General features: G+C 72.2%; 49 protein-coding genes, 1 tRNA gene, 1 pseudogene and 1 riboswitch (1 of these 52 cut by a window edge). Of the genes and pseudogenes, 28 read left to right on the forward strand and 23 right to left on the reverse strand.

The features are described 5' to 3' along the window. Positions 1-117 precede the first annotated feature (117 nt). Entirely contained in the window at positions 118-1,473 is a 1,356-nt protein-coding gene (locus tag ACZ6AA_RS20880; RefSeq protein ID WP_468459877.1) for an SGNH/GDSL hydrolase family protein, read from the reverse strand. Between the two features lie 106 nt (positions 1,474-1,579). After that, positions 1,580-2,023: a nuclear transport factor 2 family protein gene (locus tag ACZ6AA_RS20885; RefSeq protein ID WP_468459875.1), complete on the reverse strand. Its 444-nt coding sequence runs from the start codon at positions 2,021-2,023 to the stop codon at positions 1,580-1,582. A 248-nt stretch (positions 2,024-2,271) separates the two neighbouring features. Here ACZ6AA_RS20885 and ACZ6AA_RS20890 point away from each other — a divergent pair. The 4 genes and pseudogenes from ACZ6AA_RS20890 (at position 2,272) to ACZ6AA_RS20905 (ending at position 6,068) form a co-directional block, all read left to right on the forward strand. Next, a pseudogene (locus tag ACZ6AA_RS20890) lies at positions 2,272-3,486 on the forward strand (helix-turn-helix domain-containing protein). 123 nt (positions 3,487-3,609) lie between these two features. Then, positions 3,610-4,014, forward strand: coding sequence for a hypothetical protein (locus ACZ6AA_RS20895; RefSeq protein ID WP_471459368.1), 405 nt, complete (start codon positions 3,610-3,612; stop codon positions 4,012-4,014). A 442-nt stretch (positions 4,015-4,456) separates the two neighbouring features. Next, on the forward strand, positions 4,457-5,161 hold the full coding sequence (locus ACZ6AA_RS20900; RefSeq protein ID WP_471459458.1) for an HNH endonuclease family protein: 705 nt from the start codon (positions 4,457-4,459) through the stop codon (positions 5,159-5,161). Between the two features lie 163 nt (positions 5,162-5,324). Then, the gene (locus ACZ6AA_RS20905; RefSeq protein WP_468459870.1) at positions 5,325-6,068 is read left to right on the forward strand and encodes an N-acetyltransferase; all 744 of its coding nucleotides are present in this window, start codon (positions 5,325-5,327) and stop codon (positions 6,066-6,068) included. A gap of 56 nt (positions 6,069-6,124) precedes the next feature. Here the strand turns inward: ACZ6AA_RS20905 and ACZ6AA_RS20910 are convergent, their stop codons facing one another. Then, positions 6,125-6,961: a hypothetical protein gene (locus ACZ6AA_RS20910; RefSeq protein ID WP_468459868.1), complete on the reverse strand. Its 837-nt coding sequence runs from the start codon at positions 6,959-6,961 to the stop codon at positions 6,125-6,127. Positions 6,962-7,355: 394 nt separating this feature from the next. Between ACZ6AA_RS20910 and ACZ6AA_RS20915 the strand changes: the two genes are divergently transcribed. From ACZ6AA_RS20915 to ACZ6AA_RS20980, 14 genes are all read left to right on the forward strand, one after another. Continuing rightward, positions 7,356-9,467 carry an N-6 DNA methylase gene (locus tag ACZ6AA_RS20915; RefSeq protein ID WP_471459460.1) on the forward strand — a complete coding sequence of 704 codons (2,112 nt, stop codon included), beginning with the start codon at positions 7,356-7,358 and terminating at the stop codon, positions 9,465-9,467. A 210-nt stretch (positions 9,468-9,677) separates the two neighbouring features. After that, complete coding sequence (locus ACZ6AA_RS20920) at positions 9,678-10,271, forward strand: hypothetical protein (RefSeq protein ID WP_471459370.1); 594 nt, start codon at positions 9,678-9,680, stop codon at positions 10,269-10,271. Continuing rightward, the gene (locus tag ACZ6AA_RS20925) at positions 10,268-11,806 is read left to right on the forward strand and encodes a serine/threonine-protein kinase (RefSeq protein WP_468460000.1); all 1,539 of its coding nucleotides are present in this window, start codon (positions 10,268-10,270) and stop codon (positions 11,804-11,806) included. Before ACZ6AA_RS20920 ends, ACZ6AA_RS20925 begins: the two co-directional genes overlap by 4 nt. A 201-nt stretch (positions 11,807-12,007) precedes the next feature. Beyond that, on the forward strand, positions 12,008-12,670 hold the full coding sequence (locus ACZ6AA_RS20930) for a SurA N-terminal domain-containing protein (protein WP_471459372.1): 663 nt from the start codon (positions 12,008-12,010) through the stop codon (positions 12,668-12,670). Between the two features lie 39 nt (positions 12,671-12,709). Continuing rightward, positions 12,710-13,705 (forward strand): nucleoside triphosphate pyrophosphohydrolase, encoded by a 996-nt coding sequence (locus ACZ6AA_RS20935; RefSeq protein ID WP_468459862.1) that lies wholly within the window; start codon positions 12,710-12,712, stop codon positions 13,703-13,705. A gap of 112 nt (positions 13,706-13,817) precedes the next feature. After that, positions 13,818-15,074: a cytochrome P450 family protein gene (locus tag ACZ6AA_RS20940; RefSeq protein WP_468482517.1), complete on the forward strand. Its 1,257-nt coding sequence runs from the start codon at positions 13,818-13,820 to the stop codon at positions 15,072-15,074. Positions 15,075-15,241: 167 nt separating this feature from the next. Beyond that, on the forward strand, positions 15,242-16,339 hold the full coding sequence (locus ACZ6AA_RS20945; RefSeq protein WP_468482516.1) for a LysM peptidoglycan-binding domain-containing protein: 1,098 nt from the start codon (positions 15,242-15,244) through the stop codon (positions 16,337-16,339). Positions 16,340-16,542: 203 nt separating this feature from the next. Beyond that, positions 16,543-16,726, forward strand: a riboswitch (cyclic di-AMP (ydaO/yuaA leader). Between the two features lie 4 nt (positions 16,727-16,730). Next, entirely contained in the window at positions 16,731-17,456 is a 726-nt protein-coding gene (locus ACZ6AA_RS20950; RefSeq protein WP_471459374.1) for a transglycosylase family protein, read from the forward strand. Positions 17,457-17,854: 398 nt separating this feature from the next. Then, positions 17,855-19,141: a phosphopyruvate hydratase gene (gene eno / locus ACZ6AA_RS20955; protein WP_030360668.1), complete on the forward strand. Its 1,287-nt coding sequence runs from the start codon at positions 17,855-17,857 to the stop codon at positions 19,139-19,141. 101 nt (positions 19,142-19,242) lie between these two features. Beyond that, entirely contained in the window at positions 19,243-19,737 is a 495-nt protein-coding gene (locus ACZ6AA_RS20960) for an FtsB family cell division protein (protein WP_471459376.1), read from the forward strand. Positions 19,738-19,822: 85 nt separating this feature from the next. Further along, on the forward strand, positions 19,823-20,347 hold the full coding sequence (locus ACZ6AA_RS20965; RefSeq protein ID WP_468482514.1) for a DUF501 domain-containing protein: 525 nt from the start codon (positions 19,823-19,825) through the stop codon (positions 20,345-20,347). Positions 20,348-20,627: 280 nt separating this feature from the next. After that, complete coding sequence (locus ACZ6AA_RS20970; RefSeq protein WP_471459378.1) at positions 20,628-21,572, forward strand: Ppx/GppA phosphatase family protein; 945 nt, start codon at positions 20,628-20,630, stop codon at positions 21,570-21,572. 423 nt (positions 21,573-21,995) lie between these two features. Then, entirely contained in the window at positions 21,996-23,393 is a 1,398-nt protein-coding gene (locus ACZ6AA_RS20975; protein WP_471459380.1) for an NAD(P)/FAD-dependent oxidoreductase, read from the forward strand. Between the two features lie 223 nt (positions 23,394-23,616). Next, positions 23,617-24,978, forward strand: coding sequence for a class I SAM-dependent methyltransferase (locus ACZ6AA_RS20980; protein WP_468459846.1), 1,362 nt, complete (start codon positions 23,617-23,619; stop codon positions 24,976-24,978). A 112-nt stretch (positions 24,979-25,090) separates the two neighbouring features. On the opposite strand, the gene ACZ6AA_RS20985 is transcribed toward ACZ6AA_RS20980, so the two are convergent. After that, positions 25,091-27,607 carry an ABC transporter permease gene (locus tag ACZ6AA_RS20985; protein ID WP_468459845.1) on the reverse strand — a complete coding sequence of 839 codons (2,517 nt, stop codon included), beginning with the start codon at positions 27,605-27,607 and terminating at the stop codon, positions 25,091-25,093. A gap of 167 nt (positions 27,608-27,774) precedes the next feature. After that, positions 27,775-28,548: an ABC transporter ATP-binding protein gene (locus ACZ6AA_RS20990; RefSeq protein WP_289949919.1), complete on the reverse strand. Its 774-nt coding sequence runs from the start codon at positions 28,546-28,548 to the stop codon at positions 27,775-27,777. A 473-nt stretch (positions 28,549-29,021) separates the two neighbouring features. Between ACZ6AA_RS20990 and ACZ6AA_RS20995 the strand changes: the two genes are divergently transcribed. Next, positions 29,022-29,105 (forward strand) — tRNA-Leu (locus ACZ6AA_RS20995). Between the two features lie 91 nt (positions 29,106-29,196). Here ACZ6AA_RS20995 and ACZ6AA_RS21000 read toward each other — a convergent pair. Continuing rightward, positions 29,197-29,994 carry a VOC family protein gene (locus ACZ6AA_RS21000; protein WP_468459843.1) on the reverse strand — a complete coding sequence of 266 codons (798 nt, stop codon included), beginning with the start codon at positions 29,992-29,994 and terminating at the stop codon, positions 29,197-29,199. 243 nt (positions 29,995-30,237) lie between these two features. On the opposite strand from ACZ6AA_RS21000, the gene ACZ6AA_RS21005 reads away from it, so the two are divergent. Then, a complete protein-coding gene (locus ACZ6AA_RS21005) occupies positions 30,238-31,413 on the forward strand; it encodes a 4-hydroxybenzoate 3-monooxygenase (protein ID WP_468459841.1) in 1,176 nt (391 codons plus the stop codon). 150 nt (positions 31,414-31,563) lie between these two features. Then, a complete protein-coding gene (locus ACZ6AA_RS21010; RefSeq protein WP_468459839.1) occupies positions 31,564-32,487 on the forward strand; it encodes a Bax inhibitor-1/YccA family protein in 924 nt (307 codons plus the stop codon). 154 nt (positions 32,488-32,641) lie between these two features. On the opposite strand, the gene ACZ6AA_RS21015 is transcribed toward ACZ6AA_RS21010, so the two are convergent. Continuing rightward, on the reverse strand, positions 32,642-32,872 hold the full coding sequence (locus tag ACZ6AA_RS21015) for a DUF4287 domain-containing protein (protein ID WP_030360679.1): 231 nt from the start codon (positions 32,870-32,872) through the stop codon (positions 32,642-32,644). Between the two features lie 101 nt (positions 32,873-32,973). On the opposite strand from ACZ6AA_RS21015, the gene ACZ6AA_RS21020 reads away from it, so the two are divergent. Then, complete coding sequence (locus tag ACZ6AA_RS21020; RefSeq protein ID WP_468459837.1) at positions 32,974-33,285, forward strand: hypothetical protein; 312 nt, start codon at positions 32,974-32,976, stop codon at positions 33,283-33,285. 41 nt (positions 33,286-33,326) lie between these two features. Here the strand turns inward: ACZ6AA_RS21020 and ACZ6AA_RS21025 are convergent, their stop codons facing one another. From ACZ6AA_RS21025 to ACZ6AA_RS21035, 3 genes are all read right to left on the reverse strand, one after another. Next, positions 33,327-34,142, reverse strand: a complete 816-nt coding sequence (locus ACZ6AA_RS21025) for a hypothetical protein (protein ID WP_468459835.1) — start codon at positions 34,140-34,142, stop codon at positions 33,327-33,329. A 311-nt stretch (positions 34,143-34,453) separates the two neighbouring features. After that, the gene (locus ACZ6AA_RS21030) at positions 34,454-35,674 is read right to left on the reverse strand and encodes an acetyl-CoA C-acetyltransferase (protein WP_468482510.1); all 1,221 of its coding nucleotides are present in this window, start codon (positions 35,672-35,674) and stop codon (positions 34,454-34,456) included. A gap of 326 nt (positions 35,675-36,000) precedes the next feature. After that, positions 36,001-37,014: an SGNH/GDSL hydrolase family protein gene (locus tag ACZ6AA_RS21035; RefSeq protein WP_468459831.1), complete on the reverse strand. Its 1,014-nt coding sequence runs from the start codon at positions 37,012-37,014 to the stop codon at positions 36,001-36,003. Positions 37,015-37,278: 264 nt separating this feature from the next. On the opposite strand from ACZ6AA_RS21035, the gene ACZ6AA_RS21040 reads away from it, so the two are divergent. Next, positions 37,279-38,670, forward strand: coding sequence for a cystathionine beta-synthase (locus tag ACZ6AA_RS21040; RefSeq protein ID WP_030360684.1), 1,392 nt, complete (start codon positions 37,279-37,281; stop codon positions 38,668-38,670). Positions 38,671-38,986: 316 nt separating this feature from the next. Here the strand turns inward: ACZ6AA_RS21040 and ACZ6AA_RS21045 are convergent, their stop codons facing one another. The 3 genes from ACZ6AA_RS21045 to ACZ6AA_RS21055 all read right to left on the reverse strand — a co-directional run bounded on the left by ACZ6AA_RS21045 (position 38,987) and on the right by ACZ6AA_RS21055 (position 41,780). Then, complete coding sequence (locus ACZ6AA_RS21045; protein ID WP_468459829.1) at positions 38,987-39,418, reverse strand: hypothetical protein; 432 nt, start codon at positions 39,416-39,418, stop codon at positions 38,987-38,989. An 85-nt stretch (positions 39,419-39,503) separates the two neighbouring features. After that, positions 39,504-40,235 (reverse strand): carbonic anhydrase, encoded by a 732-nt coding sequence (locus tag ACZ6AA_RS21050; RefSeq protein ID WP_468459827.1) that lies wholly within the window; start codon positions 40,233-40,235, stop codon positions 39,504-39,506. Between the two features lie 120 nt (positions 40,236-40,355). Continuing rightward, positions 40,356-41,780, reverse strand: a complete 1,425-nt coding sequence (locus tag ACZ6AA_RS21055) for a purine-cytosine permease family protein (protein WP_468459825.1) — start codon at positions 41,778-41,780, stop codon at positions 40,356-40,358. Positions 41,781-41,995: 215 nt separating this feature from the next. Between ACZ6AA_RS21055 and ACZ6AA_RS21060 the strand changes: the two genes are divergently transcribed. Beyond that, positions 41,996-43,558 carry an aromatic amino acid ammonia-lyase gene (locus ACZ6AA_RS21060; protein ID WP_471459381.1) on the forward strand — a complete coding sequence of 521 codons (1,563 nt, stop codon included), beginning with the start codon at positions 41,996-41,998 and terminating at the stop codon, positions 43,556-43,558. After that, positions 43,555-44,388: a MurR/RpiR family transcriptional regulator gene (locus ACZ6AA_RS21065; RefSeq protein WP_468459822.1), complete on the forward strand. Its 834-nt coding sequence runs from the start codon at positions 43,555-43,557 to the stop codon at positions 44,386-44,388. Before ACZ6AA_RS21060 ends, ACZ6AA_RS21065 begins: the two co-directional genes overlap by 4 nt. A gap of 47 nt (positions 44,389-44,435) precedes the next feature. Here ACZ6AA_RS21065 and ACZ6AA_RS21070 read toward each other — a convergent pair whose 3' ends face one another. The 9 genes from ACZ6AA_RS21070 to ACZ6AA_RS21110 form a co-directional block, all read right to left on the reverse strand. Beyond that, positions 44,436-44,810: a hypothetical protein gene (locus ACZ6AA_RS21070; protein ID WP_468459820.1), complete on the reverse strand. Its 375-nt coding sequence runs from the start codon at positions 44,808-44,810 to the stop codon at positions 44,436-44,438. A 65-nt stretch (positions 44,811-44,875) separates the two neighbouring features. Beyond that, on the reverse strand, positions 44,876-45,292 hold the full coding sequence (locus ACZ6AA_RS21075) for a roadblock/LC7 domain-containing protein (protein WP_468459818.1): 417 nt from the start codon (positions 45,290-45,292) through the stop codon (positions 44,876-44,878). Positions 45,293-45,374: 82 nt separating this feature from the next. Further along, positions 45,375-46,178, reverse strand: coding sequence for a transcriptional regulator (locus ACZ6AA_RS21080; protein WP_468459816.1), 804 nt, complete (start codon positions 46,176-46,178; stop codon positions 45,375-45,377). Continuing rightward, positions 46,175-46,585: a hypothetical protein gene (locus ACZ6AA_RS21085; protein ID WP_468459814.1), complete on the reverse strand. Its 411-nt coding sequence runs from the start codon at positions 46,583-46,585 to the stop codon at positions 46,175-46,177. Before ACZ6AA_RS21085 ends, ACZ6AA_RS21080 begins: the two co-directional genes overlap by 4 nt. 235 nt (positions 46,586-46,820) lie before the next feature. Continuing rightward, the gene (locus tag ACZ6AA_RS21090) at positions 46,821-48,188 is read right to left on the reverse strand and encodes an APC family permease (RefSeq protein ID WP_468459812.1); all 1,368 of its coding nucleotides are present in this window, start codon (positions 48,186-48,188) and stop codon (positions 46,821-46,823) included. Positions 48,189-48,369: 181 nt separating this feature from the next. Beyond that, a complete protein-coding gene (locus ACZ6AA_RS21095) occupies positions 48,370-49,572 on the reverse strand; it encodes a glycosyltransferase (protein ID WP_468459810.1) in 1,203 nt (400 codons plus the stop codon). 8 nt (positions 49,573-49,580) lie between these two features. Continuing rightward, on the reverse strand, positions 49,581-50,006 hold the full coding sequence (locus ACZ6AA_RS21100; protein WP_471459384.1) for a VOC family protein: 426 nt from the start codon (positions 50,004-50,006) through the stop codon (positions 49,581-49,583). Between the two features lie 94 nt (positions 50,007-50,100). Further along, positions 50,101-51,102, reverse strand: coding sequence for a GNAT family N-acetyltransferase (locus tag ACZ6AA_RS21105; protein ID WP_471459386.1), 1,002 nt, complete (start codon positions 51,100-51,102; stop codon positions 50,101-50,103). A gap of 107 nt (positions 51,103-51,209) precedes the next feature. Next, positions 51,210-51,851 carry a hemerythrin domain-containing protein gene (locus ACZ6AA_RS21110; protein ID WP_471459388.1) on the reverse strand — a complete coding sequence of 214 codons (642 nt, stop codon included), beginning with the start codon at positions 51,849-51,851 and terminating at the stop codon, positions 51,210-51,212. 128 nt (positions 51,852-51,979) lie between these two features. Between ACZ6AA_RS21110 and ACZ6AA_RS21115 the strand changes: the two genes are divergently transcribed. Then, positions 51,980-52,867 (forward strand): LysR family transcriptional regulator, encoded by an 888-nt coding sequence (locus ACZ6AA_RS21115; protein WP_468482501.1) that lies wholly within the window; start codon positions 51,980-51,982, stop codon positions 52,865-52,867. Positions 52,868-52,918: 51 nt separating this feature from the next. On the opposite strand, the gene ACZ6AA_RS21120 is transcribed toward ACZ6AA_RS21115, so the two are convergent. Continuing rightward, positions 52,919-54,346, reverse strand: coding sequence for a type III PLP-dependent enzyme domain-containing protein (locus tag ACZ6AA_RS21120; protein WP_471459390.1), 1,428 nt, complete (start codon positions 54,344-54,346; stop codon positions 52,919-52,921). Positions 54,347-54,477: 131 nt separating this feature from the next. Here ACZ6AA_RS21120 and hutU point away from each other — a divergent pair, with 131 nt between their 5' ends. Together hutU and ACZ6AA_RS21130 are read left to right on the forward strand one after the other, a co-directional pair. Continuing rightward, positions 54,478-56,142 (forward strand): urocanate hydratase, encoded by a 1,665-nt coding sequence (hutU, locus tag ACZ6AA_RS21125; RefSeq protein WP_468459798.1) that lies wholly within the window; start codon positions 54,478-54,480, stop codon positions 56,140-56,142. 242 nt (positions 56,143-56,384) lie between these two features. Then, a protein-coding gene (locus ACZ6AA_RS21130) for an allantoate amidohydrolase (protein WP_468459796.1) crosses the window boundary here: on the forward strand, positions 56,385-56,414 show its beginning. Its footprint extends 1,173 nt past the window's final position; the window shows 30 of its 1,203 coding nt (coding positions 1-30); the start codon lies at positions 56,385-56,387; the stop codon falls past the right edge of the window.

Below are 56,414 nucleotides of genomic sequence, written 5' to 3' on the forward strand. Positions count from 1 at the left end.
CGTGATGCGTCCTTCGTACCGTCGACAGCGGTGGCCGGTCACCGCCCGTCACCCCCCCCCTCTCCCCCCCTCCCCCCCCCCCCCCCCCCCCCCCCCCCCCCCCCGGGCCCGGCGGGATCAGAGGGTGCGCAGGTCCACGGCGGCGGCCATCGCCCGATAGCCGGCGTCGTTCGGGTGCAGGGCGTCGCCGGAGTCGTAGGCGGGCGCCATGCGGTCCGGGTCGGCGGGGTCGGCGAGGGTGCGGTCGAGGTCGACCACCTCGTCGTACGCGCCGGAGGTGCGGATCCAGTCGTTGACCGCGTCGCGCTTGGCCTCGTTGGCCGGGGTGTCGTAGAACGAGCCCTTGACGGGTGTCAGCGTGGCGCCGACCACCTTGATGCCGCGGGCGTGGGCCTGGCGGATCAGGGAGCGGTGCCCGTCGATGAGCTTGCGGACCGACACCTCGGGGGTGGGGCCGCCGGGGTAGGTGGGCCCGCTGCCGCCGATGTCGTTGATGCCTTCGAGGACGATGACGGTGCCGACGTTCGGCTCGCTCAGGACGTCCTTCTTGAAGCGGACGAGCCCCTTCTCACCGGCCCAGGAGGTGTCGTTGGTGACCTGGTTGCCGGAGATGCCGTGGTTGAGGACGCTGCGCGGCTTGCCCGCGGCGGCGAAGCGCTCGGCCAACTCGTCGGGGTAGCGGTTGTCGGTGTTCACGGTGGAGCCGACGCCGTCGGTGATGGAGTCCCCGAAGGCCACCACGGAGTCGCGGCGCGCGGTCCCCTTGCCGCTGACCTCGACGCCGGACAGGTAGTACCAGGAGTCGCTGGTCTCCGTGAACGCGGCGCCGCCCTGGTCGGCGGTGTGGTCGCCCTGGGCGCGGTAGCTGGTGGCGGAGGACTGCATGTGGAAGGTGGTGGGCCCGGTCGGCTCCGCCAGGTACAGCGTGACGGTCAGGGACTCCAGCGCCTTGACGGGGAACGGGACGCCGTCGCTGTAGACCTTGCCGCCCGCCGGGATCGTCACCGACCCGTCCTTGCCGAAGGTCAGCTTCCGAACCGAACCGCCCTCGACCGCGGCGCCCTCGGCCGTGCGGGCGATGGTCGCGCCGGTGATGCGCAGCGGCGACTTGCCGTACCGGTTCGACAGCTCGATGCGGGCCTTCGTACCGCCCTTGCTGACGCGGACGACCTGCCGGACGCTGTGCCGCGCGAAGCCTTCCTTGGACCAGTTGGGCGTGAAGACCTCGGTGGGAGCCTGCGGCGATGCGGCCCAACCGCCTTGCCAGGCACTGCCCTTGTGCGAACTGTGTTTGCTCTTGTACGAGGCGGCTTCGCTCTTGTACGCGGCGGTGTCGTGCCCGGCCGCCGCTGCGCCGGAGGGGCCGGTCAGCCCCTGCGCGCCGACGACGGGCAGCGCGGCCAGCGTGGCCGTCGCGAGCAGCGCGGCGCCCGCGCGGCGTGCCGAACCCTTGGACCTGATGCGTCCCGTCATGTGTCCCGCCCCCAGTTCAGTGTTCCCCGTCCGGATCTTCCGGCGAGGTCACTGCACTCAAGTGGAGAGGGGCTCCGGCTATTCCCGGAGGCGGGGCGGCACTGCGTCAGGGGGTGCAGGCCGCCGCGACGGACAGGCTGTTCTCGTAGAGGTGGTGCCGGACGATCCGCCCGCCCTCGACGGTCAGTCGCAGCGCGAAGGGGCCCTCGAAAGACTTGCCGGTGGCGCGCACGGTCCCGGACAGGTGCCCCATGATGACGGCGTCCTGCCCGGTCACCAGGTACGTGTCCACACTGGCGCGGGCGTCCTCCGCGACGGTGTACCGCGCCAGGTCCTCGGCCTGGGTGGAGCACTCGGCACCGGTGCTCCGGGGGCGTATCCACGGCACCACGGCGTTCTCGGCGAGCAGCCAGTCGACGTCATCGGCGAACAACTCCGCGAGCCGGGCGGTGTCACGCGCGGCGGTGGCGCCGAGGAAGGCGTCGACGGTGGCGCGGGTGGCGGCCTCGACGGCGGCGGACGTGGCGGCCTCGGTGGTTTCCGTGGACATGGACGGCTCCCTCGTGACGTGCGGCGGGGCCTGCTGGTGGGCGGGCCCTGTTGACGTTCTTGAGGATGCCGGGGGAGGGGTGGGGGCGTCGATTACTTCGGGGGTAATGGGGGGGCGGTGCGGGCGTGCTTGTCGGCTCCGTGAAGTCGCCATGCGGCAGCAACGCGTGATCACCGTCTCGTCGTTGAGGGCCCGCCGGGGCCGGTCTCCATCGCGGTCTCGTCGCCTGGGCGGCGTACGGTGGCAGCGTGGCGAACGAAGAATTGGGGCGAACCCTGCGCCGTCTGCGCCGGTTGGCCTCGCTGACTCAGGAGGAGTTGGCTGAGCGCTCCGGTGTCTTCGTCGACGTGATCCGTCAGCTCGAACAGCGGCGGAAGCACTCGGCCCGCCTGCCCACGCTGCACGCGCTGGCCAACGGTCTTGGTGTGGAGCTGACCACCCTGCTCGGAGACCCACCAGCGGTTGCCTCCGGCGGTGAGAACGACGGGCCGCGCTTCGTGGCGATGCGGCGCGCGGTCATGCCCGCGCTCTGAGGGCCGGGCCCGCAGACGACCGGGCCGGAGTTCTCGCTGGACCGCCTGCGCGAGCAGATCGCCGACGGCTGGTCGCGGTACCACGCCGCCGAGTTCGAGGCGGTCCTGAAGGTGCTTCCCGATCTGATCGCCGACGCGCGCTCCGCCACGGTCTCAGGGGGCGAGGACGACCGCCGGGCCAGCCGGGTCGCACTCGGCAAGGCCCTGCAACTCGCCGGGCACGTCGCCGTCCGCATGGGCAAGACGGACCTCGCGCTCATCGCCCTGGAACGTGCGACAGAAGCCGCCGAACAGTCCTCCGATCCCCTGCTCCGCCCCATGCTCGTCAACTCCGTCGCGTGGACCTACCAGCGGCAAGGGCGCCTGGACGACGCGCTGAACATCGCGCTGAGCGCCGCCGACGACACCAAGAGCGGTGGGTACGCGGACACCGCCGACGGTCTGAAGGTGTGGGGCGCGCTGGTCATGTCCGCCGCCACGTCGGCCGCACGCAGCAACGACTACCTGCGGGCCGCCGAGTTGATGGCGGACGCGGAGAACGAGGCCGCCCGCGTGGCCAAGCTGCCCGTAGGCAGCGACAACCGCATGGTCAGCGTCTTCAGCCCGTCGTCGGTACGCATCGAGCGCGTCCGCCTCGCTGTCCAGTACGGGCACCCCGAGGAAGCCCTGAAGCTCGCGAAGGGCATGCGGCTGAGCAAGGACACCCCGCCGTCGTGGCGGACGTGGCTCCTGCTGGACGTTGCCCGGGCCCACACGGATCTGGGGGACGCGGCGGGGGCGGTGAAGACCCTGGAGTCCCTGCGCCGCGTCGCACCGACGTGGATGCAGCACCACACGCTGGCCGTGGCCATCGTCCGTGACCTGTGGGCGCTGCCCAACCACCCGGTGGGACTGCGTGCGTTGGCGGAGTTCCTGGGCATCGGCGATTAGCGTCGTGAAAGTGGGACGTTGCCTCCCTGCCACCGTGAGTAGCGCACCGATTGCATGAGTTGTGCAGCGCCTGGGTGGCCACGTGACCGGCCCCGGGCCATGACCAACCGGCAAGGGGTCGACATGGGCGAAGACGGGTCCCGCGTGCCATCACTCCGGGGCAGCTCACTGTGGCGGACCCCATCGCGCGACGACGAGCGCAGAGCCGTCTCCTGCTGGCTCGCGCAGGCCCATCCCGCCCCTCACCAAGTGCACGAGGAGTGGCTGCACCACGGAGTCGCCCTGCTCCCGCTGGGCCGTCGCTTCGACGCGATCCGCGTGCCGGCCGCCCGTATCCACGCCGCCCTCGGCACCGACGACCCCGCCACCGTGACCGCCGACCTGGCCGACCGGCTCCACTGCCCTCGGTCCCACGTGGGGCCCGCCTGCTCCGAAGGCACCCGCCTGCGTAAGGCGTGGACGGCGACTCAGTGGGCGTCCCTCCGTGTCCGTTCTCTGCCGATCGGGGAGGATGCCAGTAATACGTAGGCGCTGTCAGCCTGTTGCTAGCCTGCGGCGCAGGCTCTGCTGCGGCACACGAGGGAGAATCGTGTGGCTTGCCCCGGAGTGCCGGTTTCCCAGGAAGAGAGTGGAAACCGGCAGTCGGCGTCGCGAAGCCGCAGGTCGCGGCCTGTGGTCCCCGCGTGTGCGGGGGTGGCCCCGGCCCAGAGCTGCGAACTCCGGGACGTCCGCCGTGGTCCCCGCGCCTGCGGGGATGGTCTGAGTGAACCCCCGCGAGTCAGGCCCGACTTGACGCCGCCCACGTGTACGCAGGGCCCGGTGAAACGTCTGGTTTGTGCTGCTTGCCCGTTGGGGCAGGTAAGGTCTGGGCGGGTTGGCCGCCGGGCAAGGCGGCCGTTTGGGTGCTCGGTGGTCGGGCCCGGTGAGGGAGGGGAGTCCTGTGGTTCTGGGGGGTGCGAGGCGGCGCGGTCTGGTGGGTGCTGTCGTGGCGGTCGCCGTGCTGGGTGGCGTGGTCGGGTGTGACGGTGATGACAAGGGCGGTGGGAAGCGCGGTGCTCCCGGCGCCCGGGGCGGTCCCGCGCTGGCCGCCGTGGACGCGCTCGCCGTCAAGGGCCGCGCCCCGAAGACCGGTTACGACCGCGCCCGGTTCGGGAGTCCCTGGGCCGACACCGACTCCAACGGGTGCGGGACCCGTGACGACATACTCAAGCGGGACCTGGACGGGGTGAGGTTCCGGGGCGGTGACTGCACGGTGGTGTCGGGGAGGCTCGCCCCGGACCCGTACACCGGCAAGGACGTGACGTTCACACGCGGGCGCAGCCGCGTCGACATCGACCACGTCGTCGCCCTCTCCGACGCCTGGCAGAAGGGCGCGGGGAGCTGGCGCCCGAGCAAGCGCATCGCCCTGGCCAACGACCCGTTGAACCTCCTCGCCGTCGACGCGGGCCCCAACCGCGGCAAGGGCGACGGCGATACGGCTACGTGGCTGCCCGCGAACAAGTCCTACCGCTGCGCCTACGTGGCCCGGCAGGTCGCCGTGAAGAAGAAGTACGGGCTGTGGGTGACCGAGGCCGAGAGGAACGCGATGCGGAAGGTGCTCGCGCGCTGCCCGCAGGAGAAACTGCCGGGCGGCGGGAACCCGACGGCGGCGCCGGAGCGGTTCCGGGCCCGGTGAGGTGAGGTGAGGTGAGGTGAGGTGAGGTGGGGTGGGGTGCGGTGCGGGTGTGGTTCGCGCGACCCGCGACCCGCGACCCGCGCCACCGTGACCTGCTGCTTCGCCCGCGCGGCCGCGCGCTAATTCGGTTTCCCCGCCGCTGCCCGGTCGTTAGCGTGCGGGCATGGACCTGAAGATCACCTCGCTCGCCGAGCGGCCCGAACTCGCCGACCCGATGTGGGCGATGGACGACACCTGGGTCGAGTTCGTGCAGTACGACCCCATCGCCTGGTCGCTGATGGGCCGGATCCCGGTGGAGTGGCCGGAGCACGTCCTGGTCGCCACCGACGCCGGGGGGAAGGTCGTGGCGCGGGCGTTCAGCGTGCCGTTCGCGCTGGGGGCGGACGGGCGCGGGGAGTTGCCGGGCGACGGCTGGGACGCGGTCATGCTGTGGGCGTTCTCGGACCTCAGGCGGGGCCGGGAGCCGGACACCGTCAGCGCCATCGAGATCACGGTCGCCCCGGACGCGCAGGGGCACGGCGTCTCGGGCCGGGTGCTCGCGGCCCTGCGGGAGAACGCGCGCGGGCGCGGCTTCGGCGAGGTCGTCGCGCCGGTGCGGCCCAACGCCAAGCACCTGGAGCCCACGACGCCGATCGAGGAGTACGCGTGGCGCACCCGGGCGGACGGCCTGCCGCACGACCCGTGGCTGCGCGTCCACGTCCGCGCGGGCGGCGTCATCGAGAAGGTGGCCCCGGCGTCGATGACGGTGTCGGGCCCGCTGGAGCGGTGGCGTAAGTGGACGGGCCTGCCGCTGGACGAGCAGGGACTCGTCGAGGTGCCGGGGGCCCTGGTGCCGGTGCACTGCGAGCCCGGACGCGGGTACGCGGTGTACGTGGAGCCGAATGTGTGGGTGCGGCACGTCCTGTGAGGCGTGGCGCGCGAGGTGAGGCCCGGCACGCACCGTGAGGCGCGCCGGGCCTTCCCTCAGTTCATCTTGTCGAGGTCGAGGACGTCCCCGCTCGGGGGCGTCGTGTCCACCGGCTTGTCGTAGTCGCCGAACGTCAGGGACTCGGACCGCTTCGCGGTGTCGTTGACGATCTTCAGCAGGTACGGCTTGCCCTCGGTCGCGACGTAGATCGTGTACTTGTCCTCGCCCTCGTCCTCGCGCAGCGCGAGGGCCGGAGTGCCGTCGACGGAGGTCTGCTCGCCGCGCCGCGCGATCGAGTTGACGTCCTTGAACTCGGCCAGGATGAGGTCGAGGTCGCAGAACGTGGCCATGCCCTTGGCGTCGGACGAGGTCGCGCTGGACTTCGACCAGCGGTCGGCCATCAGCTGCACGGCCGCGGAGGTCTCGGCCTCCGGCTGGTCCTTGGTCTCCGAGCGGATGAACTCCGCGTCGGGCCGCATGTACACGGTGCTGCGGTTCACGATCAGGTCGACCGAGCCCTGGTCCTTCATGCTCATCGAACCGGCGCACTCGCCGCGGGTGTTGAGCGCGATGTCCATGTCGATGACGCCGCCCTCGTCGTCGGGCGCGCTGCCCTTGAGGGTGAGCGACTTCGCGCCGGTCGTCGCCGCCACGGACTTGTCGACGATGTCCGGCCCCGACAGCCCGGGGAAGGGGCCCTTCGCCCCGCCGCCGGACTTCTCCCCGCCGTCCTTGCCGTCCTTGCCCGACTGTGAGTCGCCGGACTTCTTCGCGGCGTCCCAGGGGGAGGAGCCGCCCTTGTCGCTGCCGCAGGCCGTCAGGGTGACGGCCGCCGCCGCGGTGAGGCAGAGCGCGGCCAGGGTGGCGCGGCGAGCGCGCGAACGGTGCTGCATGAGAGGTCCCCCCAGGGATTCGTTCGGAGCGTCTATGAGAGCAGCTTTCTGTGAACCGAGTCAACACGGTTCACAGGGGAGGGGTGGTTAACGCATGTGAAAGGGGTTCGTCCTACTCGGCTGGGTAAGCTCGGTTCGCGCGCCGTCGGGGAGAAGGCGGCGCACGGGGAGCGAGCGGGACCGGACGACGAGGGGCGGGCCAGTGACGACCAGCGGGCCGACGCGGCAGGGGAACGGGGTGCGGCGTGCGCGGGGCGCGGCCGAGGGGACGGCAGAGGGGACGGCCTACGCGGCGGGCACAGCGCGTACGACCGACGCGACCAGCCCCCCGCACACGAACACCACCGCCGACCCCACCGAAGTCACCGCCGCAGGCATCGCCCGCCTCGCAGGCGTGGGCCGCGCCGCCGTCAGCAACTGGCGCCGCCGCCACGCCGACTTCCCCAAGCCCGTGGGCGGCACCGACACCAGCCCGTCCTTCGCGCTCGGCGAGGTCGAGGGCTGGCTGCGCGGCCAGGGCAAGCTCTCCGAAGTACCGCTGCGCGAACGCGTCTGGCAGCAGCTCGCCGGACACCCGGCGGGCCCCGTCCCCGCCCTTCTGCACGTCGGCTGCGCCCTGCTCCTCGTGCACGACCGCCACCCCGACTGGCTGGCGGCGAGCGCCGTTTCGGACGAGCGGATGGCCCGGCTGCTCCCGGACCTCGTCGAGGGCGTGCTGACCCCGCGCTTCGGGCCGCCGTCCGCCACCCGCGCCGTGCGCGCCCCCGCGCCCCCCGAGCTCCTGCCGTCCGCCCCCCTGCTGCGCTCCGTCGCCGATCTCGCCGCCGAACTCGGCGCCCCCACCGCGTACGAGTTCCTGCTCGGCCGCCACCTGGACGCCAACCCCCGCCAGTACACCCTCACCCCGCAGGGCCCCGCCGACCTGATGGCCGCCCTCGCGGGCGCCGACCGCGCCGGACGTACCGTTCTCGACCCGGCCTGCGGCACCGGCGCCCTGCTGCGCGCCGCCGCCCCCGGCCCCGGCAGGGACGGCGCCGACGCTCGCCTGTACGGCCAGGACAGCGCCCCCGACCTCGCCGCCCTCACCGCCCTGCGGCTCGCCCTCGGCTCCGCCGCGACCGTGCGCACCGCCGCCGCCGACACCCTGCGCGCCGACGCGTTCACCGACCTCGCAGCCGACGTCGTGCTGTGCCACCCGCCGTTCAACGACCGCAACTGGGGCCACGACGAGCTGGCCTACGACCCGCGCTGGGAGTACGGCTTCCCGGCCCGCACCGAGTCCGAACTGGCCTGGGTGCAGCACGCGTTGGCGCGCCTTCGTGACGGCGGCAGCGCCGTGGTCCTGATGCCGCCCGCCGCCGCGTCCCGCCGCTCGGGCCGCCGCGTCCGCGCCGACCTGCTGCGCCGCGGCGCCCTGCGGGCCGTGATCGCGCTGCCCGCCGGTGCCGCCCCGCCGTACCATCTGCCGCTGCACGTCTGGGTCCTGCGCAGGCCGGGCCCCGACGCGCCGAGCGCCCCCGAGGTGCTGCTCGTCGAGGCCGGGGGGAGCGCCGCCGCGGCCGACGGCAAGCACACCGACGGGCGGGACCGGCAGGCCTGGACGCCGGTGCGGGACGCCGTGCTCGGCGCGTTCCGCCGGTTCGAGCGCGAGGGCACGCTCGCGGAGGAGCCGGGCTTCGCGCTGTCCGTGCCGGTGCTCGGACTCCTCGACGACGAGGTCGACCTGGCGCCCGCCCGCCGTCTGCCGCCCCGGGCCGCGGAAGGCGGCGCCGAGGAACTGCGCGACGTACGCGCCCTGCTCGACGACACGCTGCGCCTGACCGCGGGACTCACCCCGCCGGAGGCCGCCCCCGGCCCGCCGGACGCGGCCCGCTGGCCGCTCACCACGATCGGCGAACTCGCCCGCGCGGGCGCCCTGTCGATCCACCCGGGCCAGTCGACGGCCGCGGGAGCCCTCGCCGACGGCCCCGTCCCCGTCCTCACCGAACACGACGTCCTCGCCGGAACCGCGCCCGCCCCGGTCGCGCCCACCGCCACCGCACTCCCCGCCACGGAGCCCACCGCCCCCGGCGCCCCCCTCCAGGACACCCCCGCCCAGACGCCCGACACCCCCGTGCTCACCGCCCCCGGCGACGTCGTCGTGCCCGTGCTCGGCGGCACCGCCGCCGCCCGTGTCATCGACGAGGCCACCGCGGGCGCCGTGCCCGGGCGCGGCCTGGTCCTGCTGCGCCCCGACCGGGACGCCCTCGACCCCTGGTTCCTCGCCGGATTCCTGCGCGGCACCGCCAACAACCGCCAGGCGAGCAGCTACGCCTCCACCTCCGCCCGGCTCGACGTGCGCCGACTGCAGCTGCCCCGGCTTCCGCCCGCCCAACAGCGCGGCTACGGCGAGCGGTTCCGGGAGCTCGCCGCCTTCGAGGACGCGCTGCGCCTCGCGGGCCGCCTCGGCGAGCGACTGGTGCGCGGGATGCACGACGGACTGACCGACGGCAGTGTGTCGCCGTGAGCCGGGCGGAGCCGAAGTGCCGGCAGAAGCGTGTCGCCGCGGCGACATGACCAGTACGGCAACGGTTCGGTACAACCCGGGACCGGTTGTCCGAGTCGGCCTATACGCTCGATTCTGCATTCGTTCGTTCGTCGGCCGTACGCCTGCGGGGCGCGCCCAGAGCGCCGCCCCCCGGGACGCGTGCGGCCGCGTCAGGTATCAGGAGCAGCCATGCACGGCCACGGCTACGGGCCGCAGCACCCGCCGGCCCCCTCCGGCGGACCGACGGTGACGCTGCGCGTCATGTTCGTGGTGCTCGCCGTCGTGACCTGCGGCTTCCTCACGGCGGCGCCGGTCCTGCGGCTCGCGCTCGTGACGCGCAGGGCGCGGGACTGGGCGGCGTTCGGGGCGGTGATCACGCTCGACGTCGCGGCCGTCGCCTTCATCGCCAACGACCCCGGCGAGGAGATCACCACCTGGCGCGGCGAGCTGGGCGTGGGCCTGCTCCTCGGCACGCTCGTGGCCGCCGTGACGTACTACCTGATCCTGGAGATCCGCCACTTCCAACAGGCCGACGCGCAGGCCCGCGTGCTCTACCACCAGTCGCAGGCCATGGGCTACGCCACCGGCCCCCAGCAGGCCTACGGCTACCCGCAGCAGACCGGCCCCGTCCCGCACCCCGGCCCGGCACCCCTGCAGTCGCCGCCCGCGCACACCCCGACGCCCCCGCCGCCCGCGCGCCCCGCGCCCGCCCGCATCCACCAGGTCCGGGCCGAGCTGGACGAGCTCAGTGACTATCTGCGCAAGCAGGAAGGCGGCAACTGACCGTGGCAGGTGGGACGGACCACCGCCTGATCGCCGGTCGCTACGAACTCTCCACGCTCATCGGCCAGGGCGGCATGGGCCAGGTGTGGACGGCGTACGACCAGCGCCTCGACCGCCGGGTCGCGGTCAAGCTGCTCCGGCCCGACAAGGTCGCGGGCGCCGAGGCCGACGAGCTGCGCCGCCGCTTCCTGCGCGAGTGCCGCGTCACCGCCCAGGTCGACCACCCCGGCCTGGTCACCGTGCACGACGCGGGCACCGAGGACGAGGACCTGTACCTGGTCATGCAGTACGTCGACGGCGCGGACCTCGGCGACCACCTCGCCGAGCACACCCCCTACCCCTGGCAGTGGGCCGTCGCCGTCGCCGCGCAACTGTGCGCCGTGCTCTCCGCCGTGCACGCCGTGCCGATCGTGCACCGCGACCTGAAGCCGCGGAACGTGATGGTCCGCCAGGACGGCACCCTCACGATCCTCGACCTCGGCATCGCCTCGGTCATGGACACCGACACCACCCGCCTCACCCACACCGGCTCCCCGATCGGCAGCCCCTCGTACATGGCGCCGGAGCAGGCCATGGGCGGCGCCGTCGGGCCGTACACCGACCTGTACGCACTCGGCGTGCTCCTGCACGAACTCCTCAGCGGCGACGTGCCGTTCTCCGGCTCCACCGCCCTCGGGGTGCTGCACCGCCACCTCTACGAGCCGCCCCTGCCGGTGCGCAGGCTGCGCCCCGAGGTCCCCGAAGCCCTCGAATCCCTCGTCCTGCGGCTGCTCGCCAAGGACCCCCAGCACCGCCCCGCGAGCGCCCAGGACGTGTACGAGGAACTGGTGCCGCTCCTTCCGGGCCGCTCCGTGCCGACCGGCCGCCCCCTCGACCCGACCCGCCCGTTCCTGCGCCCGCACGCCCCCTGGCCCGACCGCGCCGCGACCCCCGCGCCCGCCCCGCAGACCCAACCGCCCGGCCCCGCCCGCGGCCAGGACGTCGCCGCCGCCGTCGACGAGGTCAAGCGCCTCCTCGGCGAGGGCCGCATCACGCAGGCCGTCGACACCCTCGGCGCGATCCTGCCGGCCGCCGCCGCCCAGCACGGCGAGCACTCACCCGTCGTCCGCACCCTGCGCAAGCAGTACGCGGCCACGCTCATGGACGACGGCCAGTACCGCCGCGCCCTGCCCGAGCTGCGCCGCCTCGCCGACCAGCGCGCCGCCGAGTCCGGCCACGCCGACCCGCAGTCCCTCCAGTTCCGCTACGAGGCCGCCCAGTGCCTGGAACAGCTCGGCGAACCGGCGGCGGCCCTCGCCGAGTACCGCACGCTGCTCCCCTATTACGAGAACCAGTACGCCACCGACGACATCCGCCAGTCCCTGGAGATCCGCCGCCGCATCGGCCAGCTCCTGCTCGCCCTCGGCGACCGCTCCGCCGCGCACGACACGCTGGGCCGCCTCGTGCTCGACGCCGAGCGGGTGCACGGCATCGGCCACCCGTTCCCGGCGGAGATCCGGCGGACGCTGCAGTGGCTGGGGCAGGTGCGGGGGTAGGGCGGGCCGTCCGAGGGCGGGCCGGGTCCTGCCGTGCGACGGCGGCACCCGGGGCCCGTCCTGTGGATCGCCCCCCAGCCGGTGCCCCAACTCCTTGCGAATCGTTGGTCGAATGGGTGGCCGAGCCGGTCACCACTGCCTACCATCGATCACCGCAAGACTTTGTGCAGCGAAGCACAATCTCTCCACCGGGAGGCCCACTTGCACCGCCGCCGTCGCTCCGCGCTCGTCCTCTCCGCCGCAGCCCTCGTCGCGGCCCCGCTCCTGACCGCCTGCGGCAACGACGCGCACCCCGGCGCCGCCGCGGTCGTCGGCGACCAGCGCATCACGGTCGCGCAACTGGAGAACCGGGTGAACGAGGTGCGCTCCGCACAGCGGGCCGCCCTGCCGGACGACAAGCAGTACGAGCAGGTCATCGCCAAGACCGGCGGCCTGACCCGCAGCACCCTGCACACCATGGTCCTGGACAAGGTCCTGCACCGGGCCGCGCGGGACGCCGGGGTGGGCGTCACGCGCAAGGAGATCCAGACCATGCGCGGCCAACTGGAGAAGCAGGCGGGCGGCAGGAAGGCCCTGGAGGCGGGCTGGCTCCAGCAGTACAGCGTCGCGCCCAAGCACCTCGACGACAGCATCCGCACGGAGATCGAGGCACAGAAGCTCGCCCGCGCCCTCGGCGCCGACATGAACGCCCAGGACGGCCAGAACGCCTTCTGGGCCACGCTGTCCAAGACCTCCAAGAAGCTCGACATCGACCTGAACCCGCGGTACGGCACCTGGGACGTCAAGACCAGCAAGCGCGCGGACCTGCGGACGCCGTGGGTGCGGGAGGTGTCGGGCGGCGGCTCGGCGCGCGCGGAGGTCTAGCAGCCGGGCACCGCCGGCGCCGCGGGCACTGTCAGTGGCATGGGTTACGTTCGAGGCGTGAACGAGATCGAGACCGGCCGAGTCGTGCTGCTCACCACCAGCCACCGCGTCGCCCCCGGCCTGCTGTCCTGGACGGCCTGGCGGCTGCTGCACGACGCCGACGAGGTCCTGTGCGCCGACGCCGCGCACCCGCAGCTGCCGTATCTCCGCGAGGCGGGCGTCGAGGTCAAGCAGGCCTCGCCGACCGCCGAGGAGCTGGTGCGCGCGTGCGCAGGCGGCCGCACGGTCCTCGTGATCGCCACGGCCGAGGGCGACCGCCCGCTCACGGACGGCCTGGCGCGGCTCGCGGGCTCGGGCCGGGTCTCGATGCCGGACCTGGAGCTGCTCCCCGGTTCGTACGACCTGCCGGGCGCCCGCCTCCTCGACCTGGTCCAGGTCATGGACCGCATCCGCGTCGAATGCCCCTGGTCATCCCGCCAGACCCACCAGAGCCTCGCGAAGTACGGCATCGAGGAGGCGTACGAACTCGTCGAGGCCATCGAGGACGGCGACACGGACGAACTCCGCGAGGAACTGGGCGACGTCCTGCTCCAGGTCGTCTTCCACGCGCGCATCGCCGAGGAGGACGAGGACGCGCCGTTCTCCCTCGACGACGTCGCGGGCACCATCGTGGACAAGCTGATCCACCGCCACCCCCACGTCTTCGGCGACGAGACGGCGACCACCCCGGAAGAGGTCAAGGCCCACTGGCTCCGCACCAAGGCGGTGGAGAAGCAACGCGACTCCGTCACCGAGGGCATCCCCCTCGGCCAGCCCGGCCTGGCCCTGGCCGCGAAGCTGTCCTCCCGGGTCCGCACGGCGGGCCTGACCGTCCCGCTGCCCACAGGGGAGGGCGTCGGGTACGAACTGCTCGCGATGGCGGTGCGCGCGGAGGCCGAGGGCGTGGACCCGGAGGCGGCGCTGCGGGCGGCGGCACGGGCGTACCGGGACGCGATCCTGGCGGCGGAGGGGGATTTCAGCCCGTCCGGCGTTTGAGGACGAGGCGCGGAGCGCCGACAGCGGGGGTCCAGGGGGCGGCAGCCCCCGGTTTCGGAGAAGGGGCGGGACTGGGGCGCACCGCGAGGCCACAGCCGGATACCGTCGATCCATGCACGACCAGCCCCAGCCAGCGCCCCCCGCCCCGGACCTCTTCACCTGGGAGTTCGCAGCCAACCCGTACCCCGCGTACGCCTGGCTCCGCGACCACGCACCGGTGCACCGGACCGAACTCCCCAGCGGGGTGGAGGCCTGGCTGGTCACCCGCTACGCCGACGCCCGGCAGGCCCTCGCCGACCAGCGCCTCAGCAAGAACCCGGCGCATCACGACGAGCCCGCGCACGCGAAGGGCAAGACGGGCATCCCGGGCGAGCGCAAGGCCGAGCTGATGACGCATCTGCTCAACATCGACCCACCGGACCACACCCGCCTGCGCCGCCTGGTGTCGAAGGCGTTCACGCCCCGCAGGGTGGCCGAGTTCGCGCCGCGCGTGCAGGAGCTGACGGACCAGCTCATCGACGGGTTCGCGGCGAAGGGCGAAGCCGACCTCATCCATGAGTTCGCCTTCCCGCTCCCCATCTACGCGATCTGCGACCTGCTCGGCGTCCCGCGCGAGGACCAGGACGACTTCCGGGACTGGGCGGGCATGATGATCCGGCACGGGGGAGGGCCCCGGGGCGGCGTCGCGCGCTCGGTCAAGAAGATGCGCGGCTATCTCGCCGACCTGATCCACCGCAAGCGCAACGACCCCGGCGACGACCTGATCTCGGGCCTCATCCGCGCCTCCGACCACGGCGAGCACCTCACGGAGAACGAGGCCGCCGCGATGGCCTTCATCCTTCTCTTCGCCGGTTTCGAGACAACGGTCAACCTCATCGGGAACGGTACGTACGCACTGCTCACCCACCCCGGGCAGCGTGCCCTGCTGCAACAGTCCCTCACCGACGGGGACACCGGCCTCCTGGAGACCGGCGTCGAGGAACTGCTCCGCTTCGACGGGCCCGTGGAGCTGGCCACCTGGCGCTTCGCCACCGAACCGCTGCGCGTCGGCGGCCAGGACATCGCCGCGGGCGACCCCGTCCTCGTCGTCCTCGCCGCCGCCGACCGCGACCCGGCCCGCTTTCCCGACCCCGACCTCCTCGACCTGTCCCGGAGCGACAACCAGCACCTCGGATACGGCCACGGCATCCACTACTGCCTCGGCGCCCCGCTGGCCCGCCTGGAGGGCCAGACGGCGCTCGCGACGCTGCTCCGCAGGCTGCCCGACCTGCAACTCGCCGTCGATCCTGAGGAGTTGAGGTGGCGCGGCGGGCTCATCATGCGTGGCCTGCGGACCTTGCCGGTGACGTTCACGCCGCCCGGCCGCTGACGGGGGACCGGCACGTTCCTGACGTACCGTCAAGACTGTGACTTTCACGTGATCTGCGCTGCATCGACTTGTGACTGACGTTCGACTGCGGCTACGTTCACGACGGCTCGGCACCCCTTGGCACCACGTGTCGCAGCTGTTCTTGTCGTCGCTCGAAAGGCACGTGCATGCTCTCCGGCCAAGGCCGTCACCGCCGTCCCCGCCAGGCCCCGGCGATCGTCGTCGCGGCGGGCGTCACGGGATCCGCCATCGCCATCCCGCTGCTCGGCGCCACGGGCGCGCACGCGGCCGACGCCTCGACGTGGGACAAGGTCGCGGAGTGCGAGAGCGGCGGCGCGTGGAGCGCCAAGGGCGACGGGTACTACGGCGGCCTGCAGCTGACGCAGGAGACCTGGGAGAGCTACGGCGGCCTCGCGTACGCGCCGAGCGCCGACCAGGCGAGCCGCTCCCAGCAGATCGCCGTCGCCGACAAGGTCCTGGCCGACCAGGGCCCCGCCGCGTGGCCGAACTGCGGCCCGGCCGCGGGCCTCAGCAAGGGCGGCGCGGCCGCCGACGTCGACCCGGGCCTCCCGGTCGCCCCGTCGAAGCCCGCGGAGCCGTCCGACGGCGCCACGGACTCCAAGGGCGACAAGGACGGCGAGAAGGGCGAGAAGGGCGAGGGGAAGGACGGCAAGGGCGCCGAGGACTCCGCCGACGCGAAGGGTGAGGAGCGCGGCGCGGACGCCGAGGACGGAAAGTCCGAGGAGACCGGCAAGCACCGCAAGCCCGACAGCGACAGCTCGGCCGGCAAGAGTGACGAACGCGACAAGAGCAGACAGAGGGGCGAGAAGGGCTCGGCGGACGAGGACGGCAAGTCCGGCGACCGCGGCACCACTTCGCCCGACGCCGAGTCCGAAGCGGGCCGTGAGCCGTCGGGCGCCGACGACTCCGCGGAGGGCTCCGAGGACTCCTCCGGCCTTCCCTCGGGCCGCCACCGCGGCTCCAGTGCCGACGAGGCGGAGAAGGGCGGCGCGGGCTCCGCGGGCCGCCACGCGTCGCGCGGTGAAGGGCGCGACGCGCGTGACGCCCGTGACCCCGCGGGCACCTACACGGTCCGCTCCGGCGACAACCTCTCGCAGATCGCCGACCGGCACGACCTTGACGGCGGCTGGTCCACCCTCTACGCCGAGAACAAGCGGACCGTGGGCGGTGACCCGGATCTCATCCTCCCCGGTCAGCGACTCGACCTGAGCGAGGAACAGGCCGCGGAGGCGGACCGGAAGTAGGCCTTGCGGAGCGGAAATTGACTGGCAGTTCGCGGTGAATGTCCGGTTTAAAGACGGTGAGAGGCAAGTGAGAGATGGGTCTCAGAAGCCCTGATCGTCTTTGAAATTCCGGTGATTGCCTGTCTACGGTCGTGACCGCTCGCCACAGCGGGCCCCGCCGGTCGGTACGCCGAATCCTGCCAACGGCCGGACGGGAACAGTCGTCGCTTCGAGCGCCGAAGGCAGGAGCGGGGGACCCAAGGTAAGCGCCGGGCCCACGCGTTGAGCGGCCAGTGGCCGCACGACGCGCAGGACCGGCTAGGGGTGAAGTCGTACGGAAGCCGTACGGCCGGGCACTCACCCGCCCGAACCCGACAGCTCACCTCGCAGGCGTCGGTGAGGGGATCACTCCATGCTGCTTTCCGGCAAGGGCAAGCACCGTCGTCCGTCCAAGGCCACCCGCGCGGCCGCCGTCGTCGGTGTCACCGGCGCTGCCGTCGCCGCCCCGCTGATGGCCGCCGGTACCGCGAACGCCGCCACCGTCGACCAGTGGGACCGGGTCGCCCAGTGCGAGTCCGGCGGCAACTGGTCCATCAACACTGGCAACGGCTACTACGGCGGCGTGCAGTTCTCCGCCTCCACCTGGGCCGCTTACGGCGGTACGAAGTACGCGGCCACCGCCGACAAGGCCTCCAAGGCCCAGCAGATCGAGATCGCCGAGAAGGTCCTCGCGGGCCAGGGCAAGGGTGCCTGGCCGAGCTGTGGCGTGGGCCTCACCAGCGCCCCGTACAACGGCGGCGGTGCCGAGAAGCCGCAGCAGCAGACGCAGCCCCAGCAGCAGGCCAAGCCCCAGCAGCAGCCGCAGCAGCAGGCTCAGCCGCAGCAGCAGGCCAAGCCGCAGCCGAAGCCGCAGCAGGCCGCCCCGCAGACCGAGTCGAAGAAGACCGTCCAGACCCCGACCGGCAAGGTCGTGAAGAAGGGCGACGGCGAGTACAAGGTCAAGACGGGCGACACCCTGTCCAAGATCGCCGACGAGCACGACGTCAAGGGCGGCTGGCACAAGGTCTACAAGCTCAACGGCGACATCATCTCCGACGCCGACATGATCTACCCGGGCCAGCAGCTGCACCTCAGCTGAGGCTGAGCCCGACCCGCGCCTGTCCGGCCCGTCCGGACAGCGCCCCCGCTCCGTCCCGCGGAGCGCCCCCGTCCCCACGGGTCTCCCTCGCCCCGGTGCGCGTATCCCCCGTACGCACCGGGGCGAGGTGCTGTCCGGGGCGGCCCTGCCGGGTGCCCCGGCGGCTCCGAAGTACGCCCAGGGCGAAGCTACCGACCGGTAAGAACCTGTGGTTCCGTCCTGATTCCCAGGGAATTGGCCCGATGGCCGTCCCACGGGGCGGGCGGTCGGCTGGCCGAAGCTCCCGGGCCCGTTAGGCTCAGGAGACGCAGGGCCGATGAAGACCATGCAAGCCATGCGCAAGCCCGCGCCCCCAGTGGTGCACGCCATGCGCCCCTAGCGTCACATCCCAGAAGGAGATGCTCGTGCCGTCCATCGACGTCGTCGTAGCCCGGGAAATCCTGGACTCCCGAGGCAACCCCACGGTCGAGGTCGAGGTCGGCCTCGACGACGGGTCCACCGGCCGCGCCGCGGTTCCGTCCGGCGCCTCCACCGGCGCCTTCGAGGCCATCGAACTGCGTGACGGAGACGCCAACCGCTACGGCGGCAAGGGCGTCGAGAAGGCCGTTCTCGCCGTCATCGAGCAGATCGGCCCGGAGCTCGTCGGCTACGACGCCACCGAGCAGCGCCTGATCGACCAGGCGATGTTCGACCTCGACGCCACCGACAACAAGGGCTCGCTCGGCGCCAACGCCATCCTCGGCGTCTCCCTCGCCGTCGCCCACGCCGCCTCCGAGGCGAGCGACCTGCCGCTCTTCCGCTACCTGGGCGGCCCGAACGCGCACCTGCTGCCCGTTCCGATGATGAACATCCTGAACGGCGGGTCCCACGCGGACTCCAACGTCGACATTCAGGAGTTCATGATCGCCCCGATCGGCGCGGAGTCCTTCTCCGAGGCGCTGCGCTGGGGCGCCGAGGTCTACCACACGCTGAAGAAGGTCCTGAAGACCAAGGGTCTGTCGACCGGCCTCGGCGACGAGGGCGGCTTCGCGCCGAACCTGGACTCCAACCGCGCCGCCCTCGACCTCATCGTCGAGGCCATCAAGCAGGCCGGTTACGTCCCCGGCGAGCAGATCGCGCTCGCGCTCGACGTCGCCGCGTCCGAGTTCTACAAGGACGGCAAGTACGAGTTCGAGGGCAAGTCCCGCTCGGCCGCCGAGATGACCGAGTACTACGCCGAGCTCGTCGAGGCGTACCCGCTCGTGTCCATCGAGGACCCGCTGTTCGAGGACGACTGGGCGGGCTGGAAGGTCATCACCGACAAGCTGGGCGACAAGGTCCAGATCGTCGGCGACGACCTCTTCGTCACCAACCCCGAGCGCCTGGCCCGCGGCATCGAGGAGGGCTCCGCCAACGCCCTCCTGGTGAAGGTCAACCAGATCGGTTCGCTGACCGAGACCCTCGACGCCGTCGAGCTGGCCCAGCGCAACGGCTTCAAGTGCATGATGTCGCACCGCTCCGGCGAGACCGAGGACGTCACCATCGCCGACCTCGCCGTCGCCGTGAACTGCGGCCAGATCAAGACCGGCGCCCCGGCCCGCTCGGACCGCGTCGCCAAGTACAACCAGCTGCTTCGCATCGAGGAGATCCTCGACGACGCGGCGGTGTACGCGGGCCGCAGCGCGTTCCCCCGCTTCAAGGGCTGAGCCGCTTCGCGGGCCAAGCCCTAGCCAGTCGTACGTACGTCCCCGTACTCGGTCCCGTACCGTGTGCGGGGACGTACGCGCGTACTGGGGAGGCGAGACACATGGCCGGGAAAGTCCGGGACAAGGACCGGTTCTCCACGGCGACCCGGCTGCGGCTGCTCGGCGAGCAGACCGCCGAGCGCGTCTACCGCTCGCAGACCAAGCGCCAGGCCCGCCGCTCCCGGCTCACCGGCCGGGCCGCGCTCCTCGTGCTCGTCGTGTGCTCGCTGGTCGTGGCGCTCGCCTATCCGATGAGGCAGTACGTGTCGCAGCGCGCCGAGATCGCCGAGCAGCGGCAGAAGCAGTCCGAGCACCGCGAGAACGTGGAGCGCCTGCGCGACGAGAAGGCCCGCTGGCAGGACGACGCGTACGCCGAGCAGCGCGTCCGGGACCGGCTGCACTATGTGATGCCGGGCGAGACCGGGTTCACCGTCATCGACCCGGCGGCCGCGGCGGACCACCGCGGTGACGAGGCGGCGGCGGACCGGCCCTGGTACGCGAACGTGTGGGACGGCGTAGACAGCGCCGACCGCGCCGAGCGGGGCGACGACGACTGACGTGTCCGCCCGCCGCGCCGCCCGTCCCCGCTACCTTGTCCACCCCTGAACCTCGCCGCAGAACCGAACGAACCGAAAGACAGGCATGCAGACGCCCCCGCCCCAGACCGAGCCCACCGCGCCCACGGACGCCGACATCGCCGCGTTCCAGGAGCAGCTCGGACGCCCGCCGCGCGGTCTGCGCGCGATCGCCCACCGCTGCCCCTGCGGCAACCCGGACGTGGTCGAGACGGCGCCGCGGCTGCCCGACGGCACGCCGTTCCCCACGACGTACTACCTCACGTGCCCGCGGGCCGCGTCCGCGATCGGGACGCTCGAGGCCAACGGCGTCATGAAGGAGATGACGGAGCGGCTCGCGACCGACCCCGAGCTGGCCGCCGCGTACCGGGCCGCCCACGAGGACTACATCGCGCGGCGCGACTCCATCGAGGTCCTCGAAGGCTTCCCCTCGGCCGGGGGCATGCCGGACCGCGTGAAGTGCCTGCACGTCCTTGTGGCCCACTCCCTGGCCGCGGGCCCCGGCGTGAACCCCCTCGGCGACGAAGCGATCGCCCTGCTGCCGGAGTGGTGGCGGAAGGGCCCCTGCGTGGGCAACGCCGACCCCGCCTGACCCGGCACCGGGGTCACCCGGCCCACCGCTCCGCGGCGGGCATTCCCCACCCGCCCACCCTTGCTACCTGCGGTGGGCCGTATCTTCGCCGTGGGCGGCTGGGCGGCTGGGCGGCTGGGCGGCTGGGCGGCTGGGCGGCTCGGCGGGCAGGCGCTCCCGCCCCCCGGCGCCCACGGGGCGACCCGCTGCTGTCGCCCCCCGCTGTGGGCAGCTGGGCCGCCAGGGGCGGCGGGTGGGCACAGCTCCGTCCGACGGCACCGTAACGACAAGGAGAACTCCGATGACCCGCGTGGCCGCCATCGACTGCGGTACCAACTCCATCCGCCTGCTCGTGGCCGACGCCGACCCCGGGACGGGGCAACTCGTCGACCTGGACCGCCGGATGGAGATCGTCCGGCTCGGGCAGGGGGTGGACCGGACGGGCAGGCTCGCCCCGGAGGCGCTGGAGCGGACGTTCGCGGCCTGCCGCGAGTACGCCGAGGTCATCAAGGAACACGGCGCGGAGCGCCTCCGCTTCGTCGCCACCTCCGCCTCCCGCGACGCCGAGAACCGCGACGACTTCGTGCGCGGCGTCCTCGACATCCTCGGCGTCGAACCGGAGGTGATCAGCGGCGACCAGGAGGCCGAGTTCTCCTTCACGGGCGCGACCAGGGAGCTGAAGGGCCACCCGGACATGCCGGGCCCGTACCTCGTCGTCGACATCGGCGGCGGCTCCACGGAGTTCGTCGTCGGCGACGACCACGTGCGCGCGGCCCGCTCCGTGGACGTCGGCTGCGTGCGGATGACGGAGCGCCACCTCGTCCGGGACGGCGTCGTCTCCGCCGACCCGCCCACCGAGGCCCAGCTGGCCGCGATCCGCGCGGACATCGAGGCGGCCCTTGACCTCGCGGAGGAGACGGTCCCGCTGCGCGAGGCCCACACCCTCGTGGGCCTCGCGGGCTCGGTGACCACGGTCGCCGGCATCGCCCTCGGCCTGGACGCGTACGACTCCGCCGCGATCCACCACTCCCGCTTCCCCTACGCCCGCGTGGCGGAGATCGCCGACATGCTGGTGCGCTCCACGCACGCCGAGCGCGCGGCGATCCCCGTGATGCACCCGGGCCGCGTGGACGTCATCGCCGCGGGCGTCCTCGTCCTGCTCGCGATCATGGAGCGGGCCGGGGCGGCCGAGCTGGTCGTGAGCGAGCACGACATCCTCGACGGGATCGCCTGGTCGATCGCCTGAGAGGGGCCCGTACCTTGATCGGCTGAGCGTGTCGGACCACTTCTGAGCGGCCCGGAGGGGGGTTGGAACGCTTCCTTCCGGGGCTCCGCCGAGAAAGTTCGTGAAGTTCTTCACAAGGAAATCGGCCCTGTTGGGCGAGGTTTTGAGGAGTTCGGCCCGGGAACGGGCGGGGTGCGGGCCCGAAGGCGGGTGCCGGGAGTGCTTCCGGGGTGTTGCCGGGGTGTGAACCAGGGGGTGGTCCACCGGGCGCCGGAGCCAGGAGCGGCAGCTCACGAGGGGTTGACAACGACTCGCGTGGGGCGGTGGTTCCCTCGTGCGGTCATGACCTCCGTCACGTGGGCGGCGAAGTGTAGCAGAGGCCCCACCCATGCTTGTGAAGGGGCGCACGAGCGACCCCCGGGGAGGGGGTGGATACTCGATGGCATGAGCACCACGGAGCGTCCCAGGATCCTCGTAGTAGGCGGTGGGTACGTAGGCCTGTACGCAGCTCGACGCATTCTGAAGAAGATGCGCTACGGAGAGGCGACCGTCACGGTCGTCGACCCGCGCTCGTACATGACGTACCAGCCCTTCCTCCCCGAAGCTGCGGCCGGCAGCATCTCGCCTCGGCACGTCGTCGTCCCGCTGCGACGCGTGCTGCCCAAGGCGGAAGTCCTCACCGGCCGGGTCACGACCATCGACCAGGACCGCAAGGTCGCCACGATCGCGCCGCTCGTCGGCGAGGCGTACGAGCTGCCGTTCGACTACCTGGTCATCGCGATGGGCGCGGTCTCCCGCACCTTCCCGATCCCCGGCCTCGCCGAGCAGGGCATCGGCATGAAGGGCATCGAGGAGGCCATCGGCCTGCGCAACCACGTGCTCGAGCAGCTCGACAAGGCCGACTCCACGACGGACGAGGAGGTCCGCCGCAAGGCGCTCACCTTCGTCTTCGTCGGCGGTGGCTTCGCCGGTGCCGAGACCATCGGCGAGGTCGAGGACATGGCCCGCGACGCGGCCAAGTACTACAAGAGCGTGACGCGCGAGGACATGCGCTTCCTGCTCGTCGACGTCGCCGACAAGATCCTCCCCGAGGTCGGCCCGAAGCTCGGCGCCTACGGCAAGGAGCACCTGGAAGGCCGCGGCGTCGAGGTCTACCTGAAGACCGGCATGGACTCCTGCGTGGACGGCCACGTGGTCCTCAACAACGGCCTCGAGGTCGACTCCAACACCATCGTGTGGACCGCGGGCGTCAAGCCCAACCCGGCGCTCGCGCGCTTCGGTCTGCCGCTCGGCCCCCGCGGCCACGTGGACACCCAGACGACCCTCCAGGTCCAGGGCACCGACTACATCTGGGCCGCGGGCGACAACGCCCAGGTGCCGGACGTCGTCGGCCGCAAGGCGGGCAACGAGAACGCCTGGTGCCCGCCGAACGCCCAGCACGCCCTGCGCCAGGCCAAGGTCCTCGGCGACAACGTGATCTCCGGCATGCGGGGCTTCCCGCAGAAGGAGTACAGCCACGCCAACAAGGGCGCGGTCGCGGGCCTCGGCCTGCACAAGGGCGTCGCGATGATCGTCATGGGCAAGATGAAGATCAAGCTCAAGGGCCGTCTCGCCTGGTACATGCACCGTGGCTACCACGGCATGGCGATGCCCACGTTCAACCGCAAGATCCGCGTCTTCGCGGACTGGACGCTCGGCATGTTCCTCAAGCGCGAGGTCGTCTCGCTCGGCGCCATGGAGACGCCGCGCGAGGAGTTCTACGAGGCCGCCAAGCCGGCCCCGAAGCCCGCGGTCAAGGCCGAGGCCCCGGCCGCTCCGGTCGAGGAGAAGGCCGCCTCCTGACGGCTTGGGCCAAGGGCCCGCAGCAAGACCCGCAGTACAGCGTGAAAGGGTCCCCGCCATCCGTGGTGCGGGGGCCCTTTCGGCGTTCCCTGGCGTCCCTAGATGCCCGCTACATGCATTTTGCATATTCGTAACGGTGCAACGGGACTGCGCGCGCCGCCCGTTGGTGTTTACGTGGTGTTGGACCGTTCCGTTCCGGGTTGTGATCACGGAGGTGTGCGCCATGCAGGACGCCGCACTGCGGCTGCAGAATCTTGCCGAGCAGTTGGTGGGAACCGAGCTGCCGGTTCGGATCCGGGCCTGGGACGGTTCGGAAGCGGGGCCGCCGGGCGCCCCCACCCTCGTCGTACGCCACCGTCGCGCGCTGCGCCGCCTGTTGTGGAAGCCGGGCGAGCTGGGGCTCGCGCGGGCCTGGGTGGCCGGGGACATCGATGTCGACGGCGATCTGTACGCGGCCCTCGACCTGCTCGCCGAGTTCATCTGGGAGCGCTCCGACGACGCCCCGAGCCTCACCGAGAAGCTGCGCGACCCGCAGGTCAGGGCCGCCGCCCGGGCCCTGTTCGCGCTCGCCGCGCCGTTCGTGCCGCCGCCCGTGCCGCGCGAGGAGATGCGCAGGCCCGGCAGACCGCACCGGCACACCAAGGGCAGCGACAAGAAGGCCATCAGCCACCACTACGACGTCGGCAACGACTTCTACGCGCTGGTGCTCGGCCCCTCGATGGTCTACTCGTGCGCCTACTGGGAGTCCCCGGACGCGACCCTGGCGGACGCCCAGCGCGACAAGCTCGACCTCATCGCCCGCAAGCTCGACCTGAGGCCCGGCATGCGGCTCCTGGACGTCGGCTGCGGCTGGGGCTCCATGGCCATCCACGCCGCCCGTGAGTACGGCGTGCGGGTCGTCGGCGTCACGCTCTCGCAGGAGCAGGCCGCGTTCGCCAGGAAGCGCATCGCCCAGGAGGGCCTCACCGACCGCATCGAGATCCGCGTCCAGGACTACCGCGACGTGCGCGACGGCCCGTACGACGCCATCTCCTCCATCGGCATGGCCGAACACGTCGGCTCCGAGCGCTACTTGGACTACGCGGGCGAGCTGTACGCCCTCCTGAAGCCCGGCGGCCGCCTCCTGAACCACCAGATCGCCCGCCGCCCCCAGGTCGACGAGTCGGCGTACTCCGTGGACGAGTTCATCGACGCCTATGTCTTCCCCGACGGCGAGCTGGCCCCCCTCGGCACCACCGTCGGCCTCCTGGAGCGCGCGGGCTTCGAGGTCCGCGACGTGGAGTCCATCCGCGAGCACTACGCCCTCACCCTGCGCCACTGGGTCACCAACCTGGAGTCCCACTGGCCCCAGGCGGTCCGCCTGACCTCCCCCGGCCGCGCCCGCATCTGGCGCCTCTACATGGCGGCATCGGCCCTGGCCTTCGAGAACAACCGCATAGGGGTCAACCAGGTCCTGGCGGTCCGCACACCGCAGAAGGGCAATTCGGGGATGCCCCTGCGAGCCAGGGACTGGCGAGGCGCCCCTGTCCCGCATGCCGGGGATCCAAGCCCGCAGCAGGCAGACCCCAGCCCGTCCGGCGTTTGAGGACGAGCCGCGTAGCGGCAACAAGGGGGGCCAGGGGGCGAAGCCCCCGTATGACGAAAGCGGGGCCCCGGGGTGTGCTCACCCCGGGGCCCCGCTCAGCACAGCGCAAGCGTCACTCCGACTTGATGGCCTGCAGCGGGTTCAGCCGCGCAGCGGACCGCGCGGGCCACACTGCGGCCAGGACACCGACCACACCCGCGATGGCAAGGAAGATCACGATCCGCCCCACGGGCACCTCCATCGAGTACGTGGTCACGGTGCCGGAGATGCTGTCTCCGGCGACCCACCCGAGGAAGAGACCGAGGCCGACACCGAGCACCGCGCCGAACAGCGAGATGACCACGGACTCAAGCCGCACCATCTGCTTGATCTTCGCCCGGTCGAGCCCGATCGCACGCAGCATCCCGATCTCGTGCTTCCGCTCGAAGACGGACATCGCCAGGGTGTTGATGACACCGAGCACGGCGACGAGGATCGCCATGGCCAGCAGGCCGTACAGCATGTTCAGGAGCATGTTGATGGCGCCGCCGACCTCGTTGCTGATGTCGTCCTTGTCCTGGATCTTGATGGCGGGGTTGTCGCCGAGGGCCTTCACGATGGCGTCCTCGGCCTTGTCGGAGGCGCCGCCCTTCATCTTCAGCAGGACCTGCTGGTCCTGGATCTTCGACAGGTGCGGGGTGACGACGGGGGTGGGCGTGAAGAGGCCGTCGAGCATCTCGTTGGACTTGTAGACGCCCGCGACCTTCAGCCGGGTGGTCTTGTCGTCGTCGAACTTCACCGGGACGGTGTCACCGGCCTTCAGGCCCTTGGCGTCGGCCGTCTCCTTGTCGACGAGGACGGCGTTGCCCTTCAGACCGGCCACGGAGCCGCTGGTGAAGTCCAGGCCGACGAGCTTGTCGAAGGCCTTGGGGTCGACGCCGGAGATCCGGGTGTCGCGGCCGTCGGCCTCGCCCCAGGTGGTGCGCAGGGCGCTGCTGGCCTCGACCTCGGGCAGCTCGGCCAGCTGCTCGTGGACCTTGGGGGTCAGCGGCTGGAAGTTCGCCATCGAGACGGCGTAGTCGGCCTTCAGGGAGTCCGTGGCCATCTTGTTGATGGCGCTGCCCATGGAGACGGCGACGACGGTCATCGCGGTGATGAGGGTCAGGCCGATCATCAGGGCCGACGCGGTGGAGGCCGTGCGGCGCGGGTTGCGGACCGAGTTGAGGCGGGCCAGCTTGCCGGTGACGCCGAAGGGCTTCAGGAGCGGGCCCGCGGCGGCGATGAACGGGCGCGAGAGCAGCGGCGTGAGGACGATGACGCCGACGAGGATCGTCGCGGCGCCCCCGGACTTCACGTAGTTGTCCTCCATGAACAGCATGACCACGCCGAGGGCGACGAGCAGCGAGCCGATGGTGTTGCGTACGACCAGGCCGCGCACCGTGGGCGAGGCGTGCACGCTGTTCATCGCGGCGACCGGCGGGATCTTCGCGGCGCGGCGGCCGGGCAGCCAGGCGGCGAGCATGGTCACGACCACGCCGATGATCAGTGCCGTGACGATCGTCGTCGGGCCGATGACGAGCGGGCCGTCGGGCAGCGAGGCGCCGCCCGCGTTCATGAGGGACTCCAGGCCCACGGCGACGCCGATGCCGAGGGCGAAGCCCGCGACGGCGGCGACCAGGCCGACGATGAACGCCTCGATGAGGACCGAGCGCGTGACCTGACGGCGGGACGCGCCGACGGCGCGCATCAGGGCCAGCTCCTTGGTGCGCTGGGCAACCAGCATGGTGAAGGTGTTGGCGATGATGAAGATGCCGACGAACAGCGCGATACCGGCGAAGATCAGCAGCACCTGGCTCATGGAGCTGGTGTTCTGCTCGATCATGCGGTCCTGCTCGTCCTTCAGCGAGGTGCCGGTCTCGGCCTCGGTGTCCTTCGGCAGGATCTTCTCGACGGACGCCTTCAGGGCGGACTCGCTGGTGCCGGCGGCGGCCTTCACGTCGATCTCGTCGTACTCGGACTTGCCGAGGACCTTGCGCGCGGTGTCGTTGTCGAAGACGACGAGGCTGCCGCCCGCGACGACGCTGCCGTCGTCGGTGTCGAAGATGCCGCTGACCTTGGCGGTCTTCACCGGTCCGTCGGTGGAGTAGCGGACCGTGTCGCCGACCTTGAAGCCGGTGCGGTCGGCGGTACGGCTGTCGAGGGCGATGTCACCGGCCGACTTGGGGGCCGCGCCGTCGGCGAAGTCGTAGCGCGGGTCCTTGCCGTCCTTGCCGGGGAAGTAGTTGGAGCCCGTGGTGCCCCACTCGCCGCCGACCAGCTTGCCGTCCTTGTCGGCGAGGGCGGTGAAGCCGGAGACGCTGCCGAGCGTCGACTGGGCGCCGGGCAGCTTCCCGGCCCGCGTGAGCAGGGAGTCCGTCAGCCGGTCGGGCTGCTTGGCCTCCTGGCCGTCGTCCCGGGAGCCGCCGTCGGGCTTGATGGCGACGGAGACGTGGTCGAAGCTCTTCGCGGACTTGTTCTTGTAGGCGGAGCCGAAGGTGTCGGTGAAGACCAGGGTGCCGGAGACGAACGCGACGCCGAGCATGACGGCGAGCACGGTCATCAACAGCCGGGCCTTGTGCGCGAGCACATTGCGCAGGGCGGTACGGAACATGGTGAGATCCAGGTGAGGGGGTCGATCGGAGGTCAGGGCGGGGCGTACGAGGCCCAGGTGGCGCCCCGAAGGGGCGCGGGGAACTGCGCGACCAGCCACAGCGGACCGGCAGTCCGAAGGCACGCGCAGCGCTCGCGGCGGAGAGGCCCCAGCGGGGCCGACCAGCGCTAGCTGGTCCGGCCCTTCGCGTCGAAGTCCTTCATCCGGTCCAGGACCCCATCAGCGGTCGGCTGGATCATCTCGTCCACGATCCGCCCGTCGGCGAGGAAGATCACCCGGTCCGCGTAGGAGGCGGCGACGGGGTCGTGGGTGACCATCACGACGGTCTGCCCCAGCTCCCGCACCGAGTTCCGGAGGAACCCGAGCACCTCGGCGCCGGACCGCGAGTCCAGGTTTCCGGTCGGCTCGTCCCCGAAGATGATCTCCGGCTGGGAGGCGAGCGCACGGGCCACGGCCACCCGCTGCTGCTGGCCGCCGGACAGCTCGGTGGGCCGGTGGGACAGGCGCCCGGCCAGACCCACCATGGAGATGACCTGCTCCAGCCACTGCTTGTTCGGCTTGCGGCCCGCGATGTCCATGGGGAGCGTGATGTTCTCCAGGGCGGTCAGCGTCGGCAGCAGGTTGAACGCCTGGAAGATGAACCCGATCTTGTCCCGGCGGAGCTTGGTGAGCTGCTTGTCCTTGAGGGTGGACAGCTCGGTGTCCCCGATGCGCACGGAGCCGCCGCTGAAGCTGTCCAGGCCCGCCACGCAGTGCATCAGCGTGGACTTGCCGGAGCCCGAGGGGCCCATGATCGCGGTGAACTCGCCCTGTCCGAAGTCCACGGAGACATGGTCCAGAGCGACCACCTGGGTCTCACCCTGGCCGTACACCTTGGACAGATCCGTGGCGCGGGCGGCCACCTGGGTGGCGCGGGCGGCGAAGGAAGTGGTGGTGGTCACGGGCGGGGGCTCCTGTCGGGACGGCGAGTGGGGTACGTACTCCATCGTCACGGCGGAACGGCCCCGTGGAGTCAGCCGCTGTTCCGGTTCCTGGGGGCGACTCCGGTCGGACTCGGTGGGGGCATGTCATACCTGGGGATGACGGGCGCCCCCTACTCGGGACCGGGGGCGGGCGCTCTTGCGCGGGTGTTCACGAGGCCTTCGCACAGGGGTCACGGCAGGGGCCATGAGGGGGCGCTAAAGGGGCGCGGGGACCCGGCGCGGACGTGTCGCCCGTGGACGGCTAAATTCCGTCAATTCCCTCACCCGCGCGTGCCCCCGCCGACAAGGCCGATGGCAAGTACCACCGGCCAGTACCGTGTGCTGATGCACCCTCAGACGTCAATAAAATAAGACAACGTCGGGCTGTCGTTCCGCTGTTCGGGGGATGCCTCCCGATAGGGTCGAAGCCTTGTTGCGGAGCCCACGCACCTGCCCGGATGGTGGAATGCAGACACGGCGAGCTTAAACCTCGCTGCCCCTTAGCGGGCGTACCGGTTCAAGTCCGGTTCCGGGCACCTCCGCCCTCCTTTCCCGTACGCACAGGCGCGGCGCGTCCCGTACGCGCACGTGCGGCGCGCGCAGGGCGCGCCGCAGCGTGACGGCCCGTCAACTCGGCGGAGCCTGCTCGCTCTTGATGATCGCGAACGGCGCTCCTGCGGGGTCGGTCAGCATGGCCATCCGGCCGATCCCCGGGGCGTCCATCGGCGGGATGAGCGTCGTGCCCCCGGCCTCGAGCCCCTTGGTATAGACCGCGTCGCAGTCGGCCACCTCGAAGTACGGATGCCACTCCGGGCCCGAGCCCGCGTCCAGGTTGTCCTGGTGGAGCTGCATCAGGCCGCCGTGGCTGTTCTCCTCCGTGCCGCCCGAGGGGGTCAGCACGGTGTACGTCATGTCCGGGCCCATCTCCATGTCGGTCAGCTGCCAGGAGAACACCGCGCGGTAGAAGTCCTTGGCCGCCGCCGCGTCCGTGGTGTACAGCTCGGCCCAGGTCAGTGAGTTCGGCGTGTTGACGAGGTCCACGCCCTTGGTGTCGCCCGGCTGCCAGACGGCGAAGTCCGCGCCCGCCGGGTCGCTGAACTGGCCCATCCGGCCGAAGCTGAACACATCCCCCGGGGGCACCCGCACCGTGCCGCCCGCCTGCTCGACGGCCTTGGCGGTGGCGTCCGCGTCCGCCGTGTGGAAGTACAGCGTCCAGGCCGAGGACGCGCCCTCCTCGGTGAGCGGGCCGAGCCCGGCGACGGTCTTGTCGTCCTGCACGAAGAAGCCGTACCCACCGCCCTCCGGGCCCGCCGACTGGAACTCCCAGCCGAAGACCGCGGAGTAGTAGGACACCGCCGCATCGGTGTCCGGGACGCCGAGATCCAGCCAGTTCGGGGCGCCGGGGACGAAGTCGGTGGAAAGCATGGTCCTGCCCTTCGAAGGTTCGGTGGGGCCGTCCCGCCGCGCCGTGCCGGGCGCGGGAGCCGTACCGCACGGGCCCGGGCGCGCCGCCCGCGGCCGTGGATTCCTGGGTTCCTGGGCACTTCTCAGCATGGCAGCAGCCACTGACAACCGCGCCACGAGCGCGGGGGCACCGGGGGCGCGGAGTCGGCCCCGGCACGCCGCCCCACCGTTGACACCCGCCCCGGGCGGCCCGACACTCCCGTGATGCGCACCACCGTCGCGATCATCGGAGCGGGCCCCGCGGGCCTCCTGCTCGCCCGTCTCCTGGACGCCGCGGGCATCGAGTCCGTCGTCCTGGAGAGCCGCGACCGCGCCTACGTGGAGCGGCGCCAGCGCGCCGGGATCCTGGAGCAGGGCACGGCCGACGCGCTGCGCGCGGCCGGGGCGGGCGCCCGCATGGACCGCGAGGGCCTGCGCCACACCGGCATCGAGCTGCGCTTCGACCGCCGCAGGCACCGCGTCGACTTCCCCTCCCTGACCGGCGGCCGGTCGGTGACCGTCTACGCCCAGACGGAGGTGTGCAAGGACCTGATCGCCCTGCGGTTCCGCGGCGGCGGCCCGCTGCTCTTCGGCGCCGAGGCGCTCGCCGTCGAGGACGCCGACACCGACGCGCCGCGGGTGCGCTACCGCCACGAGGGCCGTGAGGGCGTCCTCGACTGCGCGTACGTCGCCGGGTGCGACGGCTACTGGGGCGTGTCCCGGGCCGCGGTGCCCGCCGCGCTCTCGCGGACGTACGAGCGCAGGTACCCCTTTGCCTGGCTCGGGGTCCTCGCCGACGCGCCGCCCTCCCACGACGAGCTGGTCTACGCCCGCCACGACCGCGGCTTCGCCCTCCTGAGCATGCGCTCGCCGACGGTCTCCCGCCTCTACCTCCAGGTCCCCGAGGGCACCCGGGCCGCCGACTGGAGCGGGCGGGCGGTCTGGGACGAGCTGGACCTGCGGCTCGCCACGGACGACGACTGGCGGCTCGCGCGCGGGCCGATCACGGACGTGTCCGTCACTCCGATGCGCTCCCACGTCCACGAGCCGATGCGCCACGGCCGGCTCTTCCTCGCCGGTGACGCCGCCCACATCGTGCCGCCCACCGGCGCCAAGGGCCTCAACCTCGCCGTGGGCGACGTCGTCACCCTCGCCCGCGCCCTGGTCGCCCACCACACGAGCGGCGACCCGACGGGCCTCGACACGTACTCCGCGACCTGCCTGCGCCGGGTCTGGCAGGCCGAGCGGTTCGCGTACGCGATGACGACCCTGCTGCACCGCGACCCCGACGCCACCCCCTTCGACGACCGGCTCCAGCTGGCCCGGCTCGACCGGATCGCCACCTCGCGGGCGGCGGCGACGGACCTGGCCGAGAGCTACACGGGCCTCCCGCTCGACTGAGCGGGCGCCCGGAGCGGCAGGAACACCGGAGCCTCGGCGAGCGTTCCTCGTCACAGATGGGGAAAGATCCTCCCTGAGCACTAGGGCTGGATCTTTGCCAGCCCATTACTCTTGAACCAAAGCCACGCACGGTGGCCATGGAGGAGTGAGATGAGGAGCAGTAACCCGGTCTTCTCGCGACGGGGGTTCAGCCGCGACAACGGCTATGCGGGCTTCAACGCGCAGCCGCAGGCCGGGGGAGCCGCAGCCGTCGGGACGCAGGCCAATCCGTACGCGCAGGGCAACCCGTACGCGGGCGCGGGCCAGCAGGCCCCCGCCAACCCGTACGCCAACAATCCGTACGCCCAGCAGGACCTCCAGGGCGCCCCGCCCCAGTCCCCGGTGACCACCGGCCGCATGACGATGGACGACGTCGTCATGCGCACGGCCACCACGCTCGGCGTCCTCGTCGTCACGGCCGCGCTCGCCTGGGCGCTGCTGCCCGTGGACGACGCCAACTTCAGCAGGTCGATCGGCATCGCGGTCGGCGCCGGTCTCGTCGCGATGATCCTGGGCTTCGTCCAGGCCTTCAAGCGCAAGGCCTCGCCGCCCCTGATCCTGGCGTATGCCGCCCTGGAGGGTGTCTTCCTCGGCGTCGTCTCCAGCGTCGTCGACAACCGCATCGCGAGCGGCGCGGCCATGCAGGCCGTGCTCGGCACGATGGCGGTCTTCCTCGGCGTCCTCGTGGCGTACAAGGCCGGCTGGATCCGCGTGAACCGCCGGTTCTACGGCTTCGTGATGGCGGCGGCCCTCGGCTTCGTCCTGCTGATGGCGGTGAACCTGCTGTTCGCCGTGTTCGGCGGCGGTGACGGCCTCGGCTTCCGCAGCGGCGGCCTCGGCATCATGTTCGGCATCATCGGCATCCTGCTCGGTGCGTGCTTCCTGGCCCTGGACTTCAAGCAGGTCGAGGACGGCATCGCGTACGGCGCCCCGCGCGAGGAGGCCTGGCTCGCCGCCTTCGGCCTCACGATGACGCTGGTGTGGATCTACATGGAGTTCCTGCGGCTCATCGCGATCCTGCAGGGCAACGACTGACGCCCGCCCCTGGGCGGCTGACGTCCTGAGCACGGCCGAAGGGCCCGCGGAACGCCTTCCGCGGGCCCTTCGTTGTTGTATGTGTTGTTTGCACTGTCCGTGTTCTGGGTCTTGCGCTGTCTGCCTGTCTTCGCGGGGGAACGAGGGGTCGGGGTCAGAGCAGTTTGCGTGCGGCGCGGCGCAGGTCGTACTCGTGGATGATCGCTTTGGCGTGGCCGTACGCGAGGTTGTGTTCGCCGCGGAGCCAGCTGACCTTCTCCTCGAAGCGGAAGAGAGAGGGGCCCTCGTCGACGGTGCGGAGCCAGTCGGAGACTTCACGACCTGTGCAGTGGGGGATTCGCGCGAGCAGATTTCGGTGGGTCTCCTCGGAGAAGACTTGGGACATCGGCGCCTCCGGACGCGTTCGATGTGGTCCGTCCTTCACGCCACCGTGCCTGAGCGTTCGGGTATTGGCAACAGTCCCTGCTCGACGCGTAGGGTCGCACAGTGCTCGATACGACGCCTTTGATCACGGCCGTTGACCGATTCGCGGACCGGCTGCGGGCCGCCCCGCAGTCCAGACTGCAGCGCGGGGCGGCGGCCGAAGCGCTGGAGCTCGCGAGGGAGTTGGCCCTGCGCACCCAGGTGCGGGAGGCGCCGGGCAGCGAGCCGCGCCGGATGCCGGACGCGGGCATGTTCGCGGCGGCCGACCAAGTCACCGTCGCGGGGCGGGACTTGGCCCTGGTGCTCGCCGACGAGGGGGAACTCGCGGAGGCCGTTCAGCTGGTGGAGCAGGCCCTGGGGCGGGCCGGGATCTGACCGGATTCCGACCGGAACCGGGATCCGACCGGAATCCGCCGTCAGACGCTGGCGATCACGCGGTCGGCCAGGATGTAGACGTTCTCCGTGCCGCACGCGAACGTCAGGGCGTACGCGCCCGAGACGCCGGAGCCGCCGAGGAGGACCGGGGCCTGGCCGTCGCGCAGGGCGGCGGCGAGCAGCTCCGCGGTCTCCCGGTGGCCCGGGGTCATGCAGAGCGTCGTGCCGTCCGTGAAGACATAGACGTCCAGGGTGCCGAGGGGGCCCGGGCGGACGTCGGCGAGCGCCGTGCGGGCGTCCGCGAGCTCCTCCAGGCAGGCCACGGTGCGCTCGTGGTCGCCGTGGGCGACGGACTGCACCGGCACGAAGTCGGGGTGGGAGGGGTGGCGGCGGCGGGCCGCGGCCAGCTCCGGGGAGTCCGGGGCGAACTCGTCCGCGGCCCCGGCCGGGTCGGCGAAGGGCTCGACGACCGGCTCCAGGCTCTCCGACTCAAGGCCCGCGAGATCGGCCTGGCGCGGCAGGAACAGCTCGTCCGCGATGCCCTCGGGCAGGCCGCTGAGGAGCGAGGGCGTGTCCGCGATGTCCCGGGCCTCCTGGGCGGCCCAGAACGCGCGCGCCTCGGCCAGCTCGCGCTCGCGCTCCTCGGCGAGGGCCTCGGCGACCGCCGCGCGTATCTCCTCGGTGTCCACCGCGGTGCGGGCCGCGGGTACGGAGGCGCGGCTGACGGCCGCACCGCGGCTCTCGGCCAGCTCGGTGCGCAGCTCGGTGATCTGCTGCCGCAGGCCCCGCACGGTGTGCAGGGTGGCGGTGCCCACGGCCGTGGCAGCGGCCGCGGAGAGCAGCAAGGCAAGATGCATGGCGCTCACTGACGTACTCCCGGTTTCAAGTCGACCCCCGACTTCCTACATCAGCTTGAAGCCTGCACCATCCCGCTGTCAGTGCATTACGTCACGAATTGGACAGGACTTTCGGCCCGGTGTTTATTGGCGCATCCGTGCTGACCTGGGCAGTTGTTCCTCCCCCAGGAGATTGGTCACATCCTGGGGGAGATTGGGTCACGAATGAGTGGAGGGGCCGAAGTGGCCGCCGCGTCCCGGCTCGTGAGACGGGCGGCCACTCAGGGTGCCGGAGCGGCCGCTTCGGGGCGTCACTCCGGCGGGACCGCCGCTCAGCTCAGGCGCTCGATGACCATCGCCATGCCCTGGCCGCCGCCGACGCACATCGTCTCCAGGCCGAACTGCTTGTCGTGGAACTGGAGGCTGTTGATCAGCGTGCCGGTGATGCGGGCGCCGGTCATGCCGAAGGGGTGGCCGACGGCGATGGCGCCGCCGTTGACGTTCAGCTTCTCCAGCGGGATGCCCAGGTCGCGGTAGGAGGGGATCACCTGGGCGGCGAAGGCCTCGTTGATCTCGACCAGGTCGATGTCGCCGACGCCGAGGCCGGCGCGCTTGAGCGCCTGCTTGCTGGCCTCGACCGGGCCGAGTCCCATGATCTCGGGGGAGAGGGCGGAGACGCCGGTCGACACGATCCGGGCCAGCGGGGTCAGGCCGAGCTCCCGGGCCTTGGTGTCGCTCATGATCACCAGGGCGGCGGCGCCGTCGTTCAGGGGGCAGCAGTTGCCCGCGGTCACCAGGCCGTCGGGGCGGAACACCGGCTTCAGCCCGGCCACGCCCTCCAGGGTCACGCCCGCGCGCGGGCCGTCGTCCTTGCTGACCACGGTGCCGTCGGGCGTGGTGACCGGGGTGATCTCCCGCTCCCAGAAGCCGTTCTTCAGGGCTTCCTCGGCGAGGTTCTGGGACCGGACGCCGAACTCGTCCATGTCCGCGCGGGTGACGCCCTTGGCGCGGGCCAGGTTCTCGGCGGTCTGGCCCATCGCGATGTACGCGTCCGGGACCAGGCCGTCCTCGCGCGGGTCGTGCCAGTCGGTGCCCGTCTCCTGGGCGCGGGCCGCGGTGCGGGCCTCGGCGTCGGCGAAGAGCGGGTTGTGGGTGTCGGGCTGGCCGTCGCTGGTGCCCTTCACCGAGCGGGACACCATCTCCACGCCCGCCGAGATGAAGACGTCGCCCTCGCCCGCCTTGATGGCGTGCAGGGCCATGCGGGAGGTCTGGAGCGAGGAGGAGCAGTAGCGCGTGATCGTGCAGCCGGGGAGGTGGTCCATCCCCATCTGTACGGCCACGATCCGGCCCAGGTTGTGGCCCTGCTCGCCGCCGGGCAGGCCGCAGCCCAGCATCAGGTCGTCGATGTCCTTCGGGTCGAGCGCGGGCACCTTGGCCAGGGCGGCCTCGATGATCGTGGCGGTCAGGTCGTCAGGGCGCAGCTCCTTCAGGGAGCCCTTGAAGGCGCGGCCGATGGGGGAGCGGGCGGCGGAGACGATCACGGCTTCGGGCATCACGGGCTCCTACTGGCGGGGGCGCCCTGGGGGCAGGGCAGGACTCCCTGGGAAGTTACCTGCACGTATCGCTGTCGGTCACGGGGCGGGAGCTGTGACGCGGGCCGCATTTCTAAGCGGGTGCTCAGGCCCTCGCGGGGCGCCCCAGTCCCGCCCCTTCTCCGAAACCAGGGGCTGCCGCCCCCTGGACCCCCGCTGATCGGCGCTTCGCGCCTCGTCCTCAATCGCCGGACGGGCTGAAACCTTGCCGCACCGGCGACATATGTAGCCCCTCCGGCGTTTGAGGAGCGGGGTCTGGGGCGGAGCCCCAGGATCGGGGAGCCCCGCTAGGGAATCGGTGACGGGTCCGGTTCCTGGATGCGGCGGCGGCGCCTGCGCTTGAGGAGGGCCCAGGGGCCGCGGGGGCCCGTGGGCATCGCGCCGGTGACCTCCGTACCGCCCTCCGATGCGGCCTTGGCGGCCGCCCGGGCCACGGGCAGGAAGCCCTCACGACGGGACACGTCGGGCCGCTCCTCCTCGGGCCACAGCCCGAGCGCCGCGCACAGCGTGGGCAGAACGGCCATCGCCGCGGTGGCGTACCCCTCCGCCGAGGGGTGGTAGTTGTCGGGCCCGAACAGCTCCCGCGGGTTCGCCGCGAACTCGGGGCCGAGCAGGTCGCCCACGGACACCGTCCGTCCCCCCTGCTCCACCACCCCGATCGTCTGCGCGGCGGCGAGCTGCCGCGAGACCCGGCGGGCCAGCCACCGCAGCGGCTGGTAGACGGGCTCGATGGTGCCGAGGTCGGGGCAGGTCCCCACGACCACCTCCGCCCCGGCGGTGCGCAGCCTGCGGACCGCCGCGGACAGGAACCGCACGGACTGCGTCGCGGGCATCCGGTGGGTGACGTCGTTCGCCCCGATCATCACCACGCACACGTCGGGCACCCAGCCCGTCTCGTCGGACAGGACCAGTGACACCTGTCGCTCCAGGTCGTCGGACTGCGCCCCGGGCTGCGCCACCACCCGCACGTCCACCGGCCGCTCCGCCACCGCGGCAAGGCCGGAGGCGAGCAGCGCCGCCGGGGTCTGCTGCGCCCGGCGCACGCCCTGGCCCGCGGCCGTGGAGTCGCCGAGCATGGCGAACCGCAGCGGCTCCCCGCACTCGGAGCGCTCGGCGAACGCCGCCCCGTACCGCCCGTTCGCCCGCGGCGGCGCCCCGTACCCGCCGTTGCCCACCGATCGCTTGGCCAGCTGCACCTCGGCGAGGACGACCCCGACCGTGGCCGCGCCGAGCAGCCCGATGCCTCCGCCGCCGTACGCCGCGCCCGCGGCGATGCGCCGCGCCACCCTCGCCCTCGACATGCTCCGCCGTCACCCCAGTCAAGTCGTGTGGAGCCCATTTCGTCCCGTACATCCAGTCATTGCCCCGTCGGGCAGGTCGGCCAATCGCGAGCGGAGGTGAACGGGGGAGTCGGAGCCGTAGGCTGACGGCACCGAAAACCTCGTGCGGCGTCCCCGGGCGCGGGCCGGTGGGGGCCGTACGACACCTGCGGCCCACGCGGCTCGTCCGTCACGGGGACGTCCACGACATCGCAGCCCGGATACCCCGGAAAAACGGAGACCACGGTGCATTTCCACGACTCGATGATCAGCCTCGTCGGCAACACCCCGCTGGTGCGGCTCAACAACGTGACCGCGGGCCTCAAGGCCACGGTCCTCGCCAAGGTCGAGTACTTCAACCCCGGCGGCTCCGTGAAGGACCGCATCGCGCTGCGCATGATCGAGGCGGCGGAGGCCAGCGGCGAGCTGCGCCCCGGCGGCACGATCGTCGAGCCGACCAGCGGCAACACGGGCGTAGGCCTTGCCATCGTGGCCCAGCAGAAGGGCTACAAGTGCGTCTTCGTGTGCCCGGACAAGGTGTCGACCGACAAGATCAATGTGCTGCGCGCGTACGGCGCCGAGGTGGTCGTCTGCCCGACCGCCGTCGACCCCGAGCACCCGGACTCGTACTACAACGTCTCCGACCGCCTCGTACGCGAGATCCCGGACGCCTGGAAGCCGGACCAGTACTCCAACCCCAACAACCCCCTCTCGCACTATCACTCCACCGGCCCCGAGCTGTGGGAGCAGACCGAGGGGAAGATCACCCACTTCGTCACCGGCATCGGCACCGGCGGCACGATCTCCGGTACCGGCGGGTACCTGAAGGAGATCTCCGGCGGCAAGGTCAAGGTCGTCGGGGCCGACCCCGAGGGGTCCGTGTACTCCGGCGGGTCCGGGCGGCCGTACCTCGTCGAGGGCGTCGGTGAGGACTTCTGGCCGACGGCCTACGACCGGAACGTGACGGACGACATCGTCGCGGTCTCGGACAAGGACTCCTTCCAGATGACGCGGCGCCTCGCCAAGGAGGAGGGTCTGCTCGTCGGCGGCTCCTGCGGCATGGCCGTCGTCGCGGCGCTGCGGGTCGCCGAGGGCCTCGGTCCGGACGACGTCGTGGTCGTGCTGCTCCCCGACAGCGGGCGCGGCTACATGAGCAAGATCTTCAGCGACGAGTGGATGAACGACTACGGCTTCCTCGAGGAGGCCGGCGACCAGCCGCGCGTCGGTGACGTGCTGCGCCGCAAGGAGGGCGGCGAGCTGCCCTCCCTCGTGCACATGCACCCCGAGGAGACCGTCGGCGAGGCCATCGAGGTCCTGCGCGAGTACGGCGTCTCGCAGATGCCGATCGTCAAGCCCGGCGCCGGTCACCCGGACGTGATGGCCGCCGAGGTCATCGGGTCCGTCGTCGAGCGCGAGCTGCTCGACGCGCTGTTCGCCCAGCGGGCCTCGCTCGGCGACCCGCTGGAGAAGCACATGTCCGACCCGCTGCCGCAGGTCGGCTCCGGTGAGCCCGTCGCGGACCTGATGTCGGTCCTCGGCTCCGCCGACGCCGCCATCGTCCTCGTCGAGGGCAAGCCGACGGGTGTGGTGAGCCGTCAGGACCTGCTGGCGTTCCTCGCGGAGCAGCAGGGGTCGTAGGCGGTTCCCGGGGTGCGGGCGCGGTCGGCCGCGCCCGCAATCGGCCCCCGGGCGGGGGAACTTCGCGGAAGCGGTACGAAGGCGACACGTCCGCGCAGCACCCGCTTAACACGCGTACGGCACCTTGGTGGGTGTCGGCGTCAGGACTTCCGGAGCGGCTCCCGGACCTCCAGCGACGCCCGGACGCGGCGCCCGGTCCTGACCCGGCCCGTGTCCCTCGCGGGGACCGCCGTCGTCCCGCCCTCCGGGTTCGCCCCGGGGGTGCGGCGGTCCCCGCGCTACGCACTCTCCGTCCGGGCCCGGCTCGCGCTCGGAGCTAGTCCGACCACTCCGACTCCGACTTGCGCGAGCGGCGCAATGCCGAGAGCAGGCCCGTGCCCCGGGCCGCGTGGACCGCGTTGACGCCGACGATGCCGAACCACGTGACGAACAGGCCGGGCAGGTCCGCGTTGACCACGCCGATCGCGGAGAGCGGGATGGCGAGGATCAGGGAGACCACGCCGAAGCCGAAGCGCTCGCCCCAGGAGTCGATCCCGCTGGCGGGGTTGCGCGCCCCCCGGGCCACGATCATCTGCTGCTCGGCCAGGTGCCGGCGCATCTGACGGTCGATCGTGCTGTCGAGGCGCTTCTCGACCTTTTCGAGGAACGAGTCGACGAGCGCGGACTCGTACTCTTCGCCGAGGTCCTTGCGCGCGTGCAAGGCGGCGTCGAGTTCCTTCTTGAGTTCGGCGTCACGTGGGGCTTCCATAGCCCATACGGTACGCAGGGTCCGCCGCGCCGGCAGTGGGGGTAGCCCCCCTTTCGGCACTGGGTCAAGCCCTAGGGGTCCCAGGTCAGGGCAGTACGCGCACCAGACCCGAGTCGAGGTCGTAGCGGGCGGCGAGGACCGTGGCGGGCCGGAACGCGGTGTCCGCGCGCAGTGCGTCCCGCATGCGCCGGGCGTGCGCGGCCACGGTGTGGTCGACCCAGTCGCCGGGCTCGTCCCGGCAGGCCCACGCGGACGGGCCGATGCCCTCGACGAGCCGGGTGAGGTGCCCCGGCACCTGCTTGCCGGTGCGCAGCTGCTCTATCGTCGCCGCGACCGCCCCGCACCGCTCGTGCCCGAGGACGAGCAGCAGCGGTATGCGCAGCTCGGCCACCCCGTACTGGAGGGAGCCGAGCACCGCCTCGTCCAGGACCTCGCCCGCCGTGCGGATGCACAGCAGATCGCCGAGCCCCTGGTCGAAGATCAGCTCCGGCGGCACCCGGGAGTCCACGCAGGACAGGACCGTCGCGAACGGGTGCTGCTCGTGGGCGACCGCCACGCGCCGCGCCCGGTCCTCGTGCGGATGGCGCGAGCGGATCTTCGCCCAGCGCCGGTTCCCTTCGAGGAGGGCGGCGAGCGCGTCCTGGGCGGTGGCGGGGCGGGCGCGGCCCGCGGCCGGGCGGGCGGGGGCGGGGGCCGCGGAGGCCACGGCGGTGGCGGAGGTGAGCACGGTGGCGGCCGTCGCCGTCAGGAAGGCCCGGCGGTTGGCCGGGGATCTGGGGGTGGTGGTGGGAGGTATCGGCGGGGTGGTGGCGGGCATGACGCGTCCTTCGGGTCCGGGGCGGGGCGGCTCGGGCGGGGGCGTGCGGCGGTTCAGGGTACGCAGCGCCCCCGGGCCGTCAACTCCCCTTGGTCCGGGCTTTGTTGATTTCGCGTCAGATCATGACGTGTGCGATACCGGCTCTTGAACCGGTGCCGCGGTGCCGTACAGCGTCCGCTCCGGGATGTGTGCCGTGTTCCGGCGCGCCACGGCCCAGTACAGGAGCGCCGGGACCACGAGCCCCACCATCCAGGAGATGTCCGCGCCGCCGAGCGGGTCCACCAGCGGGCCGGTGTAGAAGTGCGTGACCAGGAAGGGGAGTTGGGCGAGGAGGCCGACGCCGTAGACGGTGAGGGCGTCCCAGCGCCAGGCGCCGTAGCGGCCGTGCGGGTCGGACAGGGCCGGGATGTCGTAGCGCTCCTTGGAGATCAGGTAGTAGTCGACCAGGTTGATGGCCGACCACGGGGTGAAGAAGGTCAGCAGGAAGAGCAGGAAGTCCTTGAAGGACGTCAGGAAACTGTCCTTGCCGAGGAGCGCGACCGTAGTGCCCGCGACCATGATGAGCGCGATGTACGCCGAACGGCCGCGCGGCGACAGCTCCTTCTGGCCGCGGAAGCCGCTGACGCTCGTCACCATCGACATGAACCCGCCGTAGGTGTTCAGGACGTTGATGGTCAGCTTGCCGAGCGCGATCACGAAGTACAGGAAGGAGGCGACCAGGCCGGTGCCGCCGAGCCCCACGACGTACTCCACCTGGTTGCCCATGAACGCCCCGCCCGCGCTCGCCGCCACGAGCACCCCGAACGTCATCGACCACTGCGCGCCGAGCGCCGAGCCGGACAGCGTCCACCAGAACGTGGCCCGCCCCGACGTCGTCCGCGGCAGGTAGCGCGAGTAGTCCGCGACGTACGGGCCGAACGCCAGCTGCCAGGACGCGGACAGGGAGACCGCGAGCAGGAACATCGGCAGGTCGAAGTGGGCGTCGGAGAGGAGCGCGGAGAGGTCGACGCGGTCCAGGAGGCGGATGCCGAGGTAGATGAACGCGAGCGCGCAGATCACGCTGGCCACCCGGCCGAGCGCGTGGATCACGCGGTAGCCGACCGCCGCCATCACCGCCGTGACCGCCGCGAACAGCACGATGCCGGTGGTGTCGTTCGTGTGCGTCAGCTCCGCCGTGGCCTGCCCCGCGAGGACGCTGCCGCTCGCGAAGAAGCCCACGTACATGAGGATGACGAGCAGCAGCGGTACGACGGCGCCGCGCACCCCGAACTGCGCCCGGGACTGGATCATCTGCGGCAGCCCGAGCTTGGGGCCCTGCGCCGAGTGCAGCGCCATCACCGCGCCGCCGAGGACGTTGCCGAGCACCAGGCCGACGACGGACCACACCACGTCCCCGCCGAACACGACCGCGAGCGCGCCCGTGACGACCGCCGTGATCTGGAGGTTCGCGCCCAGCCAGAGCGTGAACTGGCTGAACGCGGTGCCGTGCCGCTCCGCGTCGGGGACTACGTCGATGGAGCGGCGCTCCACCAGGGACTCTGCCATGGCCGTGACCCCTCAGTTCTTCTGGTTCTTCGTGATGCCGTGCTTCGCCGCCCCGTCGTTCGCGACGTCCTCAGGGTGAGTCGCTTGCCCGGCTGTATATCGTCATGCAGAGTTCTCGTTACCTGAATAGGTTGTCAATGCTCCGGCGTGAATCACTGGTGACGAGTGCTCGACGGGCGAGATGGGCGGTCCGGTTTGAGGAGGAAATGCGCGTGATGCCGTCTCATACCGCGGACTTGGCGGCCGACGTCCCCGTGGTCGTCCTCGACGGGCTCGGGCTGCCCGTGGCCGATGTCGTACGCCTCGCCGACTCCGCCGCGCGGCCCGTCCCCGGCACCGACGCCATGAAGCGCGTCGAGGAGTCCTGGCACGCGGCCCGCCGGATCGCCTCCTGGGGCCGCGTCTACGGCCGCTCCACCGGCGTCGGCGCCAATCGCACCGAGGACGTGCCCACCGAGGCCGCCGCCGACCACGGCCTCAGGCTGCTGCGCTCCCACGCGGGCGCCATCGGCGCCGAACTGCCCGCCCGCGAGGTCCGCGCGATGCTCGCCGTGCGCGCCAACCAGCTCCTCGCGGGCGGCGCCGGACTGCGCCCGAGCGTCGTCACCGCGCTCTGCGAGGCGCTGGAGACCGGGGCGTACCCGGTGGTGAACGAGTTCGGGTCCGTCGGCACCGGCGACATCGCCGCCCTCTCCCAGATGGGCCTCGCCCTCGCGGGCGAACACCCCTGGGAGGGTGCCGCCCCCGACCCCCAGCCCCTGGACAACAACGACGCACTCGCCCTGATCAGCAGCAACGCCCTCACCCTCGGCCAGTCCGCCCTCGCCCTGCACGAACTGCGCGGGCTGCTCGGCGCGACCCAGGTGGTGGCGGCGCTCTCGCTGCTCGCGGTCGACGGCTCCTACGAGGCGTACGCGCTGCCCGTCCACGAGGCGCGGCGGCACCCCGGCTCCTACGCCGTCGCCGAGCGCATGCGCCGCCTGCTCGGCGCCGCCGACCGCCCGACGCCGCCGCTCGGCCGGATCCAGGACCCGTACGGATTCCGCTGCGTCCCGCAGATCCACGGGCCCGCGCACGACGCCGCCGACGCCCTGGAGAACGTCCTGACGGTGGAGATCAACGCGGCCGCCGAGAACCCCCTGATCTCACCCGCGGACATGGCCGCCTACCACCACGGCGGCTTCTACATGGCCCAACTCGCCCTGTCCCTCGACCACTTCAGGCTCGCGGTCACCCAGGCGGCACGCCTGTCCAGCTCCCGCCTCTCCACCCTCAACGAACCGGCGTTCACCCGCCTGCGCCCCTTCCTCGCCGACGCGGAACCCGCCTCGTCCGGGGTGATGATCCTGGAGTACGCGGCGGGCGCCGCCCTCGGCGACCTGCGGGCGTTCTCCGCCCCCGCCTCGCTCGGCCACGCCGTCCTCTCCCGCGGCGTCGAGGAACAGGCGAGCTTCGCCTCCCTCGCGGCGCGCCAGACACTGCGGGCGTGCGGCGCCTACCGGCTCGTGGTGGGGTGCGAACTGGTCGCGGCGGTAAGGGCGTTGCGGCAGCGCGAGCTGCGTCTGGAGCCCGGGCTTCCGGTGGCGTGGGCGTACGAACTGGCCGCCCAGGTCCTGGAGCAGGACACCGCGGACCGCCCGCTGACGGATGATGTGACGGCGGCGGCCGCCCTCCTCGACCGGTTCACGGAGCTGTGGGAGCACCTGGACACGGGGAGCGCCGGGGACGCAGGCGGCGATGAGGGGTTCACGTTGACAGAGCGACGAGGTACGGCATGAGTGACAGTCCCGCGGCGCGGCTTCAGGTGCTCTTCGAAGGGCACCGGCTCACGCCCACCCAACGGCGCATCGCCCACTGCATGGTGCGGCGCGCCGCCGACGCGCCCTTCCTCTCCAGCGTCGAGCTCGCCGAACTCGCCGGCGTCAGCCAGCCGTCGGTGACCCGGTTCGCCGTCGCCCTCGGCTTCGACGGCTACCCCGCGCTCCGCCGCCACCTGCGGGAGGTAGCCCCCGCCGAGGCCGGCGCGGAGGCCGACCTCAACGAGTACCAGCAGGCCGTGCAGGCCGAGATCGAGAACCTGCGCCACCTCTGCGAACTCCTCGCCGACCCGGCGCCGGTGGAGCGGGCCGGGCGCGTCCTCGCCTCCTCCCGGCCGCTGCCCGTCCTCGGACTGCGCGCCGCCGCGTCCCAGGCCTACGGCTTCTCCTACTTCGCGGCGAAGGTCCACCCCGATGTGCGGCTGCTCGACGAGGGGGGCTCCATGCTGACCGACCGCGTCGACGCGGCCGTGCGGGCCGGGGCCTCCGCGCTGCTCTGCTTCGCGCTTCCCCGCCACCCCCGCGAGGTCGTCGACGCCCTCGCCTACGCCCGGTCCGCCGGGCTGACCGTGGTCACCGTCGCCGACTCCGCGTTCGCGCCCGTCGCGGCCCACAGCGATCTGCTGCTGCCCGCCGCCGTCGGGACGGGCCTCGCCTTCGACACGGCCTGCGCGCCGATGCTGCTCGGGCGGGTGCTCCTGGAGGCCATGTGCGACGGGCTGCCCGACGCGCAGGCGCGGCTCGAGGAGTTCGACGTGGGGGCGGCCGAGCGGGGTCTGTTCGTGGAGTAGCCGGGCGGGCGGGGCCGGGGGGCCGGAAGTCCGCCCGCCCGGGCCGGTCAGACGTCCAGGCTCGCCTCGATGCGCTTGAGCTGGTGCCGGGCCATGGCCAGGTTGGCCCTGCTCTTGTCGAGCGCCAGGTAGAGGAACAGGCCGTTGTTGTTGCGCCCCTTCATGAGACGGATGAGGTGGTACTGGGAGCCGAGCGAGATCAGGATGTCCTCGATCTCGTCCTTGAGGCCCAGCAGCTCCATCGTGCGCAGCTTGGCGCGGACGACGTCCGTGTTGCCGGCCGCGGCCACGGCCAGGTCCAGGTCCTTGCCGCCGCCGAGCGTGCCGAGTGCCATCCCGCTCGTGTAGTCGACCAGGGCGGCGCCGATGACGCCTTCGATCGACGTGCTCGCCTCTTTGAGGGCTGTCTCCGTGTTGGCCATGGGTGCTGCACTTCCTTTCCGTCTGTTGGATGCCCGTGACGAGGGCGATGAGGGTGTGGTGGGGGTCATGGCGCGGCGTCCTCCGTATCTCCGGTGCCGGCGCCCCGTCCGGTGGCGGCGTCGACCAGCTCGCCGATGAGCACGCTGGAGCGGCGGCCTTCCAGATGCAGTCGGCCCACGTTGACGCGGGGTTCGGCGAGCAGGGTGAGCACCGCTGTGGAACCCGCTGTGTACGTGGCCACATAGCCCTGTTCACCGCGGATCAGCAGTTCTCTGAAGCCGCCCTGGTGGGTGGCCTCGGACAGCCGCAGGGCCACCCCGAGCGCCGCAGCGGTGAGCGCGCAGACGCCCTCCGCCTCGATGTCGGTGGTGTCCTGGGCCAGCACGAGCCCGTCGACGCTGGCGGTCAGGGCGCCTCTGAGCTGGGGTATCCGGGTCCGTAGCCGTCTCAGTTCGCCGAGTACATCGGCTTCGGCAGCCATCAGCTGTCTCCTCCCCGCGCGCTTCCACGGCACGGTGAACTTCATGGGATCGAGGGCTCGGTCCGACGAGCGGTACGGAGCGTCACAGCGTTGCCTCCAGCGCGTCGCGGAGCCGGCGCAGCAGGGCGATGTTCGGCTCGGCGCAGTCCAGCGGGATGGGCCCGGGGTAGGCGGCCGGGGCCGGGGCCCGGGTCCGTGGGCTCTCCACGAGTCCGGCCGCGGCCATGCGTCTGATCTCGACCAGGGTGTGGAACGTGGGACGGCCCAGGGCCCAGGCGATCGCCTTCGGCGTGCGGACCCCGTCGGCGAGCCGCAGCACGGCGCGCTGGCGGCCGGTGACCGTCTGGCCGGGCGCCGTCGGACGGGGCACGACCGGGGCGGTGTCCACGTCCGGGCAGGGCCAGACGCTGTCCAGGAGCGCATGCCGCCGCCGCGTCTCCCGCTCCACGGCAGCGGTCGGCACCGGGCGCACCCGGCCGAACCAGTGTGTGACGCCGTAGCGGAAGTGGGTGGGCCCGCTCGCCGGGCCCAGGACGAAGAACGCGGCGTCGAACAGCGCGCCGAGGTGGCACAGCTCCAGCTCGCCCGCGGTCACCCGGCCGCTGCCGACCAGGTCCCGGCCCACCTCGTGCCGGGCCCCGGCCCGGGTGAGGGCCTCCTGCCAGCCCTGCTCGGGCAGCGCCCCGCCGACCGTGAGCAGCACGTCGAGGCCGGGCGCCGAAGGGCTCTCGGCGTGCACGACATGCCCCTCCGCGAGGTAGAGGGTGCCCTGGTCGCGCAGGAACGCCCCGGTGGCCCGCTCGTCGGCCAGGCGCATCAGCATCGGGAAGGCGGCGGGCGCGGCCGCCGGTGCCTGCGCCGGAGCGCTCGCCCGTGCGGCCGTCACATCAGCACCAGCCGCTCGGACAGGTCCCGCAGCCGGATGCGCGCGAGAGCGAGGTTGCCGGTGTCCCGGTCGAGCCAGAGGTAGAGGAAGACACTGCTGTCGAAGGTCGTCGCCACGAAGCGGATCACATGGAACCCGTTCCTCGTGCTGAGCATGAGGTCCTCGACCGGGAGCCGCTCGTCGGGCGGGACCTCGCCGGGGAAGCCTTCGTTCAGATCGACGAACGCCCGGTACTCGGCCGCCGAGCGCGCCACCTCGGCGGTTTCCGCGGCGGTGGCCTCGTGGTCCTTGTTCGGCGAATCGCCGACTGAACCAAGGGCGAGCCCGCTGGTCCAGTCGACGATCGCCGCTCCCCGCGCACCGGGCAGTGTCATCGCCTCGAGCAGACACTCGTCAATACCGGGCACGCGGCTTCCCCTTCCCCAGGGTGGAACAGGGGTGGCCCCCACCACCCCACCGGGAGGCCCCAACCGCCCGGTGGGAGGAAAGTACGCAGAGAAGCCGAAGTTCCGTGAGGAATGGGTATTTCCCTCGGGAACATGCCCGAGCTCGACGAGATCGGTTCGGTGGGCGTTTCGGGAACGGCTCGTCGTTGATCGGGTGTATCGGGCAAGTGATCGAGCCGTCCCCCGGGCCGGTGGGTCAGCCCTCGTCGCGCGCCCGCAGTACCACCTTGTTCACCACCCACAGGCCGATGCCGATCGCGAGCAGCACCCCGGCGCGGATGTAGACGTCCGCCGGGCGGTCGGCCAGCGGGCTGGCCAGGATCAGGGCGGTGATCGCGCCGAGGACCGGGAGGGCGGTGGGGGCGCGGAAGTGCGGGTGGTCCACCGGGTCGCGGCGCAGGACGAGGACGGCGATGTTGACGACGGCGAACACGCACAGGAGCAGGAAGGCGGTCGTGTCGCCGAGGCCCTCGATCTCGCCCGTCGTCACCAGGCCGACGGCCAGGATCGAGACGAAGACGATGCCCACGATCGGGGTGCGGCGGCGGGGCAGGACGCGGCTCATGGCGCGGGGCAGAATGCGTTCGTTGGCCATGCCGTAGCAGAGCCGGGAGGCCATCATGATGTTGATGAGGGCCGAGTTCGTGACCGCGAACAGGGCGATCAGGGCGAAGAGTTTGTGCGGGAAGTCCACGCCCCCGGCCTTCACCACTTCGAGCAGCGGCCCGCTGGAGCCCGACAGGGTCTTGTAGTCGACGAGGAGCGACGAGACCAGCGCGACCAGGACGTAGATCGTGCCGGTGACGGCGACACCGATGAAGATCGCCTTGGGGAACGTGCGCGTCGGGTCCTTCGTCTCCTCGGCCATGTTCACCGAGTCCTCGAAGCCCACGAAGGCGAAGAAGCCGAGCGCGGTCGCCCCGAGCACGCCGGTCAGCAGGGCGTACCCGGTGCCGTCCGCCTCGAACTCGGTGAGCCTGGCGGGCTCCCCGTCCCCGCTGAGCACCGCCCACGCGCCGATCGAGAGGATGATCAGCAGGCCGGTCAGCTCGACCGCGGTCAGCACGACGTTGGTCTTCACGGACTCCGATACGCCGCGCAGGTTCAGCGCCGCGAGGACCAGGATGAACGTGATCGCCACGAGCGTCGGCGGCAGCGCGTCCCCGGTCAGCTCGCTCAGATAGTCGCCGCTGAAGGCCCGCGCCGCCGCGCTCGCCGACGCCAGGCCCGACGCCATCACCATGAACGCGACGATGAAGGTGAGGAAGGGGACCTTGAACGCCTTCTGGGTGTAGAGCGCGGCCCCGGCCGCCTTCGGGTACTTGCCCACCAGCTCCACGTACGAGGCCGCCGTCAGGATCGCCACGACGAAACCGATCGCGAACGGCAGCCAGAGCGCGCCGCCGACCTTTCCCGCGACCTTGCCGGTGGTGGCGTAGATGCCGGTGCCGAGGATGTCGCCGATCACGAAGAGGATGAGCAGCTTGGGGCCGAGCACCCGTTTCAGGCCCGGGTCCTCGGCCGCCGGTGGACTGGTGGTGTCGCTGGTTCCTGACGTCGTCACAGGAGCCTCCCCCGAGGGTGACGGTGTTGCCGTTTCCGGCGGTGTGCCTTTTCCGGCTGGGAAGGATCTTCTTCCCGGTGGAGAGGCCGATGAAGCGGGAGTTCGGGGAACAACCCGGTGTCGGTGCGCGCGGCGCCGCCCGCGTCCATCGACCCCTCGCGTCAGGTTCCGTCAGCTTTCGTCAGCCGACCGCGTCGAGCAGCAGCCTCGCGGCCACCGTCGCGCCGTCGGTGCGGATCGTGCCGGCCACCGCGACCGCCTTGGCGCGGGTCATCGGGGCCAGGGCCGTCTTGAGCGCGACCGACAGGGACTCGAAGGTCGGGACCGGCCCGTCGTGCGCGGCGCCGATGCCGAGGTCGGCGACCCGGGAGGCCCAGTACGGCTGGTCCACGAACTGCGCCACCACCACCTGGGGCGCGCCCGCGAGGGCGGCCGTCGTCGTGGTGCCCGCGCCACCGTGGTGCACGACGGCGGCCACCCGGCGGAACAGCGCCTGGTGGTTGACCTCGCCGACGGCGAAGCAGTCGGCCGCGTCGTCGACGAGCCCCAGGTCGGCCCAGCCGCGGGAGACGAGGACACGGCGGCCCCGGGCGCGGACCGCGTCGACGGTCACCCGGGCGACATCCGTCGCGGCGCGCATCGGCATGCTGCCGAAGCCCACGAACACGGGGGCGGTGCCCGCGTCCAGGAACGCCGACAGGTCGCCCGGGAGCGGGCGTTCGTCCGGCAGGAGCCAGGCGCCGGTCTGCACGACGTCGGCGTCCGGCAGCTCCCGCCACGGCCCCAGGATCGGGTCCGCCGCCAGCCACGGCCGGTCGCCGAAGACGTGGTCGCGGACGTTGTCGACCGGCGGCAGACCGAGCGCCGCCCGGTGGGCGTTGAGCGGCGCGCGGTACGACGTGTTCACCTTCTGGGCGTCCAGGTCCCACAGCGCCCGGTTGTCGGTCGTCCCTGGCGGGGCCTGCGGGCCCGGCCGGGGCGAGGGCCGGTAGTGCCGCGACGGCATCTCGAACGGGTGGAAGCACGCGTACACGTACCGGATGCCCAGCTTCTCCGCCACCGACCGCGCACCGGCCGGCATCAGCCCGCTCGCCACCAGCACGTCGCACCCCTCGGCCGCCGCGGCGACGGTCCCGAAGTGCGCCGCGACCAGCTCGGCCGCGAACCCGGCCACGTCCGGCGGCGGCGGACCGGTCACCAGCGCGCGCACGGGCCGCCCGAACGGCACCAGCTCCACGCCGATCCCGGCGAACAGCTCCACGAACTCCTCGTCCGGGGGCGCGCACACCCGTACGTCCGCGCCGAGTTCCCGCAGCCGCGCCGCGAACCCGGCCAGCGGCACGATGTCGCCGCGCGACCCGTACGACATCAACAACACACGCATGGCGGCCCTCAGCTCGCGTCGCTGTCGGCCGGGGCGGCGTCGTCGGCGGCGTCGGGGGCGGCCGCCCACTCGACGAGCTGGACGACCACCCCGTTCGGGTCGGTCAGCTGGAACAGCCGCTCGCCCCACGGCTCCTCGCGCAGCGGCATCGTGATGGGGGCGCCCGCCGCGCGCAGCCGGGCCTCCTCCGCCGCGAGACCGGTGACGGTGAGCGCCAGGATCAGACCGGCCGCCCGCTGGTCGCGCTGCTCGGGTGGGAGCACTTCCAGGCCCCGGCGGAGCAGGACGACGTCGACGGCGGCGTCCCCGCGCGTCAGGGAGGCGAAGCCGTCGTCGGCCATGGCCACCCGGTAGCCGAGGTGGGTGCACAGGAAGTCGCGGGAGGCGTCCACGTCGTCGACGGTCAGGGAGAGGGTGGAGGCGGACACGTTCATGAGGGCTCCTTGAGGGCTGCCAGGATCATGAGGACCAGGGGGATCAGGGGGAACGCCGGGATCACGAGGTACACGGGATCGGCCGGGACCGGGATCAGGACGCGGGCACGTCGAGCTGGAACTCGCACGTGCGCCGGTAGGTGCGGAAGCCCAGGGCGTGGTTGACCGCGAGCATGTGGACGTTGTCGTCGGCGTTGTCCGTCTCGACCTCGGTGACGCCGGGGTGCTCGGCGCGCAGTCGGCGCACCATGGCGGCCTTGACCCACAACCCGAGGCCGTGGCCGCGGTGTTCGGGCACGACCGCCGTGTCGTACTGCTGGGCCCGGGGCGGTGCGCCCTGGGGGATCAGGATCTCGGTGTAGCCCGCCATGGTGCCGTCGTCGTGGATCGCGGCGATCGTCAGGAGCGTGTCCCCGCGGTCGTCCACCACCTTCGCCATGGCGCGGACGCGGTCGGCGTCCCAGGCCACCCTGCCGAAGTCGAGGTCGCCGACGGGCATGTCGTTCATCGCGTTCTTGGCCGCGGCGAAGGCGTCGGCGAGGTCGTCGGGAACGGTTCCGGTCCAGCCGGTGAGCCGGTAGCCGGGGTGCTCGGCGTCGGCGGCCTTCAGGACGTCGGCCCCGGCCTGCTCGTCGAGGCGCAGCAGCAGGTGGTCCAGGGTCAACGCCCGGCGAAAGCCCCGCTGTTCGCCGAAGGCCGCGCCGGGCCCGTCGGCGGCGGCTTCGGCGATCAGGCTGCGCCGGTCCTCGGCACGGCAGGCCGACACGGCTGCCGCGAGGAGACGGGAGCCGGTGCCGAGGCGCCGGTGCGCGGGGTCCACGTGGAGTTCCAGCTCGGCCAGGTGGTCGCGCCCCGCGGCGGCGAAGAGGCGCAGGCTCGCGACACCGACGGGCACGCCGTCCGCCCCGGCGGCCAGCCACATCAGCCGGTGGCTGTCCAGGGCGGGCCGGGTGAGCCGGGCGTGGACCGCCTCGGGGCCGGGTGGCGGCACGCCCGGCAGGTCGTGGGCCATGGAGGCGGCGACGACCCGGTGCCAGGCGGCGGCGTCGGCGGCCGTGACGTGCGGGAGGGGGCGGGGCAGGGCGGGCTCGGACACGGTGGTGACTCCTGTGGTGGAGGTGGTGGAGGTGGTGGAGGTGGCGAAGGTGGTCGGGTGGCCGAGGTCGGCAGGGCGGTCGGGCCGGACACGTTGATCAGGCCGCGTCAGGCCGCGGTGCCCGCGCTCCAGCGGTCCAGAACGGCGTACGCCGGGGCCCACCGGTCGAGGTACGCGGCGCGCATGGACGCGGGCAGCGGAGCGAGGAGCCGGTGCGCCGTCGGCTCGTCGGCGCCGTCGAGGAGCCACGGCAGCAGCAGGGGCGCGTCCCGGCCGATCCGCCGGGCCTGCACCCGGCCGAAGCGACCCCACTGCTCGGCCGTCAGCTCCCGCAGGGCCAGCGGCAGCGCCGTGTCCTCCTCGTGGTCGAGGTGCCCGGCGATGCCGCTCGTCAGCGCGTCGGTGAGCTGGCCGACGTGCAGCGGGTCGGCTCCCGGGTCGGCGAGGGCCGCGTCGATGGCCCCGACCACCGGGGCGATGGCGGCGTGCTCGGCCTCCATCACCGCGAGGACGGCCAGGTCCTTAGGGCGTCCGGCGAGACGGTGGCGCAGCGGTGGCCACAGCGCGTCGTCCTCCGCCGACTGGTGGGCACGCAGCGCCTTCTTCAGGAGCTGCCATCCGGCGGCGGTGGCGAGGACGTGCCGGGGGTCACGGTCCGCGGTGGTGGTGACCCGGTCCAACTGGGTCAGCTCCCGGCGCAGGGCGGCATGCATCGCGTACAGCGCGGTCGGATCGGCGGCATCGCTCATGGGCGTAATGCAGGGCTTTGTACGCGTACTCGCATGCCCTCAACCCTCTTGCGGCCCGCACGTATGATCAATGCGAATTTTCGCGACGTCCGATAACCGCCGGGTTATCGCCAGGGGCCGGGGGGCCGGTGGAACTGCGGGACATCGAGATCTTCCTGGTCCTCGCCGAGGAACTGCACTTCGGCCGGACCGCGCAGCGGCTGCACGTGTCCCAGGCGCGCGTCAGCCAGGCCATCAAGAAGCAGGAGCGGCGCATCGGCGCCGAGCTGTTCACCCGCACCAGCCGCACGGTGTGCCTGACGGAGGTCGGCCGTCAGTTCCGCGACGACCTGCAGCCGGTCTACGCGGGCCTGCACCACTCCCTGGAGCGCGCCCGGCTGGCCGCCCGCGGGATCACCGCGCAGCTCCGCGTCAGCATGCTGCCCTTCAACCTCGTCGATCTGCACCCCTACTGGAAGGCGTTCCGCGCACGGCACCCGCAGTGGGGGCTCCAGATCCGCCAGGCCACCTTCACCGACGTGTTCGGCCAGCTCCGCAGCGGCGCCATGGACGTCGTGGTCGCCTGGCTGCCGGTGGCGGAGCCGGACTTCACGGTCGGGCCGACGCTGTGCACCGACTCCCGGATCCTCGCCGTGGCCGCCGACCACCCGCTCGCGGTCCGGGACTCCGTGCCCCTGGAGCTGTTCGCCGACTTCCCGCACAGCACCGCCCTAGCCCTGCCGGACTACTGGGAGGACAGCTATCTGCCCTTCCACACCCCGCGGGGCCGGGCGATCGAGCGCGTCGCGGCCGCGGACAACGCCGACGAACTGATCGGCATGGTCGGCATGGGCGAGATCATCCACAGCTTCCCCGGCCACGTCACCCGGTACTGGGGCATGTCGAACATCCGCTGGCTGCCCGTCCCCGACCTGACGACCATGACCTTCGCCCTGGTCTGGCGGACCGAGGCCGAGAACGACCTCATCCGCGCGCTCGCCGCCACGGTGCGCGACCTCGGCGTGTTCCGCTTCTGAGGGCGCTCCGCCGCTGAGCCTCCAGGAGTTCCTCCGCGCCGCCCCGCGGTATCAGAGCCCGCGCAGCGCGTCCCGCGCCCCGCCGCCCGCCTCGGCGACGATCTCCTCCACGCGCTGCTGCTCGCGCACCACCGAGAACCGCACGGCCCCGCCCTCCTCCCGGGAACCCGCGGCGAAGCCGTGGATCGGGGGCCTGGCGAGGCTGTTGTACGAGTAGTGGTGGGCGAAGTAGTACGCGCCGGTGTCGAGCACCGCCACGTAGTCGCCCTGTTCGAGGGGCGGCAGCTCCCGGTCCCGGGCGAGCAGGTCGCCCGCGAAGCAGGCCGGGCCCGCGATGTCCTGGCCGGTGCCGGGGCCCGCCTTGGGGCGCCCCTTCGCGTCGTACGCGGCGATCCTGAGCGGCCAGGACTCGGGCGCGTACACCGTGCGCGTCGCCACCTGCACGCCCGCGTGCGTCAGCGCGATGCCGCGCCCGCCCGCCGACTTCACGTACTCCACCCGCGCGAGCAGCGTCCCGTGCTTGGCGAGCAGCGAGCGGCCGAACTCGGTGACCAGGCCGTAGCGCCCGTCGAGCAGCCCGGGCACCTCGCGCTCGAGGAGCCGCGCGTACTGGGCGAACGTCGGTGTCTGCTCGTCCGAGGCGAAGTTGACGGGAAGGCCGCCGCCGATGTCGAGGGTGTCGATCTGGCGGCGGCCCGCACGGGCGTTGATCTCCTCGGCGAGCGCGTACGCGGCCGCGACACCGGCGGCCATCAGCTCCAGGGGCATGCCCTGGGACCCGGAGTGCGTGTGAAGGCGGGTCAGCCAGGGCCGGTCCAGATACGCGCGGACGACCCACTCCCGGGCGCCCTCGTCCCGCAGCGGCACCCCGAACTTGGAGGTGGCGGTCGCCGTGGAGAGCGCCTCGATCGCGCCGCCGCCGACCTGCGGGTTCACCCGGATCCCGAGCGGGGAGCGGGTGGGCGCGGACTGGACGAGGGCGTCGAGGCGGGCAAGTTCCTGCGGGTTGTCGGCGTTGACGGCGATGCCGAGGGCGAGGGCCTCGCGCAGCTCCGCCGGGGTCTTGGCGGGGGAGTCGAGGACGGTGTGCGCGGGCGGTATCCCGGCGGCGCGGGCCAGGGCCAGCTCGCCGGGGCTCGCCACCTCCGCGCCGATCCCGGCGTCGTGCAGCAGCCGCAGGACCGGGACCAGCGGGGTCGCCTTCACGGCGAAGGCGTGCAGGATCCGGGTGCCGTCCGCGGCGACCTCGGCGAACGCGGCGCGCAGGGCGGCGGCGCCCGCGCGGATCCCGGCCACGTCGAGGAGTCCGGCGAGGGGGGTGTCGGGGCCGACGATGCCCTGCTCGACGGCGGCGCGGACGGCTTGGTCGCGGCGGTCGCCGGCGGGGGCGCCCTGGGGTGCGGCCTGCCCGAGGACGCGCGTGAGCTGATCGGTTTCGTCTTCGTCCGACCGCCGGTCGGTCCTGTCGTCGAGGCCCATGTGATCCAGACAATCACCCGTGCGCCGCCCCCGCTGCCCCGCTGCGCTATTGACTAGGTCTATTCACGACCCCAGGATGTGAATATCAACGTCACAGCATCGAACCGTCACAGCATCGAGGAGGCACTGCCATGTCAGGACCCCGCCCCGTACGGGCCCCGCGCGGTACGGAACTGAGCGCCCTGGGATGGCAGCAGGAAGCCGCCCTCCGCATGCTCCAGAACAACCTCGACCCCGAGGTCGCCGAGCACCCCGACAAGCTCGTCGTCTACGGAGGCACCGGCAAGGCGGCCCGCGACTGGCGCTCCTTCGACGCGATGGTGCGCACCCTGAAGACCCTCAAGCAGGACGAGACGATGCTCGTCCAGTCCGGCCGCCCGGTCGGCGTCATGCAGACCCACGAGTGGGCGCCCCGCGTGCTCATCGCCAACTCCAACCTGGTCGGCGACTGGGCGAACTGGGAGGAGTTCCGCCGCCTGGAGGCGCTCGGCCTCACCATGTACGGCCAGATGACGGCCGGTTCGTGGATCTACATCGGTACGCAGGGCATCCTCCAGGGCACGTACGAGACGTTCGCCGCCGTAGCCGCGAAGAAGTTCAACGGCACGCTCGCCGGGACGATTACCTTGACGGCCGGGCTCGGCGGCATGGGCGGCGCCCAGCCCCTCGCCGTCACGATGAACGACGGCGTCGCGATCTGTATCGACGTCGACCCGCGCGCCATCGAGCGCCGCATCGAGCACAAGTACCTGGACGTGAAGGCCGACTCCCTGGAGCACGCGCTCCAGCTCGCCGTCGAGGCCCGCGACGCCCGCCGCCCGCTCTCCATCGGCCTCCTCGGCAACGCCGCCGAACTGCTCCCGCGCATGCTCGCCGAGGGCGCCCCCGTCGACATCGTCACCGACCAGACGTCGGCCCACGACCCCCTCGCCTACCTCCCCGTCGGCGTCGACTTCGACGACATGGCGACGGCGGCCGAGAAGGACCCGGCGGGCTTCACGCGGCGCGCCCGGGAGTCCATGGCCCAGCACGTCGAGGCCATGGTCGGCTTCATGGACGCGGGCGCCGAGGTCTTCGACTACGGCAACTCCATCCGCGGCGAGGCCCAACTCGCGGGCTACGACCGGGCGTTCGCGTTCCCCGGCTTCGTGCCCGCCTACATCCGCCCCCTCTTCTGCGAGGGCAAGGGCCCCTTCCGCTGGGCGGCCCTCTCCGGCGAGGCCTCCGACATCCACAAGACCGACAAGGCGATCCTCGACCTCTTCCCGGAGAACGAGTCCCTCCACCGCTGGATCAAGATGGCCGGCGAGCGCGTCCACTTCCAGGGCCTGCCCGCCCGCATCTGCTGGCTCGGCTACGGCGAGCGCGACAAGGCCGGTGAGCGCTTCAACGACATGGTGGCCTCGGGCGAGCTCCAGGCCCCCCTCGCCATCGGCCGCGACCACCTCGACTGCGGCTCCGTCGCCTCGCCCTACCGCGAGACCGAGGCCATGCTCGACGGCTCCGACGCCATCGCCGACTGGCCGCTCCTCAACGCCATGGTCAACGTGGCGTCGGGTGCCTCCTGGGTCTCCCTCCACCACGGCGGCGGGGTCGGCATGGGGCGCTCCATCCACGCGGGGCAGGTGTCCGTGGCGGACGGGACGAAGCTCGCCGGTGAGAAGGTGCGGCGCGTGCTGACGAACGACCCCGGGATGGGGGTCATCCGGCATGTCGACGCCGGGTACGACTCCGCCGAGGCCGTGGCGGACGAGCGGGGCGTGCGGGTTCCCATGCGGGAGGGCGAGGGCGAGTGAACGAGGAGATCTCCCCCAACCCGCCCCGTCCCGAGCCGGGGGCTCTGCCCCCGGACCCCCGCTCCTCAAACGCCGGAGGGGCTGAAATTCACCGGCACATTTCCAGCCTGCCCAGGCACCCTCCAGCCCGTCCGGCGATTGAGGACGAGGCGCGGAGCGCCGACAACGGGGTCCGGGGCGGAGCCCCGGGTTCGGGAAGGGGCGGGGTTGGGGAGCCCCCGGCAGGCCCCACCTTCCTCCAGATGTGGGCCGACCTGAGCCCCATCGGCCGC

Source organism: Streptomyces sp. NPDC040610, assembly GCF_055594065.1.

Bases quoted from the DNA above. Each gene is read 5' to 3' on its own strand.
- ACZ6AA_RS20895 (WP_471459368.1), top strand. From the start codon at position 3,610: ATGGGCGAAGACGGGTCCCGCGTGCCATCACTCCGGGGCAGCTCACTG.
- ACZ6AA_RS21110 (WP_471459388.1), bottom strand. From the start codon at position 51,851: ATGAGCGATGCCGCCGATCCGACCGCGCTGTACGCGATGCATGCCGCC.
- ACZ6AA_RS20935 (WP_468459862.1), top strand. From the start codon at position 12,710: ATGGGTTACGTTCGAGGCGTGAACGAGATCGAGACCGGCCGAGTCGTG.
- ACZ6AA_RS21015 (WP_030360679.1), bottom strand. From the start codon at position 32,872: ATGTCCCAAGTCTTCTCCGAGGAGACCCACCGAAATCTGCTCGCGCGA.
- ACZ6AA_RS20980 (WP_468459846.1), top strand. From the start codon at position 23,617: ATGCAGGACGCCGCACTGCGGCTGCAGAATCTTGCCGAGCAGTTGGTG.
- ACZ6AA_RS21075 (WP_468459818.1), bottom strand. From the start codon at position 45,292: ATGGCTGCCGAAGCCGATGTACTCGGCGAACTGAGACGGCTACGGACC.
- ACZ6AA_RS21000 (WP_468459843.1), bottom strand. From the start codon at position 29,994: ATGCTTTCCACCGACTTCGTCCCCGGCGCCCCGAACTGGCTGGATCTC.
- ACZ6AA_RS21120 (WP_471459390.1), bottom strand. From the start codon at position 54,346: ATGGGCCTCGACGACAGGACCGACCGGCGGTCGGACGAAGACGAAACC.
- ACZ6AA_RS21025 (WP_468459835.1), bottom strand. From the start codon at position 34,142: ATGCATCTTGCCTTGCTGCTCTCCGCGGCCGCTGCCACGGCCGTGGGC.
- ACZ6AA_RS21050 (WP_468459827.1), bottom strand. From the start codon at position 40,235: ATGCCCGCCACCACCCCGCCGATACCTCCCACCACCACCCCCAGATCC.
- ACZ6AA_RS20905 (WP_468459870.1), top strand. From the start codon at position 5,325: ATGGACCTGAAGATCACCTCGCTCGCCGAGCGGCCCGAACTCGCCGAC.
- ACZ6AA_RS20985 (WP_468459845.1), bottom strand. From the start codon at position 27,607: ATGTTCCGTACCGCCCTGCGCAATGTGCTCGCGCACAAGGCCCGGCTG.
- ACZ6AA_RS20975 (WP_471459380.1), top strand. From the start codon at position 21,996: ATGAGCACCACGGAGCGTCCCAGGATCCTCGTAGTAGGCGGTGGGTAC.
- ACZ6AA_RS21070 (WP_468459820.1), bottom strand. From the start codon at position 44,810: ATGGCCAACACGGAGACAGCCCTCAAAGAGGCGAGCACGTCGATCGAA.
- ACZ6AA_RS21065 (WP_468459822.1), top strand. From the start codon at position 43,555: ATGAGTGACAGTCCCGCGGCGCGGCTTCAGGTGCTCTTCGAAGGGCAC.
- ACZ6AA_RS21055 (WP_468459825.1), bottom strand. From the start codon at position 41,780: ATGGCAGAGTCCCTGGTGGAGCGCCGCTCCATCGACGTAGTCCCCGAC.
- ACZ6AA_RS21045 (WP_468459829.1), bottom strand. From the start codon at position 39,418: ATGGAAGCCCCACGTGACGCCGAACTCAAGAAGGAACTCGACGCCGCC.
- hutU (WP_468459798.1), top strand. From the start codon at position 54,478: ATGTCAGGACCCCGCCCCGTACGGGCCCCGCGCGGTACGGAACTGAGC.
- ACZ6AA_RS20940 (WP_468482517.1), top strand. From the start codon at position 13,818: ATGCACGACCAGCCCCAGCCAGCGCCCCCCGCCCCGGACCTCTTCACC.
- ACZ6AA_RS21005 (WP_468459841.1), top strand. From the start codon at position 30,238: ATGCGCACCACCGTCGCGATCATCGGAGCGGGCCCCGCGGGCCTCCTG.
- ACZ6AA_RS20920 (WP_471459370.1), top strand. From the start codon at position 9,678: ATGCACGGCCACGGCTACGGGCCGCAGCACCCGCCGGCCCCCTCCGGC.
- ACZ6AA_RS20965 (WP_468482514.1), top strand. From the start codon at position 19,823: ATGCAGACGCCCCCGCCCCAGACCGAGCCCACCGCGCCCACGGACGCC.
- ACZ6AA_RS20950 (WP_471459374.1), top strand. From the start codon at position 16,731: ATGCTGCTTTCCGGCAAGGGCAAGCACCGTCGTCCGTCCAAGGCCACC.
- ACZ6AA_RS20880 (WP_468459877.1), bottom strand. From the start codon at position 1,473: ATGACGGGACGCATCAGGTCCAAGGGTTCGGCACGCCGCGCGGGCGCC.
- ACZ6AA_RS20945 (WP_468482516.1), top strand. From the start codon at position 15,242: ATGCTCTCCGGCCAAGGCCGTCACCGCCGTCCCCGCCAGGCCCCGGCG.
- ACZ6AA_RS21035 (WP_468459831.1), bottom strand. From the start codon at position 37,014: ATGTCGAGGGCGAGGGTGGCGCGGCGCATCGCCGCGGGCGCGGCGTAC.
- ACZ6AA_RS20960 (WP_471459376.1), top strand. From the start codon at position 19,243: ATGGCCGGGAAAGTCCGGGACAAGGACCGGTTCTCCACGGCGACCCGG.
- ACZ6AA_RS21095 (WP_468459810.1), bottom strand. From the start codon at position 49,572: ATGCGTGTGTTGTTGATGTCGTACGGGTCGCGCGGCGACATCGTGCCG.
- eno (WP_030360668.1), top strand. From the start codon at position 17,855: ATGCTCGTGCCGTCCATCGACGTCGTCGTAGCCCGGGAAATCCTGGAC.
- ACZ6AA_RS21100 (WP_471459384.1), bottom strand. From the start codon at position 50,006: ATGAACGTGTCCGCCTCCACCCTCTCCCTGACCGTCGACGACGTGGAC.
- ACZ6AA_RS21030 (WP_468482510.1), bottom strand. From the start codon at position 35,674: ATGCCCGAAGCCGTGATCGTCTCCGCCGCCCGCTCCCCCATCGGCCGC.
- ACZ6AA_RS20970 (WP_471459378.1), top strand. From the start codon at position 20,628: ATGACCCGCGTGGCCGCCATCGACTGCGGTACCAACTCCATCCGCCTG.
- ACZ6AA_RS20910 (WP_468459868.1), bottom strand. From the start codon at position 6,961: ATGCAGCACCGTTCGCGCGCTCGCCGCGCCACCCTGGCCGCGCTCTGC.
- ACZ6AA_RS20885 (WP_468459875.1), bottom strand. From the start codon at position 2,023: ATGTCCACGGAAACCACCGAGGCCGCCACGTCCGCCGCCGTCGAGGCC.
- ACZ6AA_RS21060 (WP_471459381.1), top strand. From the start codon at position 41,996: ATGCCGTCTCATACCGCGGACTTGGCGGCCGACGTCCCCGTGGTCGTC.
- ACZ6AA_RS21010 (WP_468459839.1), top strand. From the start codon at position 31,564: ATGAGGAGCAGTAACCCGGTCTTCTCGCGACGGGGGTTCAGCCGCGAC.